This is a genomic window from Myxococcus sp. AB025B (assembly GCF_006518215.1).
Taxonomy (GTDB): Bacteria; Myxococcota; Myxococcia; order Myxococcales; family Myxococcaceae; genus Myxococcus; species Myxococcus fulvus.
The window spans coordinates 1-57,671 of the sequence record NZ_SRLW01000001.1 but is presented as its reverse complement, the minus strand read 5'-3'; the positions used below and the strand labels follow the sequence as shown (position 1 = coordinate 57,671).

Annotated in this window: 42 protein-coding genes (1 of these 42 running past the window's edge); 17 read left to right on the top strand and 25 right to left on the bottom strand. The window is 71.2% G+C overall.

Annotated features, from left to right (window positions below):
• The 9 genes from FL311_RS00210 to pssA form a co-directional block, all read right to left on the bottom strand.
• On the bottom strand, positions 1-1,899 hold the 5' portion of the coding sequence (locus FL311_RS00210) for a zinc-ribbon domain-containing protein (RefSeq protein ID WP_141322769.1). It extends 417 nt beyond the left edge of the window; 1,899 of the gene's 2,316 nt are visible here — the first part of the coding sequence; the start codon lies at positions 1,897-1,899; its stop codon lies off the left edge, out of view.
• 3 nt (positions 1,900-1,902) lie between these two features.
• The gene (gene purH, locus FL311_RS00205; RefSeq protein WP_141322768.1) at positions 1,903-3,447 is read right to left on the bottom strand and encodes a bifunctional phosphoribosylaminoimidazolecarboxamide formyltransferase/IMP cyclohydrolase; all 1,545 of its coding nucleotides are present in this window, start codon (positions 3,445-3,447) and stop codon (positions 1,903-1,905) included.
• Positions 3,448-3,551: 104 nt separating this feature from the next.
• Positions 3,552-4,043 (bottom strand): sigma factor-like helix-turn-helix DNA-binding protein, encoded by a 492-nt coding sequence (locus FL311_RS00200; RefSeq protein WP_141322767.1) that lies wholly within the window; start codon positions 4,041-4,043, stop codon positions 3,552-3,554.
• Between the two features lie 55 nt (positions 4,044-4,098).
• Positions 4,099-4,623 (bottom strand): MerR family transcriptional regulator, encoded by a 525-nt coding sequence (locus FL311_RS00195; RefSeq protein WP_141322766.1) that lies wholly within the window; start codon positions 4,621-4,623, stop codon positions 4,099-4,101.
• 377 nt (positions 4,624-5,000) lie between these two features.
• Complete coding sequence (locus tag FL311_RS00190) at positions 5,001-7,280, bottom strand: serine/threonine-protein kinase (RefSeq protein WP_141322765.1); 2,280 nt, start codon at positions 7,278-7,280, stop codon at positions 5,001-5,003.
• A gap of 22 nt (positions 7,281-7,302) precedes the next feature.
• Positions 7,303-9,774 carry a serine/threonine-protein kinase gene (locus FL311_RS00185; protein ID WP_194868984.1) on the bottom strand — a complete coding sequence of 824 codons (2,472 nt, stop codon included), beginning with the start codon at positions 9,772-9,774 and terminating at the stop codon, positions 7,303-7,305.
• A gap of 147 nt (positions 9,775-9,921) precedes the next feature.
• Entirely contained in the window at positions 9,922-10,266 is a 345-nt protein-coding gene (locus FL311_RS00180; protein WP_046713170.1) for a hypothetical protein, read from the bottom strand.
• 197 nt (positions 10,267-10,463) lie between these two features.
• Entirely contained in the window at positions 10,464-13,415 is a 2,952-nt protein-coding gene (locus FL311_RS00175) for a choice-of-anchor D domain-containing protein (RefSeq protein ID WP_141322764.1), read from the bottom strand.
• A 163-nt stretch (positions 13,416-13,578) separates the two neighbouring features.
• Positions 13,579-14,223: a CDP-diacylglycerol--serine O-phosphatidyltransferase gene (gene pssA, locus FL311_RS00170; protein WP_141322763.1), complete on the bottom strand. Its 645-nt coding sequence runs from the start codon at positions 14,221-14,223 to the stop codon at positions 13,579-13,581.
• 241 nt (positions 14,224-14,464) lie between these two features.
• Here pssA and FL311_RS00165 point away from each other — a divergent pair, with 241 nt between their 5' ends.
• Both FL311_RS00165 and FL311_RS00160 read left to right on the top strand, forming a co-directional pair.
• A complete protein-coding gene (locus FL311_RS00165; RefSeq protein WP_305036135.1) occupies positions 14,465-16,894 on the top strand; it encodes a penicillin acylase family protein in 2,430 nt (809 codons plus the stop codon).
• Positions 16,895-17,268: 374 nt separating this feature from the next.
• Positions 17,269-17,718 (top strand): DofA protein, encoded by a 450-nt coding sequence (locus FL311_RS00160; protein ID WP_141322761.1) that lies wholly within the window; start codon positions 17,269-17,271, stop codon positions 17,716-17,718.
• Between the two features lie 27 nt (positions 17,719-17,745).
• Here the strand turns inward: FL311_RS00160 and FL311_RS00155 are convergent, their stop codons facing one another.
• Entirely contained in the window at positions 17,746-18,564 is an 819-nt protein-coding gene (locus tag FL311_RS00155; RefSeq protein ID WP_141322760.1) for a ThiF family adenylyltransferase, read from the bottom strand.
• 496 nt (positions 18,565-19,060) lie between these two features.
• Here FL311_RS00155 and FL311_RS00150 point away from each other — a divergent pair, with 496 nt between their 5' ends.
• The gene (locus FL311_RS00150; RefSeq protein ID WP_228556586.1) at positions 19,061-20,419 is read left to right on the top strand and encodes a hypothetical protein; all 1,359 of its coding nucleotides are present in this window, start codon (positions 19,061-19,063) and stop codon (positions 20,417-20,419) included.
• A 10-nt stretch (positions 20,420-20,429) separates the two neighbouring features.
• Here the strand turns inward: FL311_RS00150 and FL311_RS00145 are convergent, their stop codons facing one another.
• Both FL311_RS00145 and FL311_RS00140 read right to left on the bottom strand, forming a co-directional pair.
• A complete protein-coding gene (locus tag FL311_RS00145) occupies positions 20,430-22,217 on the bottom strand; it encodes a sigma 54-interacting transcriptional regulator (RefSeq protein ID WP_194868981.1) in 1,788 nt (595 codons plus the stop codon).
• A 132-nt stretch (positions 22,218-22,349) separates the two neighbouring features.
• Positions 22,350-22,955: a GNAT family N-acetyltransferase gene (locus tag FL311_RS00140; RefSeq protein WP_141322759.1), complete on the bottom strand. Its 606-nt coding sequence runs from the start codon at positions 22,953-22,955 to the stop codon at positions 22,350-22,352.
• Positions 22,956-23,257: 302 nt separating this feature from the next.
• Here FL311_RS00140 and FL311_RS00135 point away from each other — a divergent pair, with 302 nt between their 5' ends.
• Genes FL311_RS00135 through FL311_RS00095 form a run of 9 tightly spaced genes read left to right on the top strand, consistent with a single transcriptional unit; the run spans position 23,258 to position 33,738 of the window.
• Positions 23,258-23,962, top strand: coding sequence for a hypothetical protein (locus tag FL311_RS00135; protein ID WP_141322758.1), 705 nt, complete (start codon positions 23,258-23,260; stop codon positions 23,960-23,962).
• A gap of 3 nt (positions 23,963-23,965) precedes the next feature.
• Entirely contained in the window at positions 23,966-24,760 is a 795-nt protein-coding gene (locus tag FL311_RS00130) for a DUF4126 domain-containing protein (RefSeq protein ID WP_141322757.1), read from the top strand.
• A 24-nt stretch (positions 24,761-24,784) separates the two neighbouring features.
• Positions 24,785-25,411, top strand: a complete 627-nt coding sequence (locus FL311_RS00125) for a 4Fe-4S single cluster domain-containing protein (RefSeq protein WP_228556585.1) — start codon at positions 24,785-24,787, stop codon at positions 25,409-25,411.
• The gene (locus FL311_RS00120) at positions 25,408-26,493 is read left to right on the top strand and encodes a hypothetical protein (protein ID WP_141322756.1); all 1,086 of its coding nucleotides are present in this window, start codon (positions 25,408-25,410) and stop codon (positions 26,491-26,493) included. Before FL311_RS00125 ends, FL311_RS00120 begins: the two co-directional genes overlap by 4 nt.
• The gene (locus tag FL311_RS00115) at positions 26,490-27,056 is read left to right on the top strand and encodes a hypothetical protein (protein WP_141322755.1); all 567 of its coding nucleotides are present in this window, start codon (positions 26,490-26,492) and stop codon (positions 27,054-27,056) included. The genes FL311_RS00120 and FL311_RS00115 overlap by 4 nt, the downstream gene beginning before the upstream one ends.
• Positions 27,053-29,170: an AAA family ATPase gene (locus FL311_RS00110; RefSeq protein WP_141322754.1), complete on the top strand. Its 2,118-nt coding sequence runs from the start codon at positions 27,053-27,055 to the stop codon at positions 29,168-29,170. The genes FL311_RS00115 and FL311_RS00110 overlap by 4 nt, the downstream gene beginning before the upstream one ends.
• Positions 29,163-29,429 carry a hypothetical protein gene (locus FL311_RS00105; protein WP_141322753.1) on the top strand — a complete coding sequence of 89 codons (267 nt, stop codon included), beginning with the start codon at positions 29,163-29,165 and terminating at the stop codon, positions 29,427-29,429. The genes FL311_RS00110 and FL311_RS00105 overlap by 8 nt, the downstream gene beginning before the upstream one ends.
• Complete coding sequence (locus FL311_RS00100) at positions 29,429-32,695, top strand: hypothetical protein (protein ID WP_141322752.1); 3,267 nt, start codon at positions 29,429-29,431, stop codon at positions 32,693-32,695. Before FL311_RS00105 ends, FL311_RS00100 begins: the two co-directional genes overlap by 1 nt.
• A complete protein-coding gene (locus tag FL311_RS00095) occupies positions 32,692-33,738 on the top strand; it encodes an AAA family ATPase (RefSeq protein WP_141322751.1) in 1,047 nt (348 codons plus the stop codon). The genes FL311_RS00100 and FL311_RS00095 overlap by 4 nt, the downstream gene beginning before the upstream one ends.
• Positions 33,739-33,786: 48 nt before the next feature.
• Here the strand turns inward: FL311_RS00095 and FL311_RS00090 are convergent, their stop codons facing one another.
• A complete protein-coding gene (locus FL311_RS00090) occupies positions 33,787-35,259 on the bottom strand; it encodes a hypothetical protein (RefSeq protein ID WP_141322750.1) in 1,473 nt (490 codons plus the stop codon).
• A gap of 204 nt (positions 35,260-35,463) precedes the next feature.
• On the opposite strand from FL311_RS00090, the gene FL311_RS00085 reads away from it, so the two are divergent.
• From FL311_RS00085 to FL311_RS00070, 4 genes are all read left to right on the top strand, one after another.
• Positions 35,464-36,954 carry a hypothetical protein gene (locus FL311_RS00085; RefSeq protein ID WP_141322749.1) on the top strand — a complete coding sequence of 497 codons (1,491 nt, stop codon included), beginning with the start codon at positions 35,464-35,466 and terminating at the stop codon, positions 36,952-36,954.
• A gap of 43 nt (positions 36,955-36,997) precedes the next feature.
• A complete protein-coding gene (locus FL311_RS00080; protein WP_141322748.1) occupies positions 36,998-38,356 on the top strand; it encodes a WGR domain-containing protein in 1,359 nt (452 codons plus the stop codon).
• Positions 38,357-38,363: 7 nt separating this feature from the next.
• Positions 38,364-39,515, top strand: coding sequence for an STM4014 family protein (locus tag FL311_RS00075; RefSeq protein WP_141322747.1), 1,152 nt, complete (start codon positions 38,364-38,366; stop codon positions 39,513-39,515).
• Between the two features lie 94 nt (positions 39,516-39,609).
• Positions 39,610-40,818, top strand: coding sequence for a hypothetical protein (locus FL311_RS00070; RefSeq protein ID WP_141322746.1), 1,209 nt, complete (start codon positions 39,610-39,612; stop codon positions 40,816-40,818).
• Between the two features lie 4 nt (positions 40,819-40,822).
• Here the strand turns inward: FL311_RS00070 and FL311_RS00065 are convergent, their stop codons facing one another.
• Entirely contained in the window at positions 40,823-41,206 is a 384-nt protein-coding gene (locus FL311_RS00065; protein WP_141322745.1) for a hypothetical protein, read from the bottom strand.
• A gap of 10 nt (positions 41,207-41,216) precedes the next feature.
• On the bottom strand, positions 41,217-43,346 hold the full coding sequence (locus FL311_RS44850) for a DUF4157 domain-containing protein (protein WP_228556584.1): 2,130 nt from the start codon (positions 43,344-43,346) through the stop codon (positions 41,217-41,219).
• 335 nt (positions 43,347-43,681) lie between these two features.
• Between FL311_RS44850 and FL311_RS00055 the strand changes: the two genes are divergently transcribed.
• A complete protein-coding gene (locus FL311_RS00055; RefSeq protein ID WP_141322744.1) occupies positions 43,682-45,016 on the top strand; it encodes a reverse transcriptase family protein in 1,335 nt (444 codons plus the stop codon).
• Between the two features lie 56 nt (positions 45,017-45,072).
• On the opposite strand, the gene FL311_RS00050 is transcribed toward FL311_RS00055, so the two are convergent.
• The 10 genes from FL311_RS00050 to FL311_RS00005 all read right to left on the bottom strand — a co-directional run.
• The gene (locus FL311_RS00050; RefSeq protein WP_141322743.1) at positions 45,073-48,219 is read right to left on the bottom strand and encodes an efflux RND transporter permease subunit; all 3,147 of its coding nucleotides are present in this window, start codon (positions 48,217-48,219) and stop codon (positions 45,073-45,075) included.
• A gap of 12 nt (positions 48,220-48,231) precedes the next feature.
• On the bottom strand, positions 48,232-49,392 hold the full coding sequence (locus tag FL311_RS00045) for an efflux RND transporter periplasmic adaptor subunit (RefSeq protein WP_141322742.1): 1,161 nt from the start codon (positions 49,390-49,392) through the stop codon (positions 48,232-48,234).
• Positions 49,393-49,753: 361 nt separating this feature from the next.
• Positions 49,754-50,671 carry a PHB depolymerase family esterase gene (locus tag FL311_RS00040; protein ID WP_141322741.1) on the bottom strand — a complete coding sequence of 306 codons (918 nt, stop codon included), beginning with the start codon at positions 50,669-50,671 and terminating at the stop codon, positions 49,754-49,756.
• A 234-nt stretch (positions 50,672-50,905) separates the two neighbouring features.
• The gene (locus FL311_RS00035; RefSeq protein WP_141322740.1) at positions 50,906-51,790 is read right to left on the bottom strand and encodes an STM4011 family radical SAM protein; all 885 of its coding nucleotides are present in this window, start codon (positions 51,788-51,790) and stop codon (positions 50,906-50,908) included.
• On the bottom strand, positions 51,787-53,103 hold the full coding sequence (locus FL311_RS00030) for an STM4012 family radical SAM protein (protein ID WP_141322825.1): 1,317 nt from the start codon (positions 53,101-53,103) through the stop codon (positions 51,787-51,789). The genes FL311_RS00035 and FL311_RS00030 overlap by 4 nt, the downstream gene beginning before the upstream one ends.
• 11 nt (positions 53,104-53,114) lie before the next feature.
• A complete protein-coding gene (locus FL311_RS00025) occupies positions 53,115-53,909 on the bottom strand; it encodes an STM4013/SEN3800 family hydrolase (RefSeq protein WP_141322739.1) in 795 nt (264 codons plus the stop codon).
• Positions 53,900-54,655: an HAD family hydrolase gene (locus FL311_RS00020; RefSeq protein ID WP_228556583.1), complete on the bottom strand. Its 756-nt coding sequence runs from the start codon at positions 54,653-54,655 to the stop codon at positions 53,900-53,902. The genes FL311_RS00025 and FL311_RS00020 overlap by 10 nt, the downstream gene beginning before the upstream one ends.
• A gap of 42 nt (positions 54,656-54,697) precedes the next feature.
• Positions 54,698-55,843: an LOG family protein gene (locus tag FL311_RS00015; protein ID WP_141322738.1), complete on the bottom strand. Its 1,146-nt coding sequence runs from the start codon at positions 55,841-55,843 to the stop codon at positions 54,698-54,700.
• A gap of 37 nt (positions 55,844-55,880) precedes the next feature.
• Complete coding sequence (locus FL311_RS00010; RefSeq protein WP_194868980.1) at positions 55,881-56,828, bottom strand: L,D-transpeptidase family protein; 948 nt, start codon at positions 56,826-56,828, stop codon at positions 55,881-55,883.
• A 59-nt stretch (positions 56,829-56,887) separates the two neighbouring features.
• A partial coding sequence (locus FL311_RS00005; protein WP_141322736.1) for a tetratricopeptide repeat protein occupies positions 56,888-57,671 on the bottom strand: 784 nt, incomplete at its 5' end.

The window sequence follows — 57,671 nt, the reverse complement described above, 5'->3', positions numbered from 1 at the left end:
GACCCCCTCGTAGAGGGAGGGCGCCGGGTCATCGGGGTTCTGCGCGAGCGCGAGGATGGTGCCCTCCACGCCCTTCACCGTCTCCGCGGGCCGCAGCCAGAAGCGCGTGCTCACCGGCCGGGGCTCCAGCCGCAGCGGGTCCGCCGCCAGGGCCTGCTTCAGCACCCGGAACGCCTCCGTGCTCCGCTTCGCCGCAGCCTCGGCCACGCCCGCCAAGAGCTGCGCGTCCAGCCGCCGCGCATCCAGGCTCGTCGCCGCCTGGAAGCGCTCCAGGGCCTCCAGGGGCTTCTTCTCCAGGAGCAGCAGGCGGCCCTCCAGCACCGCCTCCAGCGCGCGGTCCTCGAGCCGACCCTTGATGCCGTCCAGGTGCTTGCGCGCCCTCGCCGCGTCGCGCTGCTCCAGCGCCACCAGGAAGACCTGCAGGTGCGCCTCGGGCAGCTCCTTCGACAGGCCCAGCGCCTCTTCCGCGGCCTTCACGCCCGCGTCGCTGTTGCCCGCGGCGCGCTCGGCGGCGGCCAGATGCACGAGCACCTGCGCCACGTCGCGATGGTCATGTCGCTCGCGCGTCTTCAACAGCGCCCGCAGCTCTCGCACGCCCGCGGCGGCGTTGCCCTCCGCCTGATAGCGCAGCACCGCGAGCGGCAGCAGCGCCCGCAGCTCCCCGGGGTCCGCCTTCGCGCGCGCCTCGTACAGCTTGCGCGCCTCCTGCGGCTCCCCGACCTCCTGGTAGATGCGTGACGTGGCCGCCAGGCTGTCCCAGTCCCGAGGGTCCGCCGTCAGGCGCTTGCGCAGCGTCTCCAGCGCGAGCTTGTACTCACCCGCGGACTCGTGCGCGAGCGCCCGGTAGTACTGGATGCGCTTGAGGTCCGGGGCGAGCTTCTGCGCCATGCCGAACTGCTGGTCCGCCAGCCCCCCGGACGACGACAGGTAGACGCGGCCCATCACCAGATGCGCCTCCGCCTTCTGCGCATCCGTCGCCTTCGCGTGCGCCAGCGACTCCTCCGCCAGCACCCGGGCCCGCTCTCGCGGCGCGCTCTGCCGCGAGCGCGTCAGCAACAGGTTCGCCTCCGCCAGGAGCAGCTGGGGCACGCGCCCCGCGCGCGACTGGGCGGCCTCGACCAGCTCGATTGCCTCCTTGAAGGCGGTGTCGTCCAACCCCGCGCCGCGCCCCAGCGCGAGCGACTGGACATAGCCCGCGATGGCCTCGTCGCTGCGAGGGTCCAGCAGCAACGCCTGCTGGAAGGACTCCTCGGCTTCCGTGTACGCGGAGCGCTCCTCGCGGGCCAGCTGCCGCCGCCCCTCCTCGAGTCGCTGCGTGCTCGTGCCCTCCAGCTCCAGGTACTTCAGCTTCCAGCGCGGGAGCACCGTCTGGATGACGTCGGGGATGGGCGCCACGGAGACAGGCACCGCGCCGGGCTCCGAGGAGATGCGAGCCACGGGCGCGGGCGGCGAGGTGGGCGCGGGCCCCAGGAAGTCGAGCAGCGGATCCGCTCCCGCCGAGGGCGCCGGCGCGGGCCCGCCCAGGTCGGCGAACGGGTCCACCGGCGGCGCGCTGCTCGGCGAGGGCTCCGGCATCGCACCGAAGTCTCCGAACAGGTCGGCCTCCGGCGCCGCGGCCTTCGCGGGCCGGGCGGGGACGGCGGGCGCCTGCGCGGCGGGCATCGGCGCCGGAGCGCCGAAATCACCGAACAGGTCATCCGCGGGAGGTGGCGCGGAGGCAGCGGCCGCAGCGGGACGTGACGGGGCCGCCGGCGCGTCCTGTGAAGGCACGGCCGAGGGATCCCGCCGGACGAGCTGCAGGTTGCGGCAGCGGGGACATTGCGCGCGGACGCCCTTTGCCGTGATCAGCCGATCATCGATGGCATAGGCGGCGGCGCATTTCTGGCAGACGATGCGCATGAGTCAGTGCCGGAAGTGTCGCACTCCGGTCACCACCATGGCCATCCCATGTTCGTCCGCGGCGGCGATGACCTCCGCATCCCGAACAGAGCCGCCCGGCTGGATGACGCAGGTCGCACCCGCCCGGGCCGCCTCGTCCAGGCCGTCCCGGAAGGGGAAGAAGGCGTCCGAGGCCACGGCGCTCCCCTGGAGGGCCGCTCCGCCGCGCTGCATCGCGATTCGGACCGAGTCCACCCGGTTCGTCTGTCCGCCGCCCTGCGCCAGCAGCTGGCTGCCCGAGGCGAAGACGATGGCGTTGCTCTTGACGTGCTTGCACACCTTCCAGGCGAAGCGCAGGGCGCGCTCCTCGTCCGGTGTGGGAGCCCGCTTGGACACCACCTTCCAGCCCAGCTCCGGCTCCACCGCATCCCGGTCCATCAGCAGCAGGCCCCCGGACACGCTCCGGCCGTCCAACTGGGCCCTCGGCCGCGCGGTCGGAGACGCGAGCGCCGCGCCCGCCTCCAAGAGCCGCAGGTTCTTCTTGGCCGCCAGCACCTGCAGCGCCGCCTGCGAGTACGAGGGGGCGATGACCGCCTCCAGGAAGGTCTCCGCCATCGCCTGCGCCGTGGCCTCGTCCACCTCGCGGTTGAACGCCACGATGCCGCCGAACGCGGAGGTCTCATCCACCGCCCGCGCCGTGCGGTACGCCTTCACCAGCGCGTCATCCACCGCCACGCCACACGGCGTGTTGTGCTTGATGATGACCGCGGCGGGCCGCTCGGCGAACTCGAGCACCAGACCCAGCGCCGCGTCCAGGTCCAGGATGTTGTTGTACGAGAGCTCCTTGCCCTGGAGCACCTTGGCGAAGCCCACCGTCGGCTCCGACGGCGCCGAGTGCTCGCGGTAGAAGGCGCCGCGCTGGTGCGGGTTCTCCCCGTAGCGCAGGTCCTGCGCCTTCTTGAACGACAGCGACAGCTCTCCGGGGAAGGGCTCGCCCGCCTGCGTGGACAGCCACGCGGAGATGGACGCGTCGTAGGCCGCCGTGTGCGCGAACGCCTTGCGCATCAGCTTGCGCCGCGTCGCCTCGCCCACCGCCTTGTGCTGCTCCAGCTCCGCGAGCACCGACGGATAGTCGTCCGGGTCCACCACCACGGCCACGTGGCGGAAGTTCTTCGCGGAGGCGCGCACCATCGCCGGCCCGCCGATATCAATCTGCTCGATGACGTCCGCCTCCGCCGCGCCCGACGCCACCGTCTGACGGAACGGATACAGGTTCACCGCGACCAGGGAGATGGGCTCGATGCCGTGCGCCTTCATCTCCTCGCGGTCCGCCTCCAGCTCCAGGCGGCCGAGGATGCCGCCGTGGATGCGCGGGTGGAGCGTCTTCACGCGGCCGCCGAGAATCTCGGGACTCTGCGTGTGCTCGGACACCTGGGAGGCGGGGATGCCGGCGCCCTTGAGCGCCTCCAAGGTTCCCCCCGTCGACAGCAACCGGAACCCCAGGTGAACCAGCCCCTGGGCGAAGGGAACCAGACCGCGCTTATCGGAAACGCTGAGGAGTGCCAGCACGTGTGCGCCTCGGTGTGCGGGAAGCGGCGGTACTAGCAACCACCCCCTGGGGTGTCAACGCAACACGTCGGCGCGACGTTGGCGGCACCAGGCCGCCGGTCGATTCAGGGCTTGCGGGCCGAGACAGGAGGCTCGGCCTCGGTGGCCTCGCGCAGCTTCATCAGCCCGCGCGTCTCCACCTGACGGATGCGCTCACGGGTGAGGTTCATGATCTCCCCCACCTCCTCGAGCGTGATGCCGCCCTTCTCCGCCACGTCCAGGGCGCAGGTGTGCTCCAGCTCCCAGATCTCCTTGTCCGGGAAGTTGAGCTTGATGGACCCCGTCTCCGGGTTCACGTCCAGATACAGGTTGTGCTTGCAGGAGACGAACATGCACGGACGCGGTCCGTTCACGCAGTCGGCGCGCGTGCGCGGCCGGGTGTCGTCCATCTGCTTGAGCAGGTCCGCCTCTTCCGGGTCCACCTGCCCGGTGAGCCGACGGCGGCGCAAATCACGCGCCATCTCCTTGCGCGACATCGTCTTGGACCGTCGGCGCTCCTGCGCCAGGTCCTCTTGCGCCTGGTCTCCGCCCTCCTCCACTTGCTTCACTTCCGACATGTCCCCTCCACGTGAGGCCAGTCTAACCGGGTCCACCGGTTGCAGGGCCGGCATCTTATTGCGAACTCATCGTTTCGTCTTCGCGTGCGGTCACCGCGCTGCCCAGCCGGGCCACGTCCCGGACCAGATCCTGCGCTCTTTGCCGCAGCGTTGCCAACTCCGCCTCGAGCGAACGTCGATGCTCCCCCCCGAAGGCGCGCTCTCCCAACTCCTCCTGGAGCCCATCCAATAGACCGTCGAGGTCGCGTTCCACCTGGTCGATGTGGTTGCGGTGGAAGACGAAGGACTTCTTGATGTCCTCCAGGGTGTGCCCCTCCGCCATCATCTTCTTGATGACATTGATCCGGCGCACCGCTTCCACGGGGTAGAGCCCCAGGCTCCCCTGGTGCTTCCCCTTCCGCCCCACCCGGCGACTCCTCGGTAGCAACCCCGCCTGGACGTACTTGCGGAAGGTCGCCTCCGACAGCCTCACGCCCCGCGGACGAAAGATTTCAAGGATGGCGCTCGCGGGCAGACCGCCCGCGTTCTCGCGCTCGATCCGAGCAATCTCGTCGGGAGCCAACAGGTCCATCGGTTCCATTGAATATAAGCCACTCAGTAGAGGACACTGAGTGCCAGAAACGACCATTCGGTGTCAAGGCAGACTGCTACAGGGCTGTCGTGCTGTCGGCTGTTCACGCTTTCGAGAAAGACGGCGGGTGCACCCGCGCCCGAGCGAACGGCGCGTCGAGCCGAGTGCGCGCGGACCCGGAGGACCCCTCGGTTTTCCACGAGACGACGCGCGACACGGGGTGACGGGAGACCCGGCGCGCGACCCGGACGCGGAGTGATGCGGACGAAGCGAGGCTCCGTCACGCGTGGCGCGAGGGCGGAACGGGGATGCAGGCGGGCCGGGTCAGCTCACGGCGCGCGGCGGAGACGACGCGATGCTTCGGGGAGCGACGTCGCCGCGAAGGTTCAACGACCGCGCGGCGGTCGGAACTCTCGCGTCACCGTGCCGCCCGCGGAGAGGGTGATGACGAAGAGCTTCTCGCCCGCGGGATGATGGAAGAGCAGCTTATAGGTGCCCGGCGCGAGCTTGAAGGTCGCTCGGCCGGAGACTTCGCCCAGCTTGCGTCCGTCGAGGAAGACCGTGGCATACGGCGTGGCCCTGACGAGCAGCGTGCCCGTGGTCGCGGGGGCCTGCGACGAGGGCTCCGGGACGGAGTCTCCCTTCGAGGGAGTCGGTCCCGCCGCGAGCGCCTCCTCGCGCTTCATCCCCTCGACCTCGGCCTCTGAATCGGCGGACGAGGGCTCCACCACCGGGCCCGCGGCGTCACCGGTCTCCACGTCGGCCTTCGGCGCGGTGGGAGCCTGCCCCGTGCCACCCCGCGCGCTGAACTCGCTCGGCGCGGGAACGGCCTCGGGCGGAGTCTTCACCGCGGAGGTGGAAGGGGTCTGCGTGCCCGTCGGCACCGGGTTCCATCGATCCTGCGTCACCACGATGGCGGACACGAGCAGCGACAGGCCCAGGCTGCCGACGAGCAGCCACGTCCTCGGCCGCCGCGACTTCGAGGTCGAAGCGCTGCCCGGCGAGGAATCGGTGACGGTGGGGACCTCACTGCCCGACAGCGACTGTGGCCCCCCTGCCCGCGCATCGGGCACCGCGACGTGGTGTCCGCCCGTCGAGGTCCGCGCACGGCCCTGGCTCACGTCTCGTTGCGCCCAAGCTCCCGAGCGGTCTCGGTCCAGAGCACCCTCACCGACGGGCTCCGGAGCACCCTCCGGCCCGGGCGAGGATGTCGCCGCCTCCTCGGACGCGTCGGAGACCGCGTCGTCATGCTCCGCGAGGGAGTCCCGTCGCGAGACAGCGGCCACGTCGCCCGGACGGCTCGGCGTCCGAGCGGGCACCGCCGACACGCCGGAGGTCTCCTTCTCGAGCGGCAACGCAACCGAGGGGGTCCCCTCCGGGCGGCTCGGGCGCACCGAGGCCAGCGGCGCGGCCACGGGCGGAAGCGAAGGCGGCGGCGTGGGCCCGCGAGGCACCGGCGACGACGCCACCGCCGGCAGCGGCATCATCGGCGTGGCCATGGGCGGCAACGGGACGAGCGGCGCCTCCATCACGGCCTCGTCGCGCCGGGGCAGCACGAAGGTGGACGCGTCGAAGTCCTCGTCGGGCGAGGACGGCGCCCCACCCGTCCGCCCCGGCCTCATCACCGCGGTGGGCTCCCTGCGCGACGGAGCCAGCGGCGCGACGTCCTCGTCGTCACCCTCGGGCCCCTGCTCGCCCGGCAGCACCTGCGTGCGCTCCTGCACCGCGGGTAGCGCCATGGTGGGCGTCGTGGGGAACAGCCGCCGCAGGAAGCCCGCCAGGTCCGTGTCATCCACGGAGCGGGCGTGCCGCAACACGCACTGCGCCAGGGCGCGCTCCAGCTCTCCCGCCGTCTGGAACCTCGCGGCCGGCTCCCTCTCCAGCGCGCGCATCACCACCGCGTCCAGCTCCTCGGGCACCTCCGGGTTGAGCCGCGCCGGGGGCGGGATGACGCTGTGCTGCACCGCGCGCAGCACCGCCAGCTCCGAGTCCCCGTCGAACAGCCGCCCGCCCGTCAGCATCTCCCACAGCACCACGCCCAGCGCGAACAGGTCCGTGCGCGAGTCCACGTCCTCGCCCCGCGACTGCTCCGGGGACATGTACGCGAACTTGCCCTTGAGCATCCCCGGCTGCGTGAGCTTCTTGCCCGCCTTGGCGATGCCGAAGTCCGTCAGCTTCACCGCGCCGTCGTACGAGAGCAGCACGTTGTGCGGCGTCACGTCGCGGTGCACCAGGTCCAGCGGGTGCCCGTTCACCTTCAGCCGGTGCGCGTAGTGCAGCCCCCGGGCGACCTCCGCGCCGATGTGCGCCACCAGCATCGGCGGCATCGGCTCCATCAGCTCCTTGCACTTGCGCCGCAGCTCCCACAGCGAGCAGCCGCGCACGTACTCCATCGCCAGGTAGTACGTGTCCTCGTGCTTGTCGAAGTCGAAGATCTGCACCACGTTCGCGTGGTTGAGCCGCGAGGCCAGCCGGGCCTCCGCGATGAACATCCCCACGAACTCCGGGTCGCTCGCCAGGAACGCGCGCACCCGCTTGATGACCACTTCCTTCTCGAAGCCCTCCGCGCCCCGGGCGGTGCAGAGGTAGATCTCCGCCATCCCGCCCTCCGCGAGCTTGCGGCGGACGACGTACTTGCCGATCTGCGTACCGGCGAGGAGCGTCAAGGGAGCTTCCGGAGCATGTGCGCTATTCGAACTTCACGCTCACGACGTTCAGGTCGATGGGCTTCACTTCGATACGTCGACTGAGCGTCTTCTTGAGGTCGGGATTGAAGAATTTGCAGTCATAGCTGCCAACGCGCAGCTCTACCGCCTCGAAGGGCGTCTCGCCCAGCTTCTTCCCTCCACACGTCACCTCGGCCCACGGCCTGACGGCGAAGCGCACCTTCGCCATCCGCGTCTCCGCGCGGACATCCTGCCGGGGCGGACGAAGTGGCGTCACCACCGGGGCCACCCTCGCCTCCGGCTGCAGCGTGAAGCGCTCCACCTGCTCCGGCCCCGAGCCCACCGTCACGGTGCGCTCCAGCGGGTGGTGCTTCGCGGCCTCCACCCGGACGGCCAGCGCCACGCCCGGCGCGGACTCCACCACCAGCGGCGCCGCACCCTGCTGGCGCCCATCCACGTACACGAGCGCCTGCGCGGGCTGCGACTCCAGCCGCAGGCGGACCTTCTGGGCGACCTGGGCGGGAGGCGCCTCCACGGGCGCCTGCTCCGGCTCGGCCACGGGCTTCTTCTCCGCCGGCGCCACCGACACCAGCTTCAGCACGCCCAGCGGCACCGGCCCCGAGGCCTGCACCTCCAGCTCCGTCCTCAGCTCCTGGTAGCCCTCCATGGACACCACGAGCGCGTAGCGCCCCTCGGGCATCCCCGGCAGCGTCAGCGGCGTGCGCTCCGGCAGCTCGCGCCCGTCGAACACCACCCGCGCGCCCGCGGGCTCCGTCTCCAGCCGCGCCTGCACCGGCGCCGACTCGCCCGGCCTCATCCAGGCCCACAGCAGCACCAGCACCACCAGCCCCAACCCCACCGCGGGAATCCACCAGCCCAGCCGTGACGTGGTCGCCTGCGACACCTCGCCCGTGCGCGCCGCGCCCTTCTTGCGCCCCGGCCGCGACATGCCCAGCGACAAGGTGGGCGCGTCCTCCTCCTGCTCCTCATCCTCCTCACGCGGCACTGGCAGCGCCAGGCGGGAAGGCCTCGAGGGTGACGCCACCTCCGGCAGCGCCAGGCGGGAGGGCCGCGACGGCGTCGCCGCCAGCTCCGGCATCGCCAGGGTGGGCGCGTCCTCCTCCACGTGGTGGCCGTGGTGCGCGACGACGGGCACGGCCCGCGTCGGCGGCCTGCCCTCGGGCTTGGGCTCGGTGGCCGCCTTCACGTCCGTCAGCGTGGCCCTGGAGGCCGCGCGCCCGTCCATCGTCGGCGCGTCCTCCTCCACCCGGGGCGCCGCCGGCACCGCGCCCAGCCCCGAGCGCGACGCCCTCTCCGGCGCGGACGACGACTCCAACGCCCGGCGCTGGCCCGTCAGCCGGCCCGCCGGTGACTCCAGCTCGATGCGCCCCGTGTTCCGCGTCTGCCCGCGAGGCCTGAGCGCCGCCGTCTCCCCCTCGGGCGCCACCGCCGAGCGCGACAACGACGGCCGCAGCCCGCTCCTGCGCGGGCCCTGCTCCTGGCGCCCGGAGCCCGACGCGGGGTCGGAGTCCTCCATCGGCACCTCGCCCGAGCGCGCCTCCGACGCCAGCCGCTCCGCGTAGATGTCCTTCATGTACACGGCGACGTGCGCCGTGGACGAGGGCAGCCGGTTCGCGCTCAGCCAGTCCTCGAGCGCCAGCTGCAGGTGGACCGCCTCCTGGTAGCGGTCCACCGGGTCCTTCGCGAGCGCCTTGAGGACGATGGCGTCCAGGTCCTGCGGCACCCGGGGGTTCACCTGCGAGGGCGGCAGCACCTTGCACTCGGCCACCGCCGCCAGGGTCTGGATGTCGCTGGGGCGCTTGAACAGGCGCGTGCAGGTGAGCAGCTCGTACAGCACCACGCCCAGGGCGAAGATGTCCGCCCGGCAGTCCACGCGCTGACCCGCGGCCTGCTCCGGCGACATGTACGAATACTTCCCCTTCAGCACGCCCGAGCGCGTGACGGTGGCCTGGTCCGCCGCCTTGGCGATACCGAAGTCCACCACCTTCACCCCACCCTCGAACGTCACCAGGATGTTCTGCGGGGACACGTCGCGGTGGACGATGCCCAGGGGCCGCCCCGTCGACGGGTCCGTGCGCTTGTGCGCGTAGTCCAGGCCCGAGCACGCCTCGATGAGGATGCGGCACACCAGCGGCACCGGCACCGGCTGCCCCATCGCCTCCGACTGCTTCCAGATGCGCCGCAGGTCGTCGCCGTGGATGTACTCCATGGCGATGAAGAACGAGTCGTCCTGCGCGCCCAGGTCGAAGATCTGCACCACGTTCGCGTGGTTCAGCCGCGCGGCGATGCGCGCCTCGTCCAGGAACATCTTGACGAAGTCGTCGTTCTCCGCGAGGTGCGGGAGGATCCGCTTCACCACCACCAGCTTCTCGAAGCCCTCCGGGCCCTGCTGGCGCGCGAGATAAAGCTGCGCCATCCCGCCCATGGCGAGTCGCTTCAGGAGCTGGTACCTGCCATACGTTTCAATGGTCACGGCGACCTGACCGGCACTCCCACAGGGATACCCACGGCCCGTGGCCTACCGGAATCCGGGCGCGGCGAAGTCCCGAGCGTAAGCCCACACGACAGGGGGGTCAAACCCTTGTAGGCACGGCGGAACCGGTTAATCCCGGCCCGCGTGCTACCGCCGGGCCACCCGGACCTCGCGCGTCTCGCGCATCAGCGCCTCCAGCTCGTCCAGGTGCCGCTTGAGCACCGGCATCAGCACCGGCGCCCGGTCCACCCGGTCGAACAGGTCCAGGACCCGGTCCACCTTGCGCTCGATTTCCTGGGCTCGCGCCGGAGAGATGCGGCGCAGGAGCAGGTCGGCGCCGGCCTCCATCAGGGCGCGGGCGACGGCATCCCGGGAAGCGAGCGGCTCCTCCTTGCGGCGGCCCTCGCCCTGGATGACCCGCAGGCCCGGCGAGCGCGCCGCGCTGGGGCGGGCCGGGCTCGTCGTCTTGGTTCCTTCGGAGTCTGGGGACATCACCGGGTGCCTCCTCGGCGGGAGCGGGTACGACCTCAGGGTACACACCGTGAGGAGCGCTCCAATTTTCTGGTCATCCGCACAGGCGGAAGCAGACCTGTAGCACCCGGGACCGACATGAACGTCGAGGGCCGGATGACCGGCCCTTCGACTGGCTCACACCTCCTGTCTGGAAGCCCCCACCCGCGCCCGCCTGCTCACCCGGCGTCGCACGAGCGGCGGTAGCTGATGGACACCTTGGCGCCGGGGGCCGGCACGTTGGTGAAGACCACGCTGTTGGTGGGCGCGTCGTAGCGCCAGCCCGTCGTCACCGGGGCGCCGTTGACCGTCACCGTCACGCTGCCCGGCTCCGGCGAGTCGCTCAGCGGGAAGCGGTCCTGGGCGGAGAAGGCCTTGTTGGCCACCGCGGACAGGAGCGGGCCGTAGTTGGCCGCGCAGACGTTCATCACCTCGCCGCCGGTGCGCGCGGTGGCCTCCGCGTAGCGCGTGCCCGTGCCGCCCGCGGTGCCGCACGCCGTCGCCGTGGGGGCGATGGCGTAGAACGTCGCGCGCTGGGGCTGGTTCTGCCCCTTGAGCTGCTGGGCCCACGCCACGTAGGTGTCCACCGCGTCCGGCGAGTGGTCATCCTCGTCGCCCACGAACACCACCACCAGGGCGGCCGCGTCGCGCAGGAAGCCCAGGTTGCCGTCGCGCGGCAGGGACGTGCGCGGGTCATCCGCGTTGTTCACCAGGGGCGGCGACAGCGCCCGCCGCATCGCCTCGAAGCCCTGCTCCACCTGGGCGCACTGCCCCACCTGCACGTTCTGCTGCAGCAGCGTCGTCAGGTTCGGCGTGTTCTGGGTGAGGATGCGCGGCCGGGCGTTGTCCGCCGGGAAGAAGCGGCCGGCCTCGCCACCCTGCGCGCCGCCCGGGCACGCGTTGGAGACGCTGGTGATGCCCGTCGTCGTCACGGCGACGTGCAGGTCCACCTGCTTGGCCAGCGCCGCGTCCACGAAGGACGGAATCGCCGACACGAGCCGCGGGTGCTCCTCCACCATGGACGCGGTGTTGTCCACGACGAAGAGCACGTCCACCTTGCTCACGTCCTGCTGGGTGAAGTGGTCGGTCTTGTCCGTGCGCTTGGAGGACTCGCCGATGAGTGGCACCAGCAGCGGCGCGGCCAGATCATCGGAGCTCACGAACAAGGGCGACAGGTTCATGCCGTACACCTGCGCGGTGTAGTCCAGGTCCACCGTGAAGGCCTCGCCCGGCTGCAGCGTGAAGGGCAGCGGCGTGGGCACGCCGCTCACGGAGAACTCGCCGTCCGTGGTGCCCGGGCCAATCCACACGTTGGACACCGACACGGGCATGGTGCACGCGTTGAGGTAGTTCACCTCACGCGGCTCGGGCGGACAGTCGCGCCGGGCCACGCCCCAGTCCACGTACCAGGGCGACGGGATGAGGCACGTCGCCTGCGCGTTGGCGATGAGCGGCACCAGCACCACCGGGTTGGCCGGCTCCATCTGCTCCACCTGCAGCGTGCCCGCGAAGGTGCCGCCGGTGACGGGCATCTGCACCGCCACCTGGAAGCTGAACCAGTCGCCCGGGTAGATGATGACGCCGAACAGGTCCCCACCCGGCATGCGGAACACGCCGCCGTCGCTGTCGCGCAGCTGGATGTTCTTCACGGGGCACAAATCCCGCCCCTTGTTCTCCAGCTTCACGCCCAGCACCGCGCCCCGCCCCGGCGGCACCGTGCCGAAGTCCAGCGCCATGGGAGTGATCGCCAGCTCGCAGGGCGCGTGCGCGAGGGCCGTGCCGCGGAAGTCCATCTGCACCGTGGCCGCGGAGTACGCGTTCGTCGTCATCACCAGCACGCCCGACGCGGAGCCCGTGCGCGTGGGCTCGTAGAAGACGGGGATGTTGACTTCCTGCCCCGGCTGCAGCGTGTGCGGCATGGCCAAGGGCGTGTGGTTGAACTGCGCTGGTCCCGAGGGGTCCGGCTGCCAGTTGAGCGACTCCAGCGTGAGCGCGCCCGCGTTGGACGAGCCGCAGTTCTTCACGTTGACCATGACCCGCGTCTTGGAGCCCAACGGCTGCATGCCGAAGTCGTGCGTCACCGGCGACACGCACAGCTCCGCCGCGCCGCCGAAGCCCTTGAGCTTCACGTCCGTCGTCGGGTGGCGCTTGCTCACCACGTGGTAGCGCGCCATGTCCTCCGCGGGCCCCATGTGGCCGGGGCTGTAGCGCACCTGGAACCCGCGCACCTCGCCGGGCTGGAGCACCAGCGGGAAGCCCGTGTTCGCCTGCGAATAGGACAGGTCCAGCCCGTCCAGCGTGAGCTGATTCACCGTCATGGGCTCGGTGCTGATGTTGCGGATGCGCGACTCGCGGAAGGCCTCGCGGTCCACCGGCACCGCGGCGAAGTCGAGCACGGGGGGCTCGGCCACCACCGCCTGCTCCAGCGACTCGGCCGCCACCAGCACAGGCACGTCCGCGCAGCCCCGGCACGGCGTGAGCGCCAGCGCCACCTGCTTGCGGCCCACCTTCACCGGGTTGAACTGGATGGGCAGCTCCACCCTGGCGCCCGGCTCCACCACCACGGACTTCGCCACGAACTCGTCCTTGTCCGCGCCGACCAGCCGGGGCGTCACCTCCACCGCCAGCTCCGTGGGGTTCTCCAGCGACAGCGCCAGCGTCTTGCTGGAGTCCGCCTCGATGCGCCCGAAGTCCAGCGAGCGCGGCGACACCCGCGCCCACGCGTCCACGCCCGCGCCCGTCAGCGGGATGCGCAAGAGCGGCTCGATGCGCGTGTCCGAGCGCACCACCAGCATCGCCGGCTGGCCACCCTCCTTCGTCGGCGCGAAGCGCACCTTCAGCGACGCCGCGCTCCCCGGCATCAGGCTGTGGGGCACGTCGCTGGTGAACTCCGCCCGGTAGGCGCCTTCCGGCCCCTCCACCCAGACCTCGTTCACGTCCACCGGCGCACGTCCCACGTTGCGCAGGGAGATCTCCGTCTCGCGCGCGTCGTAGAGCGCCACCTTCTGGAAATCCATCCCGCCCGGGGTCGCCGTCAACCGCCCGTCCGCGAGCGTCGAGCGCTCGCGATCCGCGCACCCCGCAACCAGCCCCAACACCGCGAGGGCCCAAATGCCCCAGCGCCCCGTCATGGCTTCCACCCCTTCCCCGCGCCCATCGCCCTGTGCCGCTTGCTTGCCGCCAGTGAGGCAGCCGAGCGGACCCGATGGCGAAACTAGGCACCCACCCAGGGGCGGGCAACCACCCACGAGGGCCAATCCCGGTGTCAGGGGGGCCTACGACGTCCGGTTTCCCTCAAAGCTTCGGGATGCGCAGCGTCTTGGAGATCATCGCGCTGCCGCTGGCCGCGTACAGCAGCACCAACGGGTGCATCACCAGCGGCCCCACCTCCCAGGTGCCGCCCAACAACGCATCGCCGATGCGACCCATATAGGTGGCCACCGCCAGCACCATCACCAGGGCCAGGCTGGTGGGGATGGGCGTGCCCTCGAAGTACTTCACCTTCCCCGTCGGGTCGGCCAGCTCCGCCGACGTGACGTTGAAGCGCGCCAGCCGGCTGATGCCGCACGCCACGAAGTACAGCAGCACCGCCACGTCCAGCGCCCCGCGCATCCCCACCGCGAACGCCAGCGCCGCCGGCGCCATCCCGAAGGAGATGACGTCCGCCAGCGAGTCCAGGTCCGCGCCCAGCGGCGACTTCTTGAAGCGCCACCGGGCGATGCGTCCATCCAGGAAGTCCATCACCAGCGCCAGGGGCATCAGCGCGAAGGCCACCCACATCCAATGCACCTGCCCCGTCGCCAGGTACTGCATCGCGGCGAGGATGGTCCCCGCTCCCGCGAAGCCGTTGCCCAGCGTCACGAAGTCGGCGAGCACGAAGGTGCGGATCATCGAGAAGTGGCGGCGCGGGCGGCGGGCTCGCGGCTGCTCGGTCGTCATATGCGCGCTCTCCTAGCACAGGGAATCCTCACTGCTGGTCCCTCGCTGTCGTGTTTCATGTCGCGGTGCGTCTGAGTTCAGGCTCTCAGGAATCGTCGAGTTCGAGAAAACTTTTGACGGCTGAATCAGCCCCTTCCTACGCTCGACGACTGCCATGCATCCAAACCCAACCGTGTCCTCCCCGCGAGGGGCGTCCTGGAAGTCCGGGCGCTCTCGCTGGCACCTCACCCTTTTCGCCGGCGTGAGCCTGGCGCTCGCCACCGCCTGTGGTGAGGATGATGACGGAAAGCCCACCCCGCCAGCGCCGGAGGAGCCCGCGAAGTACGAGGCCACCATCCGCCGCACCGCGCATGGCATCCCCCACATCATCGCGGACGACCTGGGCAGCCTGTCCTATGGCCAGGGCTTCGCCTTCGCCAAGGACCACGTCTGCATCCTGTCGGATCAGATTCTGAAGGTCCGCGGCGAGCGCGCCCGCTACCTGGGCGCGGGCCCGGGCAACACCTACGCGGGCAGCGACTTCGGCTACCGGGTGCTGGCGCTGGACAAGAAGGCGGAGGCCGCCTTCCCCAAGCTGCCCACGGACGTGCAGGAGATGTTCAACGGCTACGTGGCCGGCTTCAACCGCTACGTGAAGGAGACGCCGCCGGACAAGCTCCCCGCGCCCTGCACGAACGCGCCCTGGGTCAAGCCCATCAGCGCGGTGGACCTGCTGGCCTATGACATCAGCGTGGGCCTCGCAGGCAGCAGCTACCAGCTCATCCTCGCCATCGCCGCGGCCACGCCCCCCATCCCGGGCGCCGGCAGCGAGGGCCGCCCCGCCCCCGGCAGCTTCAAGGTGGAGCGCCCCGAGTGGAGCAGCGTGGGCAGCAACGGCTGGGCCATCGGCGCGGACCGCTCGGCCAACGGCCGCGGCATGGTGGTGGCCAACCCGCACTTCCCCTGGGAGGGCGAGCTCAAGCTGTGGGAGAGCCAGCTGACCGTCCCCGGTCAGCTCAACGTCTACGGCGTGGGCCTGCTCGGGGTGCCCGCGGTGCTCATCGGCTTCAACGAGCACGTGGCCTGGACGCACACGTTCTCCTCCGGCCAGCGCATGACGCTCTACGGGCTGCAGCTCGTCCCCGGCAACCCCACCCGCTACAAGTACGGCACCGAGGAGCGGGACATGGTGGCCCAGGACATCACCATCCTGGTGAAGCTGCCCGAAGGCTCGCTCACGCACATCACCCAGCGCTTCTACAGCAGCCACTACGGCCCCGTCATCGTCATCCCCGGCACCGCGCCGTGGACCGCGCAGTCGGTGCTCACCTACCGCGACGCCAACCTGGACAACACCCAGCTGGTCAGCCAGTTCGTGGGGATGAACCGGGCCAAGAGCCTGGAGGAGTTCCAGAACGTCTACGCCACCGTCCAGGGCATCCCCTGGGTGAACACCATGGCCGCCGACCGCGCGGGCAACGTCTGGTACACCGACGCGACGCCCACCCCCAACCTGTCGCCCGTCGCCATCGGCACCTGGCGCGCGGCCTCCGCCGGCGCGGACCCGACGACGGCCGCCATCTGGAACAGCATGGGCCTGGTGCTGCTCGACGGCAGCAACCCGGAGAACGAGTGGCGTGACGCCGAGGGCGCGCGCGGCCCCGGCCTGGTCCCCTTCAGCGGCGTGCCCAAGCTCGCCCGCCGCGACTTCGTCTTCAACGCCAACGACAGCTACTGGCTGGCGAACCCCAATCAGCCGCTCACGGGCTTCTCCCCCATGCACGGCCTGGAGAACGTGGGCCAGACGCCGCGCACGCGCATCAACGCCAAGCTCCTGATGGAGGAGAACGGCGCGTCGGGCGCGGACAACAAGTTCACCGTGGCGGAGCTGGAGAACGCCATCCTCAGCAACCGGGGCATGGTCTCCGAGCTGCTCAAGGACCAGGTGGTGGCGCGCTGCACGGGCGTGACGACGGTGCAGTACAACACCACGCAGATCGACATCCGCGCGGGCTGCGCGGCGCTCACGGCCTGGGACGGCCTGTTCAACGCGGACAGCCGCGGCGCGGCGCTGTTCCGCGAGTTCTCCGGTCACCACACCATGGGCACGCTGTCCAACGGCGGCACCCTGTTCGCGGTGCCCTTCAACGCCGAGGAGCCCCTGGCCACGCCGCACACGCTGGCGGCCGCTCCCGCGACGGGCTCGGACCCGGTGCTGCTCGCCCTGGCCGCGGCCGTCTACCGGCTGCAGGTCGCCGGCATCCCCGTGGACGCGCCGCTGGGTGAGTCGCAGTACTCCACCCGCGTGGACGGCAAGAAGATCCCCATCCACGGCGGCGGCAGCTACGACGGCACGGCGAACATCGTGTCGTGGGGCACGCTCAAGTCCACCACGCCGGACTCCGACTACAGCGCGGTGCGCGGCAGCACGGTCATCAACTCCCGCACCAACCTCACGGACCAGGGCTACGTCATCAACAACGGCAGCAGCTTCATCATGGCCATGGGCTTCACCGACACGGGCGTCGAGGGCCGCGCGGTGCTGACCTACAGCGAGTCCAGCGACAAGAGCTCGCCGTACTACGCCGACCAGACGGAGCTGTTCTCCAACAAGCAGTGGCGCAACATCGTCTTCACCGAGGAGGCCATCAACGCCGCCAAGGTCGAGGAGACGAAGATCTCCGGCAACTAGCCCCAAGCCGTCCGGGCGCTCGCTCCTCGCGTGAGGCAGCGCCCCCTTGAAGCACCCGAGGCCCCTGCCCTTCCACGGCGGGGGCCTTCTTTTTTCAGGTGCGTGGGGGACACCGCCCCGCACCTTCCAGGGCCGGCCCTTGGAAGCCCGCAGTCCACCACGCGACAGCGGCGGGGGCGCGGGCAACCTCGGGGCGACACTCGGCCAGACGCGGGGACGAGCCCCGTGTCGAGCGGGTGATGCCCGCCCTCGTGGGCGGCTGGCGTCACGGCGGGGCGAACCCAGGATGCGCGGGCAGACCGCCCGGCACCGCCAGCAGCACGCGGTGAAACGGCCCCGGGGGCACCGGTACTGCGAAGGAGCGGTAGTGCACCATGACGACGACACCCGTCTTCAAGACAGCCATCATCGACAGGGTCTTCTTCTTGCGGTGGGAGTCCCCTCCCGACCCACAGGACATCCAGCGCGTGTTCCAGCAGATGCGCGACGCCCACGCGAGGCCCGAGCCCCCCCTGGTGCTGGTGGCGAGCCTGTCCTCCAGGTCCGCGGTCCCCAACAGCGAGCAGCGCTCGAACCTGTCCGCGTTCCAGTCGGATGCGCGGCCGCTGTTCACGGAGATCCACGCCATCGTCGAGGGCAATGACCTGCAGTACAACCTCCAGCGCGTCATCATCGCCGGCATCAACATCGTCACGCGCACCTACGACAAGACGCTCCAGCGCGTGCACCAGCGCGCCGAGCAGGTGGCGCCGCTGCTCTCCGACACCCTGGGCGTGGACGGGCCCCGGGTCATCGAGGAGGCCAAAAGGCGCGGCGTGGTGTGAGCCACCTGCACGCGCGTCGGCCCGCCCTCACGCGGGCTGGCGCGCGGGCTCCTCGCTCCGGGGCCGGGCGCGGGCCTTGACGTAGCGGTGGTCGAAGAGGTCCACGTAGAGGTACTCCGGCCACGACACCATGGTGTGGGCGCCGAGCATCACCCCCCGCATCAGCTCGCTCACCATCATCCCCGCCGCGGTGGTGGCCCCCACGACACAGGTGGGCGCGGGCCCCTTGCCCGCGAAGCACGCCTCCATGGCGGCCTGATGCAGGTAGTCACCCAGATGCGGGATGATGGCCGGCAGGTCCACGCGGCCATCCGGAAGGATGTACAGCTCCTCGTACAGCGGGGCATCCGGTTGGAAGACATGCAACGCCGCCCCGAACCCCAGCATCAGCCCCGTCATCGCCGGGACGCCGCGCTCACGGCACGCCTTGTGGAGCGCCTGCTTCGCGCGCGCGCCCGCGATGTCGATGACCTCCACCACGTAGTCCACCGGCGGCAGCACCTGGGTGCCCGCCAGCACGTCGGTGACTTTGTCCTCGGTGATGCCCTCGTGGACCAGCCGCAGGCGCAGGTCCGGGTGGATGTCCAGGCACATGCGCCCCACCACGTCCACCTTGGATGCGCCGAGCGTGCTCTCGAAGCACCCCACCTGCCGGTTCATGTTGTGGACCTCGTAGGTGTCGAAGTCGGCGAGCGTCAGGCACCCCACGCCCAGCCGCGCCAGGTCCACCGCGCACTGGCCTCCGGCCCCTCCCACCCCGGCGACCAGGACGTGCGTGCGGGCCAGACGCGCCATCACCTCGGCGCTCACCACTCCCAGATTGCGCTCGAAACGGGGCTCCACCATGACGCCTCCCCTTTCTTTCCCGGGAGCGTCGAGGTGTGCGTGCGACGTGTCGCCCTCGCGTCATCCCAGGGCCCGTCGATGTGGTCCTCGTCCCCCGCTCCCGGGAGGGGCTGGCGCCCCGGGATGTTCACCAGTCCGCCTCCTCCGGGGAGGGTGTCCGGCGCACGGCACTCGGCACGTCCAACGGCCCCAGCCGTCAGCCTCGCACCACACCCGTGATGTGCCTGCTTCAGTCGTGAAGCGGGGTCCTTCCCACCACACCCGCCAGGGCATGTCAGACGGTTGCTTCACAGTGGACACCAGGCGTGAAGTCCAGGGATAGGAGACACTCCGCGAGTTTCGTGTGTTCAAACTCTGGCGTGGATTCTGCTCAGCGGGTGACACGGCACGGAGGAGCCAGGACACCGACGCGCGGCCTCCTCCGAACCCTCTTCTTCGATTCGAGGTCTCTATGCGTTTGAGGTTCAGCCTTCTTGTCTGTCTGACATTCTTGTCATTGGGCTGTGGGAATTCCGAGCCGCCCGCCACGCCGGAGGCACTGCGGGACAGCGCGACGGAGGCGCTCGCGACGAACAGCGCGGAGCTGTTGGGCGTGGCCAGTCCCGCCACCGCGCGCCAGGCGACGCGAGAGGTGCTCTTCGGAGACCTGGCGCACTACCGCTTCGAGCTCCAGGTGGGGCCCGGCGAGCATGACGTGGTGACGGTGCACCGCGTGGTGCGGGAGAACGCGCCCTGGTGGCCCGCACGGACGCAGCGGGCGGTGTTCATGCTGCACGGTGACGCGTGGGGCTTCGACGCCGCGTTCCTGTCGAGCGTGGGCTCCGCGCACGTGCCGCGCGAGCAGTCCATCGCCGCGTACCTGGCCCAGGAGGGCGTGGACGTGTGGGGCATGGACATGCGGTGGGTGGGCGTGCCCGCGGGGCAGCAGGACTTCTCCTTCATGGCCGGGTGGAACCTGGGCACGCACGCCAAGGACCTGGGCGCCAGCATCCTCCTGGCCAAGGCGCTGCGGCTGACGAATGGCAGCCTGGGCTCGCTGCACCTGCTCGCGTGGAGCCGGGGCGCCATGGTCGCGTATGCCTATCTGAACGACGAGGCGCGGCTGCCCAGGGGGCTGCGCCAGGTGGATGGGTTCATCCCCGTGGACATGGTGATGCGGCATGCCCCGCGGGACGCGGAGCAGCAGGCCTGGGCGTGCGGGCGTCACGCGGCGCTGAAGGCCCGGCGGGACTCGGGCATCCACGAGGGTGGGCTGCTCGGCGCGGCGCCGGGAATCACGCTGCAGGCCATTGGCCAGCTCGCGGCCCTGGCGCCGTCGGCGCCGTCCCCGCTCCTGCCGGATGATGTCTTCGGCCCCGGCACGGGTCGGCCCACCAACCGCCGCGCGGCCATCGTCTCCGCCGCGGCCACGGGCGCGCTGCTCAAGCCGCTGGAGCCGCTCTCCCCGGGCTACCACCTGCTTGCGGGCAAGCCGGACGAGACGGGACTGCCGGGCAGCCTGACGTACACGTCCGAGGCCTACCTCTACGAGTACGCCCAGCGCGCGGCGCCCTACCAGAGCCTCAACGAGGTGGTGGAGTCGGAGGCGTGGACGTGCGGGCTGGACGTGCCCTACGACGACCGGCTGAGCCAGGTGAAGCTGCCCGTGCTGTACGTGGGTGCGGGCGGCGGCGTGGGTGAGTACGGGGTGTTCTCCACGTCGCTGTTGGGGAGCAACGACGTGGTGTCCCTCGTCGTGAGGGACCACCCGGTGGCCGCGCGCGCGCTCGACTTCGGTCACGCGGACCTGTTCCTCGCGACCAGCGCCCGTCAGCGGGTGTGGCGCCCCATCCTCCAGTGGGTGCGCGCCCACTGACGCCCGGACGTCAGTCCTGCTTCCACAGGCCGTGGCGCCGGGCCCGGCGACCCAGCGTCACCGGGTCCATGCCCAGCGCCATGGCCGCGCGTCGGAGCACCCCGCCGTGGCGCTCGAGCGCCTCGCGGATGAGCTCACGCTCCACCCGCTCCAGTCGCGCGCGCAGGGAGCCGTCTCCCGCCAGTTCGTTCCGGGGCGGAGACACGGACGCCAGGCTCGGCGGCAACAGCCGGCGCGACACCACCTCCCCCGGCCGAGACAGCAGCACGGCGCGCTCCAGCACGTTGCGCAGCTCGCGCACGTTGCCCGGCCACGGGTAGGCCCGCAGCATGTCCTCCACCTCCTGGGACATGCCGCTGGCCGAGCGGCGCAGGGTGCGGTTGAACAGGCCCAGGAAGTAGCGCGCCAGCTCCGGGATGTCCTCGGGCCGCTCGCGCAGGGGCGGGATGTCGATGGTGAAGCTGTTGAGCCGGTAGAACAGGTCCGCGCGGAAGCGCCCCGTGCGCACCTCCTCGCCCAGGTCCTTGTTGCTCGCGGCCAGCACCCGCACGTCCACGTGGCGCACCTGGGTGCCGCCCACCGGACGCACGTCGCCCGTCTCCAGCACGCGCAGGAGCTTCGCCTGCAGGTTGGGGGTGGTGTTCTCGATCTCATCCAGGAAGATGGTGCCGCCGTTGGCCAGGACGAACAGGCCCGGGTGGTCCGCCACCGCGCCGGTGAAGGCGCCCTTCACGTGGCCGAACAGCTCGCTCTCCAGCAGCGTCTCCGTGAGCGCGCCGCAGTCCTGGATGACCAGCGGCGCCTCACCTCGCCCGCTGAGACGGTGGACGATGCGCGAGAGCACCTCCTTGCCCGTGCCCGTCTCGCCCTGCAGCAGGACCGCCACGCGGTGCGGGGCGACCAGTCGCACCATCTCCATCACCCGCTGCATGGCGGCGCTGCGAAGGCCCACCTCCTCCTCACCCCGTGCCCCTGACACCGAGGGCAGGGCCTGCGACAGCGCGCGCTCACGCAGGAGGTTGCGCTCGAGCTCCAGCGCCATGCGCCACTGTTCGGTGCGCACGCCCCGCTCGCGGCCTGCCTGGAGCACGGCTTGGAGCACGGCCTCGGGAGGAGGAGACTCACCGAGCGCGCGGAAGACGAGCCCCGCGTTGAACAGGGCCACCAGTCGCTCGGGCGCGGCGGGCGCGCAGTAGATGATGCGCGAGGTCAGGTCGGAGGGGGGCCCCGCGGAGGACAGGCCCACGTCCTCGGCCGGCGTGCCCAGCCCCGCGACCAACGACAGCGCGCGCTCCTCGTCACGGCCGCAGACCAGCAGCGCCGCCGCGTCGCCACGGGCCAGGAGCGCCTGGGCCTCCTCGGCGCTCGACGCGAAGTGCGGCACCGCCTGGCCCTCGAGCGCGGCCCGCACGTCCTGGGCCTCCTCGTCGCTGGCGAACGCCACCACCACGTGGAGCCGCGCGGTGGCCAGGTAGCGCGCCAGCTTCACCCCGTCCGAGTCCTCGAAGGCGTGGAAGAAGACGCCGAGCGCCGTCACCGGGCCGCCCGTCTCGTGCCGCCAGCGCACGTCGCCCCGGGCGCGAATGTGCTCGCCCGAGTCCGGCAGGGAGAAGGACAGCTCCACGGACTCGCCCTCGCACGGGCCTTCCTGCGGGCCGCGCGGCGTGGCGATGAGGCCGATGCCGGTCTCGCTGATGTTGACGGCCCAGCACCCGGGGAGCGCGGGCTGCGTCACCACCTTCACGTACAACGGCTTGCGTTCGCTTCGAGGGGCGTAGGCGGACACAGGCCGCGTCATGACGCCCGCAGTCTACTTCACGGATGAAGCCTTGCTGGGAAATTGCGGCGGCAGGGGAAAGACAATGTCGCCGTCCGGTCGTCGAGGGGCGGTGCGGGCAAGCCCGGTGGCTGCGTGAGGGTGGAAGGCGACTCAGGGCCGCTCGGGGTGGATCAGCAGGCTCATGAGGAGGTCGTCGACCCAGACGCCCTCCTCGGTGCGCAGGAAGTCGCGGCGGGTGCCCTCGAGGACGAAGCCGAAGGAGCGGTAGAGGGCCAGGGCGCGGGGGTTGTCGCCCCGGACCTGGAGCTCCACGCGGTGGACCCTGTCTCCGTTCGCGTCACGATGGGCGCGCAGCCACGCGAGCAGGTGATGCATCAGCGCGCGACCCACGCCCAGGCCCTGGGCGTCGGGGTGGACGCCGATGCCGAGCACGCCGCCGTGGCGCAGCATCCGGTAGCTCGGCCTCAGGAAGGAGGCCTCGCCCAGGAGCGCGCCTCCGGGTGCGGTGGCGACGAGTGGGAACGCGGTGCCGTCCTGACGGTGGAGCCCCCCGGCCTCACGTCGGGCGGTGAAGGCGGCCGCGTCCGCGGGCAGCTCGTCCGGCAGCTTCACCAGCCCCTCGCGAGCCTGGACGACGGCGCGCTCCAGTTCGAACAACGCGGGGCCATCCTCGGCCGTCGCCTCCCGGATGAGACAGGGACGACCCTCCTTCAGCGACAGCGACACGGGCGAAAAGCGCATCGGTGCATCCTTCATCGAGCAGGACTCCAGAGGGAGAGAAGACAGGGGAGCGCCTCACTCGGCAAGTGCGCCCTCGCGAAAGGAGGCATGGCCATGGGATGACGAGAGGACCGAGGGCTCTTCTTCAGCATGCGCGACGGCCGGAGCGACAGTCGACATGGGCTGGCGAGACGGCAGGAAGGCCCCTCCCTCAGTGAGCACGCTCCCGGTAACGGACCTGTCGACATGGGAGGTCGCGACGGGGTTCGGAGACCGGACCTGACTCGCTCGCGGGTTCGGGGCATGATGCGCGCACGCAGATGAGGGGGAGTCCCATCTTGACGATGACCACCACCGCGAGCCCTCGCGGCGAGGAACACGAGCTCGCGCTGCTGCTCGGCGGACGCTGTCGGCGCTGCGCCGAGCGGATTCCGGGAGGCACCGCGCTGCGCGGCCGCCCCTGCCCTCGCTGTGCCGAGGCCACGCTGCCCAGCCCCGAGGACCGGGAGGTGCTCCACCAGCTCGCCACCCAGCGCGCCACGGTGCGCCTGAGCGTCGCGGTGGCGGGCGTCGCCGCAGCGGCCCTGGTGGCCAGCTGGGTGCCGCTGCTCACGTCGTTCCTCCTGGTCGCCGCGCTCGTGTGGCTTCGCGTGACGCTGGTGACGCCCGCGCTCCAGCTCCTCTCGCTCCAGCGCAAGCTCGTCGCACGCTGGACGCTGCGGTTGGCCGCGGGATGCTTCGTGGCGCTGTCCGTCCTCCTGCTGGAGCTCCTGACGCTGGTGCCCGGCCTGGGCGCGCTGGCGAAGGTGGCGCTGAGCGCGGGACAGGTCGCCGTGGCGGGGCTCTTCGCGCGTCGCTACCTGGCGTGGCAGACCGGACGCGAAGCCCGGGGCGTGCCCGTCGCCTGGTGGGAGCTGGGGCTTCTCGTAGCGTGGATGCTCCTGCTACTCGCCTTCACCACGGCGTCCGTGCTGCTGGTGCTCTACGTGCTCCAGTCCCTGGGGTTCGTGAAGGAGTTCCTCGTCATGCCGGTGGGAGGCTGAGCGATGCTCACGTACGCCCTCGTCTCGCAGGCCATCGGCCTGAGCGGTGCTTCGGGGACTCGCGCGGGAGGCAGCCTGCTGCTGCTCGCGCTGGCCGCGCATGCGCAGTACCTCACGCTGCCTCCTGAGCTGACGTGGCTCGCCACGCCGCAGGCGCTCGGCGCCATGGTGGCCCTGCTCGCGTTCGAGATGTACACGCAGCGCGACAGCGACCTGCGCATGGTGCTCGGCCTCGCGCAGTTCGCGTTGAGCGCGGGCAGCGGCGCCACGGTGGCGCTCGCCTCCGTGGGCGTGGGCACCGAGAATCTCCCGCCCTGGGCCGTGGGCGCGGTGGGCGCCTTCGTCGCCGTGTCCACGCTGTCGCTGCGCCAGTGGCTGCACACGCGCGTGGACCAACTGGAGACGGAGGTCCTGCGCCCCCGGAAGTGGCTCCTGCGCATCGAGGACTGCTTCGGACTGGGACTCGCGGCGGTCGCCATCCTCTGGGCCCCGCTCGCCCTGGTGCTCGTCCTGCTGTTCACCCTGGCCTGCGCCGTGGCCGGCTGGTTCGCCTACCGGCTGGAGGCACGTGGCCGGCGCCCCTGCCCCGCCGGCTGTGGCGCGCGCATCCGACAGGAGGCCTCGCGCTGTCCGAAGTGTCACGCGGATGTGCCCGTCGCCCGGACGCTGGACCTGCGGCTCGCGGGCCGGATGCGGGACGCGCTCCAGAACGCGCTGGGCACCGGGACTTCCGGTGTTTCCCACGCGGACCCGAGCGTGCGGCGCGGCGGCGGCAAGCTCCCCTCCCGACTGGGGTGATGCGCGGCCCGCGCCGTTCCTGGCATGCTGCGCCCCTCCGCCATGTCCTCGAGCCCGGACACGTCCTCGACCGGCCCGGTGCTCCGGGTCGCCCAGCAGGTTCCTCGCACCGAGGCGGAGGGCCCTGGCCGCCGCTTCGCGCTCTGGGTCCAGGGCTGTCCGCTGCGCTGCCCCGGCTGCTGCAATCCGGAGATGTTCGCAGTGGAGCGCGGCACCGTCGTGACGGTGGAAGCCATGGCGGCCCGGGTGCTCGCGACGCCCGGCATCGAGGGCCTCACGGTGCTCGGCGGCGAGCCCTTCTCCCAAGCGGACGCCGTGGCGGAGCTGTGTGAGCGCGTCCGCGCCGGCGGGCTCAGCACCCTCGTCTTCACCGGCTACACGCTGGCCGAGCTGAAGGCGCAGGGCCGCCCCGGGGTCGAGCGCCTGCTCGCCTCGCTGGACCTGCTGGTGGATGGGCGCTACGAGAAGGACCAGCCGGAGACGCGCCGGCGGTGGATCGGCTCCCGCAACCAGGTCATGCACTTCCTCACCCCGCGCTACGCCCCGGAGGACCCGACGTTCACCGCGCCGAACACGGCCGAGGTCCACCTCATCGAGGGGCGCATCATCGTCAACGGCTGGCCCGACCTCGCGGACCGGCTGCGCCCATGACGCGCGTCTCGCCCTCCGAGCACCGGCTGCTCACGCTCGCGCGCGCCATCCTGGGCCAGGGCCCCTACGTGGCCGTGGAGGACTTGTTCCGGGGCAGTCACGTCTGTCCTCCCCAGCTCGGCCCCGCGGCGCTCTCCGCGTTGAGGGATTTGCTGTCCAAGGGCACCGTGCTCGCCCTCGCGCGGATGGGCGGGGGTCGCAAGCGCCGTCACCTGCCCTCCACCTCCGGAACGACGCGGCTCTGGGAGCGACACCCGCCCCGCCCGCTCCACTTCTCCGCGCTCTGCTTCCACACCCTGCGCTGGCTGGTGGAGCAGCCGCTCACCGTCCCCGACCACCGCCCCCTGGACGTCGACGCGCCCCCGACACTCGCGGATGAGTTGCTCCTGTACCTGTGCTGCCGGATGCTCGCGGGGACCTCCTGCGCGCCGGCGCTGGGCAAGGAGCCCCAGTTCCGCCGCTCCGCCCTGTGCCGGCTCGGGTTCCCCGACGTGTTCGCCTCCGTGTCCGATTCGCTCTCGGCCGACGACTTCGCGCCGCTGCTCGCCGAGGGTGGCTGGCTCCTGGAGGCCGTCCAGGACGAGCTGGCCCTGCGCTGGCGGAAGATGGAGGAGTCCAAGAGCCGGCGAATCGAACCCCGGGAGCTCGTCGAGCTGGGGGCGTCGCAGACGCGGGTGCTGGACGCCTTCTTCGATGCGCTGGACCGCGCGCGCCGAAGAGACCTCGCGGGCTTCCTGCTGGACGCGCTGCGCCCCCTCGTGGACCAGCCCGCGGCCCGCTGGGTGGCCCACCTGTCGCCGCGCGCGCCGCTGGGCGCGAAGGTCGAGGCACGCCGTGGCGCTGGCGCGGGATTGCGTGCCCTGGCCCGACTGGCGCGGTGGGACCAGGAGCACCGCGCGGTGCGCTTCTTCGACGATGATCACGATGACGCCCAGCTGCTGCTCTCCGAGTGGTCCTCTTTCGGCGACGCGGGCTTCCGGCTCGCGGCGGACCGGGAGCGAGAGCTGGGCTCGGACCTGATGGTTTCCTCCGAGGCCCCCGAGGACGGGGCCTCTCCGACTTTCACCGGGAGCGCCCCATGAGCCGCGCCTATCGCATCTCCGTCTCCGAGTCCCTCAACCGCATCGTCCACGCCGACGACGGCGTGTGCTCCAGGCTGGAGCTGTTGCCGCTGCTGTCGCGCGAGGAGACGGCGGGCCTGCTCGCCGCGGACCTCGCCGCGCGAGGCTTCGTCCAGGAAGGCGACGTGGCGGTGCGCACAGAGGCGGACGGCGTGCGCGTGGCCGTGGACGTCACCACCGGCGAGGTCAGCGTCACGCTCGCGGCCCAGCAGCAGGTGGAGCTGACGGCCGTTGGCGAGGTCCTCAGTCATGCCCCCGCCGCCACCGAGGCCACGCAGGAGCTGGCCCGGGAGAAGGCGCGCGCGAAGCTGGAGGACCGCGCCCAGGACGCCACGGAGGCGCTGCGCGAGGAGGTCACTCGCAAGCTGGAGGGCCGCCTGCGCGACCTCAAGGCGGAGCTGGACGCCATCTCCAACAAGGTGACGGCGGAGGCGCTCAAGGTGCGCGCGTCCCAGCTCGGCACGGTGGAGGAGATCCACGAGGACGCGGCGACGGGCTCGCTCACCATCAAGGTCCGCGTATGAGCCAGCGCATCCCCGAGGACTCGCTCCCCACGGAGCTGACGCCGTTCCAGGCGGTCGAGGCCGCGTACCCCGCGGAGCTGGAGCGCACGCGCGAGGCGCTCCTGCGCGGCCTGCCCGTCATGGTGGAGGCGGACAAGGAGCTGACGCCCTACTTCTACAAATGCCTGCGAGACAGGCTGAAGAAGGACGGCAAGCAGTTCCTCTATCTGGACGGACGCGCCGCCGCGGAGCCGCCTCCGGGCATGCCCGCGCCCAGCATGATGGCCACGCTCATCGGCCAGCTGCGGGACGCGGTGCGCGGCGCGGTGCGAGAGCGCATCGTCGTGCTGCCGCACCTGGACCTGCTCACCACCAGCAGCGGAGGGCTCACCTCCGAGGCGCGCGAGGTGATTCCGCTCCTCTACGAGAACCCGGAGATGGTCTGGGTCGGCTTCAAGGACCCGTCCTTCCCGCTGCCTCGGGTCATCGAGAACCTGTTCCCGCACAAGGAGACCCTCCTCGGCGTGAGCCGCGAGCGACTGCGCCACCTGGTCACCCAGCGCGAGTGCCGCAAGTTCGGCCGGGGCCTCCAGCCCTACGTGCTCTACAAGCACGTGTCCGGAGTGAACGCCGTCCGCCTGCGTCGGCTGCTCGGCGCCATCACCGGCGAGGACTATCCGAGCGATGCGCGGCCCGCGTACGCGCAGCTCCGCTCGGCCACGCTGAGCGGCTCGCTGAACGTGCCGGACCTGGACCTGCGGGCGGACATCGGCGGCTACACGCAGGTGAAGGACCGCCTCCAGCGCGAAATCCTCGACGTGCTCGCGCACAAGGACACGCTGTCGGACCCGGAGGCGGTCAAGCGCGTCGAGGGGCTGCTCCCGCGCGGGATGATCTTCTGGGGCCCACCGGGCACGGGCAAGACGCTCTTCGCCAAGGCCATGGCGTCCTCGCTGGGCGCGGCGGTGCTCGTGGTGAGCGGCCCGGAGCTCAAGAGCCGCTGGGTGGGCGAGAGCGAGGAGAACCTCCGGCAGATCTTCGTCCGGGCCCGGCAGGCGGCGCCGAGCATCATCATCTTCGACGAGCTGGACTCGTTCGCCTCCGCGCGTGGGACCTATACGGGCTCCGGCGTGGAGCACTCGATGGTGAACCAGCTGCTCACGGAGATGGACGGCTTCCGCAAGGAGGAGCTCGTCTTCGTGGTGGGCACCACCAACTTCGTGGAGTCGCTGGACCCCGCGCTCCTGAGGCCGGGGCGCTTCGAGTTCCAGCTGTGCATCCCCTACCCCAACAACACGGACCGCCGGGCCATCCTGTCCATCTACAACGAGAAGCTGGCCCTGGGCATGACCGAGCGCGCGCTGGACTACGCGGTGAAGCGCACCGGAGACCGCGTCGAGGGCACGGGCACGCGCTTCTCCGGCGACCACATCCAGGCGCTGTGCCGCGCGCTCGCGCGACGCCGGCTGCGTGAAGGCGCCCAGACGCCCACCGAGCCCGTGGACGTCGAGCGCGCCCTCACCGACTACCTGGACCGGCCCGCGCTCACGCCCACCGAGGAGCGCGTCGTCGCCACCCACGAGGCCGGCCACGCGGTGTGCGCGCTGTTCTGCCCCAGCGCTCCCGCCATCGACCGCATCAGCATCCGCGGGGACCTGGCGGGCACGCTCGGCTTCGTGCAGTACGCGGACCCCGCGCATCGCCACGTCGTCACCCGGGGGCAGCTGCTCGACAGCATCTGCATGCTCTTCGGCGGACGCGAGGCGGAGGCGCTGCTGCTCGAGGACCTGTCCATCGGCAGCGCGCATGATCTGGAGCGCGCCACGGAGATCGCCCGCGAGCTGGTGGAGGAATTGGGCATGGGCGGCGACGGCCTGCCCGTGCGCCGCTTCGACGCGCCGGGCAGGAACGCGGACCGACACGCGCTCTCCGACGCGACGCGCGGCACGCTGGAGGCGGCCATCCTGGAGGTGCTCGAGGTGCAGCGGGCCCGGGCGCGCGACATCCTGCGCCGCGAGAAGCCCCGCCTCGTCGCGCTGCGGGACTTGCTCCTGGAGCGCAAGGTGCTGGACCGCGAGGCATTCGTCCACCTGGCGCCCGAGGCGGCGCCCAAGAAGGAGCCGGCCCATGGCTAGTCTCATCCTCCGCCTGCTCGTCAATCCCCAGACGGGCCGCAAGGACGTCGTCATCCAGTACGAGAGCGACTCCGACGCGCTGCCCATGGAGCACGAGGACGAGCACCGCCGCCTCGTGGACCAGCTCATCGCCGGGGGCGCGCTGAAGGCGTCGGAGCTGGGCCAGGTCATCGTCCAGCGCGACACGCCCTCCGGTCAGACCGCGAACCCCGAGTCCACGTCCGACGGCAACGCCGAGAAGGTGAGCCAGAAGGCCTGATGTCCACGCTCGTCTTTCCCACCCGGGAAGCGCTCCACCTCGCGCTGACCTCCCGACTCGTCCCTCCCGAAGTCCAGGCCGCGCCGGCCCACCACCGCGCCACCGCCGAGGGCCTGCTCTACGTCACGCCCCACGCGCCGCTGACGAAGGCCGCGCTCGCGGAGCTGGCCACGTTCGGCGTCCGCGTCGACGCGAAGGCGCCTCGCGGTGAAGCCGTGGTGCGGTGCTGGGCGGAGCTGCTGCCCACCCACCGCGTCCCGCTGGAGGGCGTGCTCCCCGGCACGGTGATGTTCCTGCCCGCCGACGCGGACGCGCTGCTCGCGCTCGCGGGTGAGCTGCTGCGCCTGGGATGCGACCGACAGGAGGTCTGCTTCGCGAAGGGCGAAGCGGGCTCGCGGGCGCTGCTGCGCGCGGTGGCGCCTCCGTACTTCACGCTCACGGGCGCCATCGACCGCGCGGGCGGGCTGCGCGCCTTCATCCCCGCCGTCCCGGGTCAGGCGTCCGTCTGGGTGGAGCTGGGGCATGTGCATCCGCTGGCGCGAACGCTCCAGCCCGCCGCCGGCAACGTGCTGCTCATCCCGGGCGAGGGCGCGTGGCTGACGGCCGCGGACGGCCCCTGGCTGGACCTGTACCAGCTCACGGACTTGCGGCTCCCGGAGCCCGCGCGCGCCTGGGAGCCCCTCCCCGCGCCCGGCCGGCTGTCCGTCCCGCTGCGCCTCACCCGCGCCGCGCGCACCGAGGCCGCGAGCCTCTGGGTGCTGCGCGAGAACGCCGTGGCCCAGGTGGAGTCGCTCGTCCACACGCTGCCCGAGCCCGTGCTCGCGCAGCTCCGCTTCGCGGTGACGGGGCCGCCGGATGCGCCCTGCATCATCCTGCGCGCGCGCGCCGGCCGGGAGCGGCCTCCGGCGCTGGGCCTGTCCGCGATGGCCTATGCGCCGCTGCCGCAGGTCGCGGAGCTGTACCTGCCGTGCGACGGACTGCTGGAGCCGCCCGTGCGCAAGGAGCGGCTGCGCGCGCTGCTCGTCCCCACGCCGGAGACGGTGACGTGGCTGCACCCCACGGGGGACGGAGGCTTCCGCGCGGAGCGCATCTGCGAGAAGGCCTTCCAGCCGCTCGATTCCTGGGTGGACTACGTGGTGGACGCGAGCGCCGTCGCGCTGGAGCCCTGGATGAAGGGCGCGACGTTCGACTTCGACGCCATCGAGCTCGCCGACGGGGAGTGGATTCCCGGCACCTCGCGCGCCCCGTCCGCGGAGAAGAAGCCCAAGGACGCGCAGCCCTCGCGGACGGAGCGCCGCGCCCATGACACCGCCGAGCCCGAGCCCGTCGCGGAGCCCTCGCGCAAGGCCTCGAAGAAGGCGGCCACGAAGGCCCCGAGCGCGCCGCTCGTCCCCCTCGCGCCCGAGCGACAGGACGCGGCGGCAGAGGCGCTCGCCCGCGCGGAGAAGGACTTCCTCGCGCTGGACGTCCCGGCCGATGCCCCCGAGCGACAGGCGCTGTGGGTGCGCATGGCGGAGCTGCAGGTGCAGCTCGGACGCGCTCGCGAGGCGACCCTGTGCTGGACCCGCGCGCTGTGGAGCGCGACGGGCGATGAGGCCACCGAGCTGGCCGAGCGCTGGGCCCGCGCCGAGACTCGCAATGGCCAGCCCCCCGAGCAGCTGTTGACCCGGGACACGCCGTCGGAGGACGACGTCCGCGGCCTCGCGAGCGCGCTCGTGCACGCGGCGCGCGCATCGGGCGGGGCAACCTTCAGCGACGTCCCGACGGTCCAGCGCTGGCTGGACAAGCACGACACCGCGCTCGACGTGCGCACGCTGTGGCTGTCCCGCGCGGCGCTGGACAAGCTCGCGGGGGGAGATCCGCTGAGCCTCGCGAAGGCGGGAGACCGGGTGCAGGAGATGCTCCAGCGCGGCCTCTCCCTGTCGCGCGACGTGCCGCTCTTCCTGCGCGGAGGCACGGACGCGGCGCTGCTGCCCCGGCTGGCGACGCACCTGACGACGCTCCTGGACCGCTTCGAGCGCACCACGCGCCGACGCTCGTCGGTGGAAGCCCCCACCGCGCTCACCCAGGCCTATGTCCGCCTCGTCTTCGCCTGCGGCCTCGCACGGGTGGGCCAGCCGGAGCACGCGCGCACGCTGGTGGAGTCCGCCACGGCGGCGCTGTCCAAGTCGGACCCCATCCACGGCTTCCTCGTCCGGGCCTATGGCGCGCGCGTGACGCAGGCCCTGGAGGGCGAGCCCCTGGAGACGCCGCTCCCCGCGGACATCGCCGCGGAGCTCAACGCCCTGGCCACCTTCCAGCGGTACAAGGTGGACCGGCTGCGCCAGGGCTCCGGACTGCTGGAGCCCAGCGAGCGACTGGACCCGGCGCGCGCCTTCGGACGCGGGACACGCGACCTGCGTGGCGAGGAGTTCGCCGCGCTGCGAGACATCCGCGACCCGGAGGTCGTCGACCACGAGGTGCGGCAGCTCGTCCAGCGCGCCACCGGGGCGAAGCTGAACGCGGCCGAGAAGCAGCGGCTCATCGGCGGGCTGCTGGAAACGCTGCCCCGGCTGCCGCTGGCGCGCGCACTGCCGTTGATGGACTCGCTCGTGGCCGCGGTGGACACGCTGCCGGGCGAGGCGCAGGCGCGGCTGCTCGGTGACGCGCTCGCGCTGGCGGCGCTCTTCGGCCGGGTGGACCGCGCCACCACCTTCGCGGGACGCCTGCGCACCGTGCTGGTGGGCCTGCCGCCCGACTCCCACGCGTGGAGCGCGGGCATCCTGGAGGCGAGCCTGCGCGGCCTGCGCCGGGTGGGCCTGACGCGCGAGGCGGGCGACCTGGTGGAGGCGACGCGCGGCCTGCTGACGCGGCCCAAGACGCCGGTGGCCGCGCGACTCGGCGTCGCGTCCGGCATGGCCTTCGTCGGTCGCATGCAGGAGGCGCTGCCCGTGTTCGACGCCGCGTTCGAGGCGCTCGACGCGCTGAAGGGCACGCTGCCGGAGCGGCTGGCGCTGATGCGCAGCCTCGCGGGGGCGCTGTCCCATGCGCCCGCGGACCTGGCGCTGTCGGGCCTGGCGCGCCTGTCCGAGGTGCTGCCCCTGGTGACCGACAGCTACAACACCAACAGCCACTTCTGCCTCTCGGTGGTGGAGCTGGCGGACATGCTGGTGCTGGGACACGTGGAAGTGGCGCGCGGCTCGGGTGAGCGCGCGCGTGGTTGGTTGGATGAGGATGAGTTCCTGGTGCGACGACGCATCCATCAGGAGTTGGAGGAGCGTCTATGAGCAGTGTTCCCCGGCGTGAGGAGCCCGCCGCCGACCCCATCTCCGCGCTGACGTTCGATGCGCTGTCGCGCGAGGCCCAGGGGCTGAGAGACCGACTCAACCGCTTCCGTCAGGCGCTGGGTCGGCACTTCGTGGGCAAGCAGCCCCTGGTGGACCTGATGACGGTGGCGGCGGTGGCCCAGGAGCCGCTGCTGCTCGTGGGCCCTCCGGGCACGGCCAAGTCGGACCTGGTGCTCAAGTTCCGCGAGGCGCTGCGCATCCCCTCCGAGGACTACTTCGAGTACCTGCTGACGCGCTTCACCGAGCCGTCGGAGGTGCTGGGGCCCATCGACATCAACCTGCTGCGCCAGGGGCGCTACATCCGGCGCGAGGGCGGCAAGCTGCCCACCGCCCGGCTCGTCTTCCTCGACGAGGTCTTCAAGGCGAGCTCCGCCATCCTCAACGCGCTGCTCACGGTCATCAACGAGCGCAAGTTCTACCAGGACGGCGCGCCGCAGCCGGTGCGCCTCAAGGTGCTCTTCGCCGCCACCAACGAGCTGCCCGAGCACGCGGAGCTGGGCGCGCTCAAGGACCGCTTCTGCCTCAAGGCCGCGTGCAGGCCGGTACAGGACCGCTACTTCCTGGAGCTGCTCGACTCGGGCCTGGAGTCGCAGACGAACCGCGAGCTGAACCAGAAGCCCTGGGCGGAGGGGCACGCCACGCTGGAGGACGTGCTCAAGGCGCACCGCTATTTGACGCTGATGATGGGCCGCAAGGAGGCCGGGCCGGATGGACGCGAGCTGAGAGACCGCGACCTGTTCTTCCGCGACGAGCTCTTGCGTGAGTTCCGCCGCGTGGTGCAGACGCTGACGCGCGAGGACGGCGTGTTCATCAGCGACCGCAAGCTCGTGAAGCTCTACCGGCTCCTGCGCACGCGCGCGTGGATCTTCCACGGCGGCGCGGTGGAGCGGCAGGACCTCCAGCTCCTCTCCTACCTGGGAGAGACGCGGGAGGAGATCGACCTGCTCGAGGAGAAGGTGCCCCGGCTGCTCGGCCTGACGTGAGCACGACGGAAGCGGAAGGCGCCCTGCCCTCCGCTCCCGTCCCTTCGGCTACGGCGTGCAGCTCACGTTCGAGGGCATGGCCCAGAGCTGGTGGTAGCCCGTGTCATCCCCCGCGCCGAAGTAGATGCGGTTGCCCACCCGGGCGAACGCGGTCGCCAGATGCGTGCGCGACGGGCTCGTGGTGATTTCGGACGAGGTCTCGTCGGTGCCGTAGGATACCCACGGCACCGCGAAGGAGCCCTCGCCGCCCGCGGTGAACACCACCCCGCCATTGTCCGCGGCGATGAGCGGAGACCAGTACTCGTCGGAGGTGCTCAGCGCCGCGGGAACCCGCCGCGTCGTCGCGGCCGTCCCCTGCGTCACCCACAGCCACACCCTGCGCGGCGCCGGACCCGACGTCCCGATGGCGACGGAGAAGTAGAGCGTGTCCCCCGAACGCACGACGCCCTGGACGTAGGTCCCCGCATCCGGGTCATTCCCCCATGGGTTCTCCAACTGGGTGACGTTCGCCTTCCCGCCCCCCGCCAACGACACGCTGGAGAGCGTCATGATGGGCAGGTAGGCGCTGTCCACCAGGTACACCGAGCCGACCAGCGATCCGAGCATCAGCATGCGCTTGCCGAAGGTCTCCAGCCGCACCGTGCCGGCGGCCGTCCCGTCCGTCTTCCACACCTCCGTGTTGCCACCATCCAGCAGGGTGAACAGCCCCACGGCGCCATCCTGCGTGGTGCCCACGTCCATCACGGGGACCTGTCCGGCATCCAGCTTCTTGACGAAGACCGTTCCGCCCGCGGTGCCATCCGTGCGCCACAGCGACGTGCCGTCCGTCGCATTGGACATGAAGAAGAAGTGCGCGCTCGTGGTCCGCACGTATCTCTCCGACAGCGTGCTCAGCACGCCCAGGTTCACCTCCATCCGCGTGCCGGCCTCCGTGCCATCCGTGCGCCACAGCTCCACCTGCGTCCGGGGCGGCGTGAGCACCTGCCGGGTGCGGAAGAACGACGCGCTGTTGCCCCACACGGAGACCTGCGACATCGCCGTGCCCTCCGGTCCGGGCGTCACGTCCTTCAACAGCCGCGTGCCAACCTCTGTCCCGTCCGACACCCACGGCTCGCGGCCCGACTCCGGCGTGTAGACGGTGAACAGCAGCTTGTCGCCGAGCGGCGCCCGCGGAGACAGCGCACGCTCGGGCCACATCGCGGAGAAGGCGCGGACCTGCGCGGTGCTGCCCTCGGTGCCCTGCGTGCGCCACAGCACGGAGGCGCCGTCGGGGTAGTTCACGGTGAAGTACGCCGTGCCCTGCACACCCACGAAGCCGGCGGGTGACAGCCCCGCGAACGGCGGAGGCTCAGGCGTCCCCGGGGGAATGACGACCTTCACCCGCCGCGCGCCACCGGTCGGGCATGACGGTGCCAGCAGCGGCGCTTGCCCCGTGCTCACGGGACTCTCCGCCCTCGCCTCCGGTCCTCCGCAGCCCAGGGCCCCCAGCAACATCACCGCCCAGCCAGACTTCGCGCGCATGTGGCCTCCTCTCCCGCGAGAGAGCAAGGAAGCGAGGGTGGGAACCGACCCTGGGCTGGACAACTGCCCCGAAGTCGCAGGCGCCTGTCCGCGTCGAGACAGGGACCGCTCCTCCGGTCCCCTGCCGAAACCACGGTGCCTCGGCGCCGCGCACCGACACGCCCCTGCATCCGCCCCCAGCGGGAAGTGATACAGGGTGGACGCATGGGAGTCCCCGAGCCGCGAGCCCCCCAGGACCTGGAACGCTGGTTGTGCGCGGGGCTCTGCCTCGCACGGCAGGAGGGGCTCGACGCGGAGGCGCTCGCCACGAGCATCCCGGGGTTGAGGGCCATGCTCGAAGAGGCCCCCACGCTCCCGCCGCCCGCGCTCATCGCCGACCTGGGGCGGCTCGTCTCGGGTCAACCTCCCGCACCGTCCCTCCCCATCCCGGACACCCTGCCCCGCCTGCGCGACGCCGTGCGGGCCTACGACGACCACGTCCTCGCGCGCCTGGCCGCCGAGCCCTCCCTGGAGGCCGTGTCCGCCGCGCTGGCCCGCGTGCCCCAGGCCCTGCGTCCCAAGGGCCTGGCCTTCCTCGTCGGCCGCGTGCTCACGCGCATGGGCCTCACCGCGGGCACGCCCGTCAGCCCCGCGCTGGCACGGCGCATCCTCGAGAAGCCACCGGGTGAACTGTTGCAATCGGGATACGGCGCCCTGCGCGAGCGGGACTCCGCGCTCGAGTCGCTCGCCCAGGGCTACGAGGCGCTGGCCACCGGGGCGCGCCGCGCCAGCGCCCTGCTCGGCGACGCCGAGGTCTTCACGCTGGAGAACCTGGAGCACCTGAAGGGCAAGGCGCAGCGCCTGGCATTGGAGCAGGCCGTGGAGGCCGCCGAGTCCCTGTCGCGCACGCTGCCGCCGCGTCTGCGCGCGCGCGCCGTCTCGCAGGGCCCCGCGCCCACCGCGCTGGAGGACGAGGCCGCGTTCCCGCAGGGAGGCTTCTCGTCGGTCTCCAACGTGGGCAGCCTGGAGAACCTGGTCACCTCCGAGCTCGTCTACATGGAGGACGAGCCCACGCTGGACTTGTTCGACGTGCGCTACGTCGAGGGCGAGCTGCTCTACTACACGCGCGACGAGAGCCTCGCGGTGCGCCGCCGTCGGGTGCTCGTGTTCCTGCTGCCCGTGAGCCTCGCGGACGCGCGCGTGAAGGACAGCGGCGTGAGCTGGCAGCGCGCCGTGCTGGCCCTGGGGCTGGTGCTGTGCCTGGTGCGCCGGCTCTCCGTGTGGCTCGGAGACCAGGACCTGCGCTTCCAGGTCGCCTTTCCCTGGGACGGACAAGGCCCCCACCCGCTCGAGGCCGAGCGCGGCTTGTGCGAGCTGCTCCTGCGCGAGTGGCGCGCCCGCGGCACGGTGGAGATTCTCACGCCGCGAGACAATGAGCAGGTGTTGGAGCAGGTGCGCGTCGACGCGAAGCGGGCGCGCGTGGACGTGCTGTGGCTCGACGCGGTCCGTCAGTCGCCGCTCGACACGCGCGGGCTGCCCTCCCACGTGAGCGTGCACCGGGTGGACCTGAGCGGACCGAGCCCCCGGGTGCAGACGTCACGGCCGGGTGTCCCCGCGCAGGGAATTCCGGAAGACGGGCGGGAAGGGCGCGCGCCCGAGACGCCCTGGGAAGCCTGGATGGGCGCGACGCTTGAGCTTGCGCGAGGGCTTCTCTAGCTTCCGGTCGGACGCGCCACGCTCGGCGCAGGAGAGGACGGCCATGCCGCGGTACGAGTTCAAGGAAGGCAGCTCCAGCAAGTTCTGGGAGATCAAGCTCGAGGGCGACTCCTTCACCACGCGTTGGGGCCGCATCGGCACCGACGGCCAGGAGAAGACGCAGTCGTTCGACTCCGACGAGAAGGCCCAGAAGGAGTACGACAAGCTCGTCCGTGAGAAGGAGAAGAAGGGCTACGAGCTGGTGGGCGACGGCGAGGGCGGCGACGACGACGACGAGGGCGAGGCCATCGAGGGCACGTCGAACCCGGAGCTCGAGGCCGCCATCCAGAAGGACCCGGACAACGTCGACGCGTACCTCGTCTATGGCGACTGGCTGCAGGCCCAGGGCGACCCACGCGGCGAGCTCATCGCGCTGCAGCACGCGCTCTCCAAGGCGTCCGGCGCCGAGGCCACCGCGCTCAAGAAGCAGGTGTCCGCGCACATCAAGAAGCACAAGGCGCTGCTGCTCGGCGCCATGGCGAAGGGCTGGAGCGACGAGGAGATCACCCTCGAGTGGCACCTGGGCTTCATCCGCTCGGCGCGCCTGGGCCGCAAGGATTACGACTCCGAGTTCGACGTGGGCGAGGGCGTCAAGACGCTGCTGACGCACCCGTCGGGGCGATTCCTGCGCTCGCTCGCGGTGGGCATCGTCGACGCCTCGGATGGCGAGAACAGCTACGAGCCCGTCCTGGAGGCCCTGCAGGAGGCGCCCCCCAAGGGGCTCGAGCACCTGTTCCTGGGCGACTTCGAGTACCCGGAAGAGACGGAGATCTCCTGGTCCTACGTCAACGACGTCTCGGTGCTCTACAAGGTCACGCCGAACCTGCGCTCGCTGCGGCTGCGCGGCGCGGGCGCGGACCTGGGGGACATCGACCTGCCGGAGCTGCGTGAGTTCACCATCGAGACGGGCGGCCTGCCGCTGGGCGCGGTGAAGTCCATCGCCAGCGCGAAGTGGCCCAAGCTGGAGAAGCTGGAGGTGTGGTTCGGCCAGGACAGCTACGGCGCCGAGGGCGGCGTGGCGGACATCCAGCCCATCCTCGACGGCAAGGGCCTGTCGAACCTCAAGGTGCTGGGCCTGCGCAACTCGGAGTTCACCAATGACCTGGTCAAGGTGCTGCCGACCGCGAAGGTGCTCCCCCAGCTCGAGAAGCTGGACCTGTCCATGGGCTGTCTGACGGACGAGGGCGCGAAGACGCTCGCGGAGAACGCGGCGGCCTTCAAGCACCTCAAGCACCTGGACCTGACGGAGAACACGCTCACCGACGCGGGGGCGAAGCTGGTGGCGAAGCTCGCCGGCACCGTGGCCGCGGGCAACCAGCGCGATTACGACCCCGAGTACCACTACGCCGCGGTGGGCGAGTAGTCCTCCCATGTCCGCGTTGCCCGGCTTCATCGTCATCGGCAACGCGGAGAACCGGCGCGTCTCGCTGTTCCAGGACGCGCTGGAGCGTCAGGGCCTGCCGCCCGCGAAGGTGGTGCCCTGGCGGGAGCTGCTGGAGTCCCCTGCCCGCCTCGCCGAGCTCCCCGACACGGACGCGCTCGTCCGCCTCGACGCCGCGGGCGAGAGCTGGGAGGTGGAGAAGGGCCTGTTGAAGCGGGGCTACGAGGACGCGCTCGCGCACCGCGGACAGGTGCTCGCTCCGGACGAAGTCGACGCGCTCGTCGAGGCCCCCGGGCGCATCCTCGCGCCCCGGCAGGGACACCTCGGCTTCCTGCGCGTCCTCTCGGAACTGGAGGCCGTGTTCCGCGAGCGCCCGTCGTGGCGGGTGCTCCAGTCGCCCGCGAGCATCCGGGACTTGTTCGACAAGCGCATCACGTCGCGCAGGTACGCCGGGCTGGGTGTGCCGGTGCCGGAGCCCCTGGACGGGGTGACGGATGTGGCGTCGCTGCGCGAGCGCATGGACGAGGAGGGCTGGCGCGAGGTGTTCGTGAAGGTGTCCTGCGGCTCGTCCGCGTCGTGCCTGGGCATCTTCCGGAGACTTCGCGGCCACGAGTCGCTGGTCACCACCGTCGAGCAGTCCGCGAGGGGGTGGTTCAACACGCTCAAGGTGCGCCGCATCCGCGAGCCGGAGCCGCTGGAGCAGGTGCTCGGCTTCCTGCTGCGCGAGGGCTCTCAGGTGGAGCGCTCGATTCCGAAGGCGCGGCTGGGCGGAGACCTCTTCGACTGTCGGGTGCTCGCGGTGCGCGGCGAGCCCGCGTTCATCGTGGTGCGCCAGAGCCGGCTGCCCATCACCAACCTGCACCTGGGCGGCTGGCGCGGAGAGCTGGAGGAGCTGGAGGCGGCGGTGCCCCGGAACGAATGGGACGCGGCGATGGAGAGCTGCCGCCGGGTGGCGCGCGCCCACGACTGCCTGCACGTCGGCATCGACCTGATGTTCGAGGAGTACTTCACCGGGCACCGAGTGCTGGAGGCGAATGCCTTCGGAGACCTGCTGCCCGGCCTGAAGCGCGACGGCCTCACCGTGTACGAGTGGGAGATTCGCGAGGCCCTGCGGGCCGCGGGCTTCCACGTGCCCGCCTGACGCCGTCGCCGCAAAGACAGGCACGGACGAGAAAGAGCGGTTCATCCGCCTCTCCGGGCCTAGAGTGCGAGCCTTTCTCGAGGAAGGTTCCGCCATGAATTGGAAAGCGTCACTCGGTGCGTTGTTGTTCACGCTGACGGCCTGCTCGGAGTCTCCGGACCCGACGCCCATGCCGCCCCGGCCGATGAAGGCCGTGTTGTTCCCCTACATCCCGGACACGGTGGGCGACGGCTTCGCGAGCCTCGCGGCGCGCCTGGAAGCGGACTTCGAGCGGGAGCACTCGGACATCGACCTGGACATCGTGTTCGATGCGAACCTGGATGTGTATGACCTGGATGAAGGCGGCACACTGAACCAGCTGCTCGGCTCGGGGCCCTCCGCGGCGCAGGTGGTGGAGGTGGACACGCTCATCCTGGGCTCGCTGGTGTCGAAGGGCTGGATTCAGCCGGTGACGCCGGCGGCGGGCACGGTGCATCCAGCGGCCGAGGAGGCGGTGCGCATCTCCGGCACGAGCTACGGCATGCCCACGTACCTGTGCACCTACGTGGTGTACTCACACAGCACGAACATCCGCTCCGCCACGAATGGCGCGACGCTGGTGGACATCCTGCGGGAGGTCTCTCCGGGCAAGCGGCCGCTGGCGGCGAACTTCGACGGGAGCTGGACGCTGCCCTCCTCGTACATCGATGCGTGGGGAGACACGCACCCGGCGGACGCGCTGCCCGGCGCGCTGGCGCTGCCGCTGGATGCGACGACGCTGGCCCCGTTCGAGACCGTGGTGGACAGCTGCGCGATGGAGCCGGGCGTCAACCCGTGCCTGGATGGGACGTACGCGGACAACACCGCGGCGGAGGAGGCGTTCGCCTCGGAGCAGGCCAACGGGTTCATGGGCTACACCGAGCGCCTGGTGCCCATCCTGAAGGCGCGGCCGGGGATGGCGTTGCCGGACGTCGTCTCGGTGCCGCTGGGTGGCGGCTCGGCGCCCACCGTGTTCGTGGACGCGCTGGTGGTCAACGCGGGCTGCACGGGCACGTGCGCGCAGGACGCGAAGGCGCTCACCACCTTCCTGGGGAGCACCGAGGTTCGCGGCCTCATCGCCTTCAGCGGCGAGGGGCCGCAGGGCACCCTGCCCCGCTACCTGCTCCAGGCCAACCGCGCCTTCTACCAGCAGGAGCCCGCGCGCTCGGACCCGATGTACCGCAAGTTCGAGCCGCTCATCCACGGCGCGCGGCCCTTCCCCAGCCAGGGCTTCCCGGAGAACCGCAAGGCGATGCAAGCCGCCCTGTTGGACGCGCTGAAGTGACGCATCAGCCGGCACCTCCCGCCGCGGCCTCGACCCAGACGTCGAAGGCCGCGAGCACCTCTCGCGCGTCCTGGCGCAAGCGGAAGCCGCCCTCCGCGGTCCTCTCGAAGGCGGCGACCTGCCCCGCCAGCACCTCTCCCCCGTACGACGGGCCACTCTGGGCGCAGTACGCCTCGAAGGTCATCCCGGTGTCCCGGTCCCGAACGGAATAGGAGTAGCGCGCGTCGGCCACGGGGGGCCCCGGCTCGCCCAGGCGTGCCTTGAGCCCCGCGAGGAAGCGCTCCTCGTCGAAGGCCTCTCGCACCGAGAGGCCCGGGTTGACTGCCTGGCGTCCACACAGCTTCGTGCCTCCCGCGGCCCCGGGGGGCAGTCGTTCGAATCGGTCCATCCCTCACCTCCTAGGCGCCCTCGGGCTCGCCGGTGTCCCCGGTACGGACATAGCGCAGGAGCACGGGCAGCAACGCCGCCATCGCCGTTGCCGCCGCGCCCAGCGCCACCTCATCTCCCGGCACCGGGTCGAAGATGGCCAGGAAGGCGAGCACCGCGACGACGACGACCCCCACCGCCAGGATGACGAGGGCCAGCGCGGCGAGCACGCGCAGGACGCCTTCGAGCACCCAGGCGAGGGCCTCCCCGAGCGCGGAGAGCATCTGCCCCAGCATCGTCGCCAGCTCCGAGAGGATGGCACGGGCGAACGCGGCCACCGCCGTGCCCACGACGGCGGGGGCGAGCTGTCGAGCCTTGTTCCGCAGCGCCTCCGTCAGGGCATCGAGGAGCTGCGCGAGGGTGACCACCGTGGCCCCGACGCACAGGGCATTCAACGTCTCCTGGAGGATCGTCCGCAGGGAGTTGCGCAGTTGGACGCGCAGCTCATTGAGGATGATGCTGACCAACCGCCGGGCGAGCGTCCTCATGACGCTGCGGAGGGCCGGGCTGATCTGCGACTCCAGGAACGCGCCGATGCTCGTCAGGCTCTGTCCGGGCACGAGGGTGAGCAGCACGCCCAGCTCGGGGCCGAGCACCTGACGTATCCGCTCGCCCCCGACCCGCTCCGCGGCGGCGAAGATGGCCGCGAGGCTCATCCGGTCGACGAGCCGGTCGAGCCTGGGCCCCACCACGTCATCGAGGAAGCGCGTGAGCACATCCTGCGCCGGCAACAGGGCGCGGTCGATGAAGTCGTTCATCTCTCGCTCGGAGCCACCGCACGAGAAGGTGTCGGACTGGCCCCCCGTGCACCAGTAGCCAACAGCCCCCGGCGCGACGAGCCGGGCCTTGAGGGTGCGCGTCCGGTCCCCGTCGAACGCGCCGATGATGGTGTCGTTCTGGAGGATGCCCGTCATCCGGTGGAACTCCGTGCGGACCGCGGGGCTCGTGCCGATGCGTCGGGCGAAGGCGTCGTCGTCCGCGCCCCGTGGCTGGTCCCCGCAGCCCCCCGGGCCTCCCGAGCTCGAGTGGTGGATGCGGTCCATCGACTGCCGCGCGCGGCGGATGTAGTGCTCCACCTGCTCCACCCCGTAGGTCTGCGCGAAGCCGAAGGGTTTGATCTCCGCGAGCCCCACCAGGTTGCCCGGGCGATACAGGTCGGCGCGGCCCGCCTCGACCCCCTCGGGCTGACAGCCCTGGCTGGACAGCAGCTCCTTGGTCGCGCGCGGGATGGTCAGCTCGCTCAGGACTCCGCTCCCCAGCAGGAAGGACTGCAGTTGCGTGTGGGCCGTGAGGCCCGCCCCACGCGCGCCGCGGTTGTCCTCATCCACCTCGCGCAGCGGACCGCAGCCTCCGGCGCCGCGGGTCGTGGCGCGCTGGATGAGGGAGCGCGCGGCACCACCGGCCTGCCCCCGCTGTTGCACCACGTGGGTCAGCTCGTGTGCCAGCAGCCGTCGCCCCGTCTGACTGTGAGGGGCATAGGCGCCGGCGGCGAAGTAGATGTCCCCGCCCACGGTGAAGGCATGGGCGGACAAGGCCCGCGCCGCGGCGTGCGCCTGTCCGGACGTGTGGATGCGCACCCCGCCGAAGTCGTAACCGAAGCGCTCCTCCATGAAGGCGCGCGTCGGCGCGGGCAATGGGCTGCCGCCTCCACGCAGGGCGCGCACCATGGCGGACACCTCGGGAGCGGCGGTGGGCGCGGTGGCGCCTTCCGCGCGCCGCTGGGCCTGAGCGGGCTCCTCCTCTTCCCGGCACGCGGCGCACGCGCGCTGGATGAGCGGCGGCGCGTGCGAGACCGGGTCCGGGGCCGCGCGCTCGCCAGCGCGCATCACGGCGTCAGCGACCTGCTCGGCCTCGCGCTCGAGCGCGTCCCCTGGCTGGGAGACAGCCATCCCCCCACCCGACGGGGCGGAGGGCGTGGCTCGCGAGCAGAACAGCGGGAGCCGGGAGAACTCGAAGCCCCAGGTGGGGCCGACCTCGCGCAGCGGCTCCATGGACTCCGCCTCGCTCGGCGTCGGACTCGGGCTCCGAGGACGCGCCACCGGGACGCGGGCTGGCGCAGTGGCCACCACGGCCGACGACGGCTGGGCAACACGCGCTCTCATGCGTCGCTCCTGGGCTTGCGCCTGCCTCGGTTGGGCCAGGCGAGCAGAGCTTAGGAACGACTCGGGAGCCCGGAGCAATCGGCCCCAGGGGAGGAGCCCCCCTTCCTCCCATGCTGGGTCCCCGCTAGGGTCCGCCTCGCCATGCGGCGGCTCGGAAACCCAGCGCGTAGACGGTCCGTGGTGACACGGCCTTCTGCATCTCCGGGGCACCCCCGGGGATTCTCCATGAGGAACACACTCCCACGCGAGGCCGGTATCGCGGCGAGCCGCGAGTCTGGCCACGCCGGACGGGACAGGTGGGCCCGAGCCACCGCATGGCACCCGGAGGTCCGGACGTGAGCACGCGCCACCCCGTGGCGGCGGCGCTCGCCTCCGCGTTCCTCGCCGGCCCCTGGACTCGAGCGGGACTGAGGGAACGAGGCGCCCAGGTCGTGGGCGGTCGCCCGCGATGGCTCGTGCCCGTCGTCCGCGGCATCCTGAGATACTTCCCTCGCCCGCCCCACGCGCGCATCGAGCTGCTCACGGAGCTGCTCGCCACCCGCCCCGCGCTCATCCGCGCCTGCGGCAACAGCGCCGAGCCCATCCGCATCCGTCACTGGCTGGACGCGGAGCCCCAGATGGGCCGGCGGCCGTGGCCCGTCCCCGAACTGACAACCCAGGCCGCCCTCGCGCAGTGGCTCGGGGTGACGGACGCCCAGCTGGGATGGCTCGTGGATGGCTCGGGCTTCGAGCGCACGTCCCGTCCCGGCCAATGGCGACGCTATCGCTACGTCTGGATTCCCAAGCGCACGGGCGGCAAGCGGCTCCTGGAGCAGCCGGGGCTGGACCTCGCGCGACTGCAGCGCAAGGTGCTCCACGACATCCTGGACGCCATTCCGCCCCACGCCGCCGCTCGCGGCTTCGTCCGGGGCCTCGGGGTGAAGGACTTCGCCGAACCCCATGTGGGCCGCGCCGTGGTGGTGCGCGTGGACCTGGAGGACTTCTTCCACGCGGTGCGGCCCGCGCAGGTGTGGGGCGTGTTCCGGACGGCCGGCTATCCCGATGGCGTCGTCAACGCCCTCGCGGGGCTCTGCACCAACCGCACGCCCGGCGCCGTCGTCGAACAGGCGCGCCGGGCCGAGAGCGCACAGGAGCTGGACGCCTGCTGGCGACTGTCGCGCAGGCTGTCGGCGAGACACCTCCCGCAGGGAGCGCCCACGTCACCGGCGCTCGCGAACCTCGCGGCCTATCGACTCGATGTCCGGCTGTCCGCGCTCGCGGCGACGCTGGGCGCCCGGTACACGCGCTACGCGGATGACCTGGCCTTCTCCGGTGACGAGGCCCTGGCGCGACGCGTGCGCAGGCTGCTCGCGTGCGTGACGCGCATCATCCGCGAGGAGGGCTTCACCGTGCGCCAGGGGAAGACGCGCGTGATGCACCAGGGCCAGCAGCAGCGGCTCGCGGGCGTCGTGGTGAACGCGCACCCCACCGTCCCTCGCGAGGACTACGAGCGCCTGAAGGCCGTGCTGCACCTGTGCCGCACACGCGGCCCCGAACACCAGAACACCGAGCAGCATCCCGACTTCCGCGCGCACCTGCTCGGGCGGATTGCCTGGGTGGAGCACCTGCACCCGGCGCGAGGAGCCCGCTTGAGGGCCACCTTCGAGCGCATCCCCTGGGCGCCGGAATGAGAAGAGGCCGCCGACAACGCGCCGGCGGCCTCTTCGAGCTTCACTTCGTCACAGACTCAGGACGTCGCGTGTGAGTCATCCACGGGAGCCGAGGACTCCGTCTTGCGTCGGGTGAACAGGCGCTGCACCACGACGAAGAACAGCGGCACGAAGAAGATGCCCAGCAGCGTGCCCACCAGCATGCCGCCGAGCACGCCCGTGCCGATGGCCCGCTGGGCACCGGCGCCCGCGCCCGAGGCGATGGCCAGCGGCACCACGCCGAAGCCGAACGCCAGCGACGTCATCAGGATGGGCCGCAGACGCGCACGCACCGCGAGCAGCGTGGCCTCCACCAGCTCCATGCCCTTCTCGACGTTCTCCTTCGCGAACTCCACGATGAGGATGGCGTTCTTGCTCGACAACCCCACCGTGGTCAGCATGGCCACCTGGAAGTAGACGTCGCGGTCCATGCCTCGCATGAAGCTGCCCAGCACCGTGCCGAGGATGCCCAGCGGCGCCACCAGCAGCACCGCCGTCGGGATGGTCCAGCTCTCGTACATGGCCGCCAGACACAGGAACACCAGGAGCAGCGACAGCGTGTACAAGAGCGGCGTCTGCGAGCCCGCCTGCCGCTCCTGATACGACTGGCCCGTCCACTCCAGGCTGAAGCCCGGCGGCAGCTGCGCCACCATCTGCTCCACCGCGGCCATGGCATCGCCGGAGCTCACCCCGGGCGCCGCCTCGCCGGTCAGCTCCATGGCGGACACGCCGTTGAAGCGCTCGAGCCGGGGAGACCCCGAGCCCCACCGCACGCTCGCGAACGCGGGGAACGGCACCATCTCCCCCTTCGCGTTGCGCACGGACCAGCGGCTGAAGTCCTCCGGCACCATGCGGAACGGCGCGTCCGCCTGGATGAACACCCGCTTCACGCGGCCCCGGTCGATGAAGTCGTCGATGTACTGACCGCCCCACGCCGCCGTCAGCGTGTTGTTGATGTCCGTCGAGGAGAGCCCCAGCGCGGTCGCCTTCGCCACGTCCACGTCCACGCGGAACTGCGGCGTGTCCTCCTGGCCGTTGGGCCGCACGTAGGCAATCAGCGGGTTCTGCATCGCGGCGCCCATGAACTGGTTGCGCGCGGCCGTCAGCGCCTCGTGCCCCTGGCCGATGTTGTCCTTGAGGAAGAACGTGAAGCCGGCCGAGTTGCCCAGCTCCGCCACCGCGGGCGGCGGGAAGGCGAACGCGAGCGCGTCTTCAATCTGCCCCAACGCCCCCGCGGCGCGACCCGCCACCGCGTTGACGCCCAGCTCCGCCGACTCGCGCTCCTTCCAGTCCCGCAGGTTGATGAACGCGATGCCGGCGTTCTGACCGCTGCCGGCGAAGCTGAAGCCCTGCACGCTGAAGAGCGCCTTGACGGAGTCCTTCTCGTCCTCGAGGAAGTGGTCCTCCAGCTGCTCGATGACCTTCATCGTGCGCTCCTGCGTGGCGCCCACCGGCGTCTGCACCAGGGCGAACAGGAAGCCCTGGTCCTCGGACGGGAGGAACGAGGTGGGCAGCTTGAGGAACAGCACCACCATCAGTGCGACCATGGCCACGAAGGCGACCATGAAGCTCCACGCCCGGCCCAGGATGCCCTTCACCACCGACTGGTAGCGGGCGTTGCTCCAGTCGAACGCGCGATTGAACGCGCCGAAGAAGCCCTTGCTCGCCGCGTGGTGGCCCTTGGGAATCGGCTTGAGCAGCGTGGCGCACAGGGCTGGCGTGAGCACCAGCGCCACCAGCACCGACAGCGCCATGGACGTCACGATGGTCACCGAGAACTGCCGGTAGATGACGCCCGTGGAGCCCGCCAGGAACGCCATGGGGATGAACACCGCGGAGAGCACCACGCCGATGCCCACCAGCGCGCTCGTAATCTGCGACATCGACTTGCGCGTGGCCTCCTTGGGGGACAGCCCCTCCTCGCTCATCACGCGCTCGACGTTCTCCACCACGACGATGGCGTCGTCCACGAGCAGGCCGATGGCGAGCACCATCGCGAACATGGTGAGCATGTTCGCCGAGTACCCCAGCGCGGTGAGCACGCCGATGGTCCCCAACAGCACCACCGGCACCGCGATGGTGGGGATGAGCGTGGCGCGGAAGTTCTGCAGGAACAGGTACATCACCAGGAACACCAGGAGGATGGCCTCCAGCAGCGTGGAGACCACGCCCTGGATGGCGACCCGGACGAACGGCGTGGTGTCGAACGGCACCACCGCCTTGAGTCCCTTGGGCAGCGTCGGCTCCATCTCCTTGAGGGCCGCCGCCACGCCCTGCGCGGTGTCCAGGGCGTTGGCGCCCGTGGCCAGCGACACGGCGATGCCCGTGGCGGGCTTGCCGTTGTAGCGGCTGATGACGCTGTAGTCCTCGGAGCCCAGCTCCACGCGGGCCACGTCGCCCAGCCGCAGCACGGAGCCGTCCGCGTTGCCTCGCAGGACGATGTTCCGGAACTGCTCCGGCGTCTGGAGGCGGTCCTGCGCCGTCACCGTGGCGTTGAGCTGCTGGCCCTTCACCGCGGGCGTGCCGCCCAGCTGGCCCACCACCACCTGCTGGTTCTGCCCGCGGATGGCGCCGATGACGTCCGTGGGCGTCAGCGCGTAGGTGTCCAGCTTGTTGGGGTCCAGCCAGATGCGCATGGCGTACTTCGTGCCGAACACCTGGGTGCTGCCCACACCCGGGACGCGGGAGATGGGGTCCACCATGTTGGTGGCGACGAAGTCCTGGATGTCGTCACCGCCCATGCTGCCGTCCTCGGACACGAAGCCGATGACCTGCAGGAAGCCCGAGGCCGCCTTGGTGACGGCGATGCCCTGCTGCTGCACGGCCTGCGGCAGCAGCGGCGTGGCCAGCTGCAGCTTGTTCTGCACCTGCACCTGCGCGATGTCCGGGTCGGTCCCGTTGGCGAACGTGAGGGTGATGGTCGCCGCGCCGTTCGACTCGCTGGTCGACGACATGTAGAGCAGGTTGTCGAGCCCCTTCATCGTCTGCTCGATGACCTGCGTGACGGAGTCCTCGATGGCCTTCGCCGAGGCGCCCGGGTACACGGCGCTCACCGTCACGGTCGGCGGAGCGATGATGGGGTACTGCGCGATGGGCAGCCGGGTGATGGAGAGCGCGCCAGCCATCATGATGATGATGGCGAGGACCCACGCGAAGATGGGTCGATCAATGAAGAATCTTGCCATGGCCGCGTTCCGTCACTCGTTGGGAGCCGGCGGGACGAGGGGCGCGGCTTCGCCCCCCTTCGTCTCTGTCGGCGGGGCTTCCGTCGCCTGGACGGGCATGCCCGGCTGGATCTTCTGGAGACCGGAGATGATGACGCGGTCGCCCTCGGACAGGCCGCTGTCCACGAGCCAGCGGTCTCCCACGGTGCGGCTCACCGCGACGGTGCGCGGCTCCACCTTGCCGTCCTTGCCCACCACGAGCGCGGAGGCGTTGCCCTTCGCGTCGCGCGCGATGCCCTGCTGCGGGACGAGGAGGCCCTCCTGACGCAGGCCGTTGCCCACGAGCGCGCGCACGTACATGCCGGGCAGGAGCATCTGGTCGGGATTGGGGACGGTGATGCGCAGCGCGAAGGTGCCGGTGCCCGGGTCCACCGTCACGTCGGAGAACGTGAGCGAGCCTGGGTGCGAGTAGCGGCTGCCGTCCTCCAGAAGCAGCGTCACCGGAGTGCTGTCGGTGGGCTTGAGCGTGCCGGCGCTGAGCTCCTTGCGCAGGCGGAGCAGCTCGCTGCTCGACTGGGTCAGGTCGACGTAGAGCGGGTCCAGCTGCTGCACGACGGCGAGCGCCTGCGGCTGGTTGGCGGTGACGAGCGCGCCCTGGGTGACAGACGACTTGCCGATGCGACCGGTGATGGGTGAGGTGATGCGCGCGTGTCCGAGCGTCACGCCGGCGCGCTGGACGGCGGCCTGCGCGGCCTTCACGTCCGCCTCCGCCTGGGCGAGCGCGGCGACGGCCTTCTCGTTGTCGGCGGGGGTGACGGCCTCGAGCTTGAACAGCTCGGCGGAGCGCTTGGTGGAGAGGGCGACCGAGGTCAGCGTCGCCTGGGCGCGCTCCAGCGCGGCCTTGGCGCTGGCGTAGTCGGCGCGGTAGGTGGCGTCATCGAGCTCATAGAGGGCCTGGCCCTCCTTCACCTGGCCGCCCTCGGTGAAGAGCCGGCGCTGGACCAGGCCGTTGACCTGGGGGCGGACCTCCGCGACGAGGAACGCCTGGGTGCGCCCGGGCAGCTCGCGCGTGAGCAGCACGGACTCGGACTTGAGGGTGACGACGGTGACGGGGGCGGCCTGGGGAGCCTGTTGCTGTTGCTGCTGCTCGGCGGGCTTCTCACAGGCGACCAGCAGCACGGCGCCAGACAGCATTCCAACGAACGCCGGCGTGAGCCGACGTGAACGAGACCACATGAAGTCCTCGGGGGTGGGGGACTGAAACGGGCGGCCGAAATGCTTCCGGCGCGGCCTCTCCTCTACCGAATACGCGCGCTCATGCCACCAAATCCGCATGTGTCCGGAGTGAATCCTCCGAAGCGACGTCAGCAATTCGCGGCGGACGAAATCCCGCTGGAATCCTGACAGGAATGGTGTGCACGCGAGATTTCCGGTTGTGCGGCGTGCACGCGTTTTCGAGCACGACGAACGGTCGTTCTCGGGCGCGACACGCGCACGTCACGGAGGTGAGGACGGGCGCCACCCCACGAGGGCGCCCGTCCTCAGGAGCCTTAGCTCAGGGCACCAACGCGCGCTGCTGCGCGAGGAGCCAGTCCCAGAAGGCGTAGTTGTTGTAGGTCTGGGTCCAGCAGTCATGCGCGCTGCCGGGAATCACGGTGAGCCGGGCCTGGAGGTTGCCCGTCGACACATAGCCCGGCTGGGACGTCCACACGTTGCTCGCGGCGCCGGCGAACAGGTACGTCAGCGTCGCGGACGGCTGCGGCACCGTCACCATCTGTCCCTGATTGAAGTTCTTCGTCACGCCCATCAGCCACGAGCGCTCGGCCAGGAGCGAGTTGCCATCCGCGTACGAGTGCACGGCCCACACCGGCACGTTCTTCAGCTGGGTGATGGTGGGGCCCGGGCCGCCGATGTTGGTCGCCATGGGCGCGAGCGCCGCCAGGCGGTGGCCGTACGTATACGCGTACTGCCAGGCGCCATAGCCGCCGTAGCTCAGGCCCGTGACGTAGATGCGGGACAGGTCCACGCGGTAGTTCGCCACGATGAAGTCGACGAAGGCGTTGACCTCGGCGGGGACCCAGTTCGTCGCCGCCTGCGGCGTGAAGATCATCACCTGCTTCTGGCCGAAGTACGTCTTGGCCGTGGGCTCGTGGCGGATCTTCTTCAGCGCCCCGTTGGCCGTGCCCTTCTCGAACAGGGCCGCCTCGTTCTGCGCGGTGCCGAACTCACCCCGGCCGTTGAGGTGGATGATGACCGGGTAGCGCGTCTCCGGAGACGTCAGGTAGCCGGGCGGCAGGTACTCGACGTAGCCGTACAACGTGCCCGTGCTCGCGGGCATGCGCGTCACGAGCTGGTCCTCGGCGGTGACGGTGAGCCGCGAGCCCTGCGCCTCCAGGGACTCGTGCTCCCCCAGCTCCCCTCCGCAAGCAACAGCCCCCATCACGAAACACAGCAACATCCAACGTAGCAGCATGGTGTGCTCTCCAGGTTGAACGACGGTAGGCACCTGGAGTCTGCACAAAAGCCGGAATCCCGGAAACAGCCACAGCCCTGCTGATACAATCGGGATTCAAATGCGACACGAGGGCCGTCGACGCACCTGGCCCCCGCTGCCCTCACATCAACCGCCCCAAGAGCCCCGGGCAAGGCAGGTGCAGCGCACAAACAGACGCGCCATGTCTTGCTTTGCGGCCGCGACGCCCAGGCTTCAGCGACTCGGGACAGGCTCACGCCGCCACAGCGGCTCGGCCGGCACGCGCTCCAGGATTCCGGAGCCGAAGACCCGGTCCAGCTCCAGGTAGTCCATGTGCACGTAGCCGATGTGGCAGCCACAGGTCGCCTTCGAGCACGGTCGGGGTCGCAGCGCCTGGTCGAAGTCCGACGCGTAGATGTTGCCAATCGCCTCGTCGATGAAGTGACACCGCCGCGCCGTGCCCTCCCCGTCCACGGAGATGACCGACTCCCCTCCCCTGCACGCCTTCCCCAGGCTCGGGTGACGCACGTTGTTCACCGGGAACAGGGGGTCCAACCGCGTGAAGCGCGCCACGTCCTCGGGCGTGTAGGGCTCCTCCTGCCCGTCCTTCACCGCGTTGATCCACAGGTACGTCTCGGCCGGCAGCTCGCGGCGCAGCGCCTGGGCCTCCTCCACGAAGCGCAGGAAGCCCACCACGCCCACGCTGTGCCGGACGCCCAGCGACACCAACGTCTCGCACTGCTTCAGGAAGCGCGGCCGCTTCGTCCACTCCGGGTGGTACGTCGCCCAGAGGCCCAGCTTCTCCGCGCGGCAGTCCTTCACCCAGTCCAGCCGACACGACAGGTTCGTCTGCGCCGCCACCCGTTCCACGTGCGGCAGATGCGTCAGCCGCGCCAGCGCCTGCTGATACCAGGGCCAGATGAGCGCCTCACCCCACGGCGTGAAGAACACCGACACCGTGTCCTGCGTGCGCGCCTCCACCCACGCGATGAACCGCTCCAGGTCCGCGCGGTCCTTCGCCAGCTCCTCGTCCGTGTGCTTCCACTTCCCGAACGGGCAGTACTCGCAGCCGTAGTTGCAGCTCGACAACGGCCCCCGATAGAGCACCGTGAGCTTCATCGCCAGGCGTACTCCGACGACAGCGAGCGCACCCCGTCCGAGTGCAGCCACGGCCCAATCAAGTCCGAGCGCTCCACCCCCGCCGCCGTCAGCCGCAGCCCCGTGGCATCCCTGAGCCCCAGGCCGTGCGCCTCCAGCTCCAACAGCTCCGGGAAGTCCTCCAGCACCTCCGCGCCGAATCGCGCCCGGTACGCCGCCAGGTCCACCCCTTCCGCGAGCAGCGACAACAACATGAACCTGCGCCGCCGCTCCCCCTCGTCCAACCGGAAGCCGTACCCCACCTCCCCAAAGGACTCCGCCGTCCGCGCGCTGTACGACGCGATGATGTTGCGCACCTCCCGCGAGCCCACCGCGTACTCGGACGAGTAATGCACCGCCCCCGTGTACGAGCGCGCCCCGCAGCCCAGCCCCACCATCCCGTCCTCCTGGCAGCGGTACACGGGGCCCCCCGCGTCCGGCGCGTGCTTCGCGCGGAACATGCGCATCGACACCTGCGTGTACCCCTGCGACAGGAGGAAGTCCCGGCCCGTGCGGTACAGCGACAGCCGCAGGTCATCCCACGCGCGCGCCTTCTTCCCCAGGAACGTCAGCGGACGCACGTACAGGGGATACAGGTAGATCTCCTCGGGCGAGAAGCGCAGCGTCTCCCGCAGCGAGTACAGGAAGCTCTCCGGCGTCTGCCCCTCCATCCCATAGATGAGGTCCAGGTTCAGCGTCGGGAAGCCCGTCGAGCGGATGAGGTCCAGCGCCGACTCCACCTGCGCCGTCTTCTGCGGACGCTTCACCGCGGCCACCTCCGCCTCGATGAAGCTCTGCACGCCCATGCTCACCCGGTCCGTGCCCCGCGACCGCAGCGTCCGCAGCTTCTCCGCGTCCACCGTCTCCGGCGACACCTCCACCGACACCGGGATGTTCCGAGGGTCCGCCCCCAGCACCTTCTCCGCCAGGTCGAACACCTTGTTCAGCCCCGCCACGTCCAGCAGCGTCGGCGTGCCTCCGCCCAGCGCCAGCCTGGCGAAGCTCGCCCGGCCCAGCGCGTCCTTCACCCGCTGCGTCTCGCGCTCCAGCGCGCCCAGATACCCGTCCACCACGTCCTGCCTGGGGCCCGCCGCGGTGAACAGGTTGCAGAACCCGCAGCGCATCTCGCAGAACGGGACGTGGAAGTAGAGGAACAGCGCGTCGCGCCGCTCCTCGGCCCACACCGACTCCAACGAGAGCGGCGGCGTGAAGGGCCGGTAGGCCGTCTTGTGCGGGTACCCATACAGGTACGCCACGTACGGCGACTCTCCCAACATCTGCTCCAGGCGCGTCATGGTGCGGGCTCTCACGGCAGGGTGAACTCCGCGTAGGGCACCGTCCAGACGACGGGGTGACCCACGCGGTGACCGTTATAACCGCCCTCGCCGTACGCCGTGCCGTGGTCCGAGCAGACGATGCAGAAAGCCGGCCCCCGCCGCCGCAGCGCGGCGAACAAGGGTGGGAGCTGACTGTCCACGTATTCCAGGGCTGCCGCGTGGCTCTCCCGCGAGTCCTCGCTGGCGCCCGGCAGGTAATGACGGTTGGGCTGGTGGAGCGCGGAGATGTTGATGAACAGGAAGACTCGCTGTGGCCTCGGGAGGGCGTCCAGGCGACGGACCGCCAGGGCCACCTGGTGCTCGGTCGAGCGGGGCTCGCGCACCCCCAGCTCCGGCGCCCAGTGGCTCTCCGCGAACAGGCCCGGCAACACGTTGCCCAGCGGGTTCAGCTTGTTGAAGAAGCCCACGCCGCCGATGCACACCGTGTGGTAGCCGCGCCCCGCGAGCCCCGTCACCAGGTCCGGCGCATCCAGCACACACGTCCCCTGCCCCGTCGTCTCACTGCCCTCGAAGCGCATCGCGAACAAGCGCGGGTGGCGGCCCGGACGCGCGGGGGTGGGAAGAAAGCCCGCGAAGAAGGCGTGGTGCGCGGCGTAGGTGAAGCTCGCCGGCGAGTGCCGCTCCTCCCACTGTCCTCCAGGCAGGAGCGCGGCCAGGTTCGGGATGCGCCCCGAGGCGGCCAGCTCGGTGGCCACGTCGTGGCGCAAGGTGTCCAGCGTGAGGAAGAGCAGGTCGTGCGAGCCGACCACCTGGTTCATGTCCATGTCGAGAGCACCCGCTCGAGGTCCTGCACGGCCGTGGAGACGCGCTCCACGGTGAAGTCGGGAGGAGGCAGCGACGCGGGCCACTCGCGCCCGTGCGACACCCAGCACGTGGTGATGCCCAGCCGCCCCGCGCCGACGATGTCGCGTACCGGGTCATCGCCCACGTGGAGCACCTCCGAGGGCGCGCGGTTCACGTGCTTCAGCGCCGCCTGGAAGATGGCCGGGTCGGGCTTCTCCACGCCCACCTCGCTGGAGAAGAACCCCCGCGGCACGCAGTGGTGGAGCCCGGCGTGGAGCAGCTTCATGCGCTGCGTGTCCGCCGAGCCGTTGGACACCACCACCACGGGCTGACGGCCCACCCGCGCGGCGAGCCACGTCACCAGCTCCGGGTCCGACGTCACCTGCCGCGCCAGACCCACGTGGAACTCCGCGCGCAAGTCATTCTCGGAGAGCCCCACCGGGAAGCGCTCGAGCAGATCCTGGAAGAACGCCTGCCGGTCGCGCCCACCCCGCTCGTCGAGCACGCGCAAGGTGGCCAGGTCCTCGGCGCGACGGTGCGCGGGGAAGACGTCCGGGAAGCGGGCCATGAAGCTCTCGAAGTAGCGCGTGAAGGCGCCGCCTCGGTCGATCAACGTGTCGTCGACGTCGAAGAAGAGCGCCTTGGGACGCACCGGACCGTACTTCCCGAAGGCCCGGGGCTTGTCCATCCAGCGCTTGTCCGCGTACTGCCCACCCTTCTTTCGCATCGCACCCTCCCGTGCCTCACGGCGCGGGTGAAGTCCAGCGGCTCAGCTGGCGGCCGGCGATGAGCGGTCGTACGCCCGCAGCGCCTCGACGACCTCCTCGCGTGAGTCCGTGAGGAGCAGGTGCCGCGCGTACGCGTGGCCCTGCGCGAGCTGCGCCAGCAGCGGGTACACCGGACGGGTGCGCGTCCAGAACTCCCGGCCCAGGAAGATCATCGGGCTGATGACGCCCACGCTGTTGTAGTGATTCTGGCAGGCGTCCTGGAAGACCTCCTGGATGGTGCCGGCGCTGCCGGGCGCGTACACGATGCCGCCCTTGGCAATGGTGAGCAGGCCGTCCTCGCGCACGCTGTTGGCGAAGTACTTGGCGATGTGCGTGGCGAAGGGGTTGGGCGGCTCGTGGCCATAGTGCCACGTGGGGATGCCCAGGCTCGAGCAGGCGAAGACGTCCTTGGGTCCGAGGGGGAACGCGCCGCGCACCTCGAAGGCCCGCGCCAGCCACTCGCGGTCCGTATAGCTGGGAGCCCTGGCGAGGACCTCGAGTCCCGCGTCGAGCTCCGCCTCCGTGCGCGTGGCGAACCAGGCGCCCACGTGCGTGGCCTCCATCGCGCCGGGGCCGCCGCCGCTCACCAGGAAGAAGCCCGCGCGCGTCAGCTCGCGCGCCAGCGTGGCCACCTCGCGATAGTCGGGCATGCCGCGCTTCATGGAGTGCCCGCCCATGATGGCCACCACCTTGCGCGGCGGCCCCGCCTTGAAGAGCAGGCCCTCCATGGCGTCCGTCACCGCGTGGTCATGCAGCCGCTGCGCGAGCGTCTCCAGCAGCGTCGGCGGCGTGCCCCGACCGTGGGACTCCCAGTGGCGATAGATGCGCGCGTCGAGCGTGTCCTCGTACGTCTCCGGGCGCGCCGGGTCGAAGCCCGCGTACAGCTCCTCCGGCGTGTAGAGCGTGCCCCGGTACGGCTGATAGGGCACCCCGGAGATGGGCGGGAAGACGAGCGCGCCGTGGGCGAGCGCCGCCTGGAGCGCGTCCTTCTCCAGCTCGCAGCCCAGGAACACGGTGCCCGCCAGCGGCAGCGTGCCCAGTTCGCGCGTGTAGCGCCTCAGGTCCAACCCCTGGATGACAACGTTGGCGAGGCTGTGTCCCTCGCGAAGATGCCGCTCGAAGGCCTCGGGAGTCTCTAGCTCGATCACCCCGGAAGGATTCCACGCCTCGCGGCCATCTTGAAGGCTAGAAGAGGACCACCATGGTGCCCTTGGGCATCTGCTCGTACAGCCTGGTGATGTCCCCCGGGTGGAACACGACGCAGCCCCAGGACAGCCGCCCGCCGCTCTCCTCCAGCGACCACTCGCCCGACCAGCCGTGGAACCCGATGCCGCTGCCCAGCCGGGTGCTCGCGTCCGTCGCCTCGCGCGCCGTCCACGCGCGCGCAATCCTCTCGCGCGCCTTCTGCGTGAGCCACCCGCGCTCCACGCCCCGGCTCGCGTCCCAGGGATTCGGGTAGTTCACCCGCAGCCAGTGGCCGCCGTAATAGGCCGCGTACGGCCCGGTGATGTTCCCGCGCACCGTCTGCACGATGAAGTACATGCCCACGGGCGTGCGGTTGTCGCCCCGCTCCTGCTTGGGCCCCTCCCCCTGGCCGAAGCCCACCTCCACCCTCGCCCGCTCGACGCCCCGCTCGTACAACCGGAGCTCGTTCCGAGCGTGCGAGATGAGCACCAGCACCGGCTCCTCCAACGGCTGCGGCAGGCGGGCCCGCTCCCGGGTGAAGCACCGGGCCTCCGCCGGGGACAGCTCGCGGTCCGTGTGCAGCACCACGGAGGCCCGCGGCCCCACGCGCCCGAGCACCTGTCCGCGGGACACCCCGTCTCCGCGGTCCAGCGACACCGACACCAGTCCCGAGTACACGGCGCGCACGCGCTGGAGCTCGTGGTTCTCGTGATACAGATGTTCCAGGGTGACACTTTCGCCCGTGACCTCCACCACGCGGCCTCGAGCCAGGGAGCGCGCCTCGGCGCCGGGCTTCGCGCCACCCAGGTCCGCCCACGCCTCGAACCCGTCCGCGGGAGCGTGGGCCGGACGCAGCCAGGCCTCGAAGACATCCGGCGCCTCGGCGAGCGCGCGTGGGGTGACCAGGGCGAACAGGAGGCAGGACAGGAGCCCGCCATGACGGAGCACGAATCGAGGCACGTGTCCTGGACACTCGGGCCGCGCCGACGGTTCCGTCAACCCCCTCGTCAGCGCCGGGCCTCCAGCGCGCGCAAGGCCGCCTGGGCCTGGAGCAGCTCAGGGTGGGCATTGGCCGCGGCGGCGTCCTGCGCGGCCAGCCGCAACTGTCGCGCGGCCTCCTCGCGCTCTCCCAGCCGCAGGTGGGCGCGCCCCAGGGCGCAGCGCAGGAGCGACTTCAGCTTCCGGTCTCCCAGCATGCCCGCGAGCTGGAGTCCCCGGACGGCGTCCTCCTTCGCCAGCTCCGGCGCGTCCGCCTGGCTGTGCAAGAGCGCGAGGCCATGGTGCGTGTACGCCATGCCGCCCCGGTCCCCCGTGCGCGCCTTCGAGTCCAGCGCGAGCTGGAAGTAGTGCACCGCGCGCTCACGGTCCCCCGAGCGCGCGTAGGCATCCCCCAGGTTGAACAGCGCCGTGGAGTGCTCCCACGTGTCCCCCGCGCGCTCGGTCCAGCGCAGCACCGCCGCGTACTCCGCCGTGGCCTGCTCCGGTCGCCCCTGCCGCATCAGCAGCATCCCCATGGCGCGGTGCAGGGACGCCTCCGCGCTCGCCCGGCCCACGCCGTCCTGCACTGGCACCTGGAGCAGCCGAGCGCGCGCGCTCCCCAGCCGCGCCTCCGCCTCGGTGAAGCGGCCCAGCCAGCACAGCGCGAGCGAGGACAGCGCGTCCAACGAAGCGGCGGCGACGAGCACCTCCTCGGATGACTCCTCCACGACGCCCACCTCGCCCAGCGCCACCACCTCCTCGTGGCGCTCCAGCGACAACACCACCGAGACCAGCTTGCTCAAGCACTGGAGC

Coding starts and splice junctions, on each gene's coding strand:
- FL311_RS00200 (WP_141322767.1), bottom strand. CDS start 4,043: ATGTCGGAAGTGAAGCAAGTGGAGGAGGGCGGAGACCAGGCGCAAGAG.
- FL311_RS00195 (WP_141322766.1), bottom strand. CDS start 4,623: ATGGAACCGATGGACCTGTTGGCTCCCGACGAGATTGCTCGGATCGAG.
- FL311_RS00180 (WP_046713170.1), bottom strand. CDS start 10,266: ATGTCCCCAGACTCCGAAGGAACCAAGACGACGAGCCCGGCCCGCCCC.
- FL311_RS00175 (WP_141322764.1), bottom strand. CDS start 13,415: ATGACGGGGCGCTGGGGCATTTGGGCCCTCGCGGTGTTGGGGCTGGTT.
- pssA (WP_141322763.1), bottom strand. CDS start 14,223: ATGACGACCGAGCAGCCGCGAGCCCGCCGCCCGCGCCGCCACTTCTCG.
- FL311_RS00160 (WP_141322761.1), top strand. CDS start 17,269: ATGACGACGACACCCGTCTTCAAGACAGCCATCATCGACAGGGTCTTC.
- FL311_RS00155 (WP_141322760.1), bottom strand. CDS start 18,564: ATGGTGGAGCCCCGTTTCGAGCGCAATCTGGGAGTGGTGAGCGCCGAG.
- FL311_RS00145 (WP_194868981.1), bottom strand. CDS start 22,217: ATGACGCGGCCTGTGTCCGCCTACGCCCCTCGAAGCGAACGCAAGCCG.
- FL311_RS00140 (WP_141322759.1), bottom strand. CDS start 22,955: ATGAAGGATGCACCGATGCGCTTTTCGCCCGTGTCGCTGTCGCTGAAG.
- FL311_RS00130 (WP_141322757.1), top strand. CDS start 23,966: ATGCTCACGTACGCCCTCGTCTCGCAGGCCATCGGCCTGAGCGGTGCT.
- FL311_RS00125 (WP_228556585.1), top strand. CDS start 24,785: ATGCTGCGCCCCTCCGCCATGTCCTCGAGCCCGGACACGTCCTCGACC.
- FL311_RS00120 (WP_141322756.1), top strand. CDS start 25,408: ATGACGCGCGTCTCGCCCTCCGAGCACCGGCTGCTCACGCTCGCGCGC.
- FL311_RS00115 (WP_141322755.1), top strand. CDS start 26,490: ATGAGCCGCGCCTATCGCATCTCCGTCTCCGAGTCCCTCAACCGCATC.
- FL311_RS00110 (WP_141322754.1), top strand. CDS start 27,053: ATGAGCCAGCGCATCCCCGAGGACTCGCTCCCCACGGAGCTGACGCCG.
- FL311_RS00105 (WP_141322753.1), top strand. CDS start 29,163: ATGGCTAGTCTCATCCTCCGCCTGCTCGTCAATCCCCAGACGGGCCGC.
- FL311_RS00100 (WP_141322752.1), top strand. CDS start 29,429: ATGTCCACGCTCGTCTTTCCCACCCGGGAAGCGCTCCACCTCGCGCTG.
- FL311_RS00095 (WP_141322751.1), top strand. CDS start 32,692: ATGAGCAGTGTTCCCCGGCGTGAGGAGCCCGCCGCCGACCCCATCTCC.
- FL311_RS00090 (WP_141322750.1), bottom strand. CDS start 35,259: ATGCGCGCGAAGTCTGGCTGGGCGGTGATGTTGCTGGGGGCCCTGGGC.
- FL311_RS00085 (WP_141322749.1), top strand. CDS start 35,464: ATGGGAGTCCCCGAGCCGCGAGCCCCCCAGGACCTGGAACGCTGGTTG.
- FL311_RS00080 (WP_141322748.1), top strand. CDS start 36,998: ATGCCGCGGTACGAGTTCAAGGAAGGCAGCTCCAGCAAGTTCTGGGAG.
- FL311_RS00075 (WP_141322747.1), top strand. CDS start 38,364: ATGTCCGCGTTGCCCGGCTTCATCGTCATCGGCAACGCGGAGAACCGG.
- FL311_RS00070 (WP_141322746.1), top strand. CDS start 39,610: ATGAATTGGAAAGCGTCACTCGGTGCGTTGTTGTTCACGCTGACGGCC.
- FL311_RS00065 (WP_141322745.1), bottom strand. CDS start 41,206: ATGGACCGATTCGAACGACTGCCCCCCGGGGCCGCGGGAGGCACGAAG.
- FL311_RS44850 (WP_228556584.1), bottom strand. CDS start 43,346: ATGAGAGCGCGTGTTGCCCAGCCGTCGTCGGCCGTGGTGGCCACTGCG.
- FL311_RS00050 (WP_141322743.1), bottom strand. CDS start 48,219: ATGGCAAGATTCTTCATTGATCGACCCATCTTCGCGTGGGTCCTCGCC.
- FL311_RS00045 (WP_141322742.1), bottom strand. CDS start 49,392: ATGCTGTCTGGCGCCGTGCTGCTGGTCGCCTGTGAGAAGCCCGCCGAG.
- FL311_RS00040 (WP_141322741.1), bottom strand. CDS start 50,671: ATGCTGCTACGTTGGATGTTGCTGTGTTTCGTGATGGGGGCTGTTGCT.
- FL311_RS00035 (WP_141322740.1), bottom strand. CDS start 51,790: ATGAAGCTCACGGTGCTCTATCGGGGGCCGTTGTCGAGCTGCAACTAC.
- FL311_RS00030 (WP_141322825.1), bottom strand. CDS start 53,103: ATGACGCGCCTGGAGCAGATGTTGGGAGAGTCGCCGTACGTGGCGTAC.
- FL311_RS00025 (WP_141322739.1), bottom strand. CDS start 53,909: ATGGACATGAACCAGGTGGTCGGCTCGCACGACCTGCTCTTCCTCACG.
- FL311_RS00020 (WP_228556583.1), bottom strand. CDS start 54,655: ATGCGAAAGAAGGGTGGGCAGTACGCGGACAAGCGCTGGATGGACAAG.